Origin of the sequence: Anaeromyxobacter sp. SG64 (assembly GCF_022690745.1) — a bacterium.
Classification (GTDB): domain Bacteria; phylum Myxococcota; class Myxococcia; order Myxococcales; family Anaeromyxobacteraceae; genus Anaeromyxobacter; species Anaeromyxobacter soli.
In genome coordinates, this window is record NZ_JALCZB010000007.1 from 54,289 (window position 1) to 103,475 (window position 49,187).

At 74.5% G+C, this 49,187-nt stretch carries 54 protein-coding genes and 1 riboswitch (1 of these 55 running past the window's edge); of the genes, 32 read left to right on the top strand and 22 right to left on the bottom strand.

The annotated features are described in order from the left end of the window. From MNZ29_RS03740 to MNZ29_RS03785, 10 genes are all read left to right on the top strand, one after another. Positions 1-107, top strand: the final stretch of a protein-coding gene (locus MNZ29_RS03740; RefSeq protein WP_242337856.1) for a YeiH family protein. Its footprint begins 1,231 nt before the window's first position; 107 of the gene's 1,338 nt are visible here — the last part of the coding sequence; its start codon lies off the left edge, out of view; it ends in the stop codon at positions 105-107. A 9-nt stretch (positions 108-116) separates the two neighbouring features. Beyond that, on the top strand, positions 117-350 hold the full coding sequence (locus tag MNZ29_RS03745; protein WP_242337858.1) for a hypothetical protein: 234 nt from the start codon (positions 117-119) through the stop codon (positions 348-350). Next, complete coding sequence (gene cobA / locus MNZ29_RS03750) at positions 347-1,708, top strand: uroporphyrinogen-III C-methyltransferase (RefSeq protein ID WP_242337860.1); 1,362 nt, start codon at positions 347-349, stop codon at positions 1,706-1,708. The genes MNZ29_RS03745 and cobA overlap by 4 nt, the downstream gene beginning before the upstream one ends. A 10-nt stretch (positions 1,709-1,718) precedes the next feature. Then, the gene (locus MNZ29_RS03755) at positions 1,719-3,557 is read left to right on the top strand and encodes a nitrite/sulfite reductase (protein WP_242352922.1); all 1,839 of its coding nucleotides are present in this window, start codon (positions 1,719-1,721) and stop codon (positions 3,555-3,557) included. A gap of 73 nt (positions 3,558-3,630) precedes the next feature. Further along, positions 3,631-3,706: riboswitch (SAM riboswitch) on the top strand. 37 nt (positions 3,707-3,743) lie between these two features. Next, positions 3,744-5,021 carry a threonine synthase gene (gene thrC / locus MNZ29_RS03760; RefSeq protein WP_242338313.1) on the top strand — a complete coding sequence of 426 codons (1,278 nt, stop codon included), beginning with the start codon at positions 3,744-3,746 and terminating at the stop codon, positions 5,019-5,021. A gap of 17 nt (positions 5,022-5,038) precedes the next feature. After that, positions 5,039-5,314, top strand: a complete 276-nt coding sequence (locus MNZ29_RS03765; protein ID WP_242338311.1) for a MoaD/ThiS family protein — start codon at positions 5,039-5,041, stop codon at positions 5,312-5,314. Between the two features lie 4 nt (positions 5,315-5,318). After that, the gene (moeB, locus tag MNZ29_RS03770; RefSeq protein WP_242338309.1) at positions 5,319-6,485 is read left to right on the top strand and encodes a molybdopterin-synthase adenylyltransferase MoeB; all 1,167 of its coding nucleotides are present in this window, start codon (positions 5,319-5,321) and stop codon (positions 6,483-6,485) included. 2 nt (positions 6,486-6,487) lie between these two features. Then, positions 6,488-7,456, top strand: coding sequence for a cysteine synthase A (cysK, locus tag MNZ29_RS03775; protein WP_242338307.1), 969 nt, complete (start codon positions 6,488-6,490; stop codon positions 7,454-7,456). Next, complete coding sequence (locus tag MNZ29_RS03780; RefSeq protein WP_242338305.1) at positions 7,453-8,409, top strand: PLP-dependent cysteine synthase family protein; 957 nt, start codon at positions 7,453-7,455, stop codon at positions 8,407-8,409. The genes cysK and MNZ29_RS03780 overlap by 4 nt, the downstream gene beginning before the upstream one ends. Further along, positions 8,406-8,849 (top strand): Mov34/MPN/PAD-1 family protein, encoded by a 444-nt coding sequence (locus tag MNZ29_RS03785; protein ID WP_242338303.1) that lies wholly within the window; start codon positions 8,406-8,408, stop codon positions 8,847-8,849. The genes MNZ29_RS03780 and MNZ29_RS03785 overlap by 4 nt, the downstream gene beginning before the upstream one ends. Positions 8,850-8,979: 130 nt before the next feature. Here the strand turns inward: MNZ29_RS03785 and MNZ29_RS03790 are convergent, their stop codons facing one another. The 5 genes from MNZ29_RS03790 to MNZ29_RS03810 form a co-directional block, all read right to left on the bottom strand. Then, on the bottom strand, positions 8,980-9,813 hold the full coding sequence (locus MNZ29_RS03790) for a DUF3014 domain-containing protein (RefSeq protein ID WP_242338301.1): 834 nt from the start codon (positions 9,811-9,813) through the stop codon (positions 8,980-8,982). Positions 9,814-9,820: 7 nt separating this feature from the next. Then, positions 9,821-10,837 carry a bile acid:sodium symporter family protein gene (locus MNZ29_RS03795; RefSeq protein WP_242338299.1) on the bottom strand — a complete coding sequence of 339 codons (1,017 nt, stop codon included), beginning with the start codon at positions 10,835-10,837 and terminating at the stop codon, positions 9,821-9,823. Positions 10,838-10,946: 109 nt separating this feature from the next. Continuing rightward, positions 10,947-11,522 carry a bifunctional 2-polyprenyl-6-hydroxyphenol methylase/3-demethylubiquinol 3-O-methyltransferase UbiG gene (locus tag MNZ29_RS03800; protein ID WP_242338297.1) on the bottom strand — a complete coding sequence of 192 codons (576 nt, stop codon included), beginning with the start codon at positions 11,520-11,522 and terminating at the stop codon, positions 10,947-10,949. 93 nt (positions 11,523-11,615) lie between these two features. Then, positions 11,616-12,779: a Xaa-Pro peptidase family protein gene (locus MNZ29_RS03805; RefSeq protein ID WP_242338295.1), complete on the bottom strand. Its 1,164-nt coding sequence runs from the start codon at positions 12,777-12,779 to the stop codon at positions 11,616-11,618. A 122-nt stretch (positions 12,780-12,901) separates the two neighbouring features. Beyond that, entirely contained in the window at positions 12,902-13,084 is a 183-nt protein-coding gene (locus tag MNZ29_RS03810) for a hypothetical protein (protein ID WP_242352924.1), read from the bottom strand. A gap of 145 nt (positions 13,085-13,229) precedes the next feature. Between MNZ29_RS03810 and MNZ29_RS03815 the strand changes: the two genes are divergently transcribed. Further along, positions 13,230-13,745, top strand: a complete 516-nt coding sequence (locus tag MNZ29_RS03815) for a GNAT family N-acetyltransferase (RefSeq protein WP_242338291.1) — start codon at positions 13,230-13,232, stop codon at positions 13,743-13,745. A gap of 14 nt (positions 13,746-13,759) precedes the next feature. Here the strand turns inward: MNZ29_RS03815 and MNZ29_RS03820 are convergent, their stop codons facing one another. Then, entirely contained in the window at positions 13,760-15,289 is a 1,530-nt protein-coding gene (locus MNZ29_RS03820; protein WP_242338289.1) for a hypothetical protein, read from the bottom strand. 169 nt (positions 15,290-15,458) lie between these two features. Here MNZ29_RS03820 and MNZ29_RS03825 point away from each other — a divergent pair, with 169 nt between their 5' ends. Next, the gene (locus tag MNZ29_RS03825) at positions 15,459-16,151 is read left to right on the top strand and encodes a hypothetical protein (protein ID WP_242352934.1); all 693 of its coding nucleotides are present in this window, start codon (positions 15,459-15,461) and stop codon (positions 16,149-16,151) included. Positions 16,152-16,674: 523 nt separating this feature from the next. Here the strand turns inward: MNZ29_RS03825 and MNZ29_RS03830 are convergent. Further along, positions 16,675-17,301 carry a TetR/AcrR family transcriptional regulator gene (locus tag MNZ29_RS03830; RefSeq protein WP_242338285.1) on the bottom strand — a complete coding sequence of 209 codons (627 nt, stop codon included), beginning with the start codon at positions 17,299-17,301 and terminating at the stop codon, positions 16,675-16,677. Between the two features lie 112 nt (positions 17,302-17,413). On the opposite strand from MNZ29_RS03830, the gene MNZ29_RS03835 reads away from it, so the two are divergent. The 3 genes from MNZ29_RS03835 to adeC are packed head-to-tail and all read left to right on the top strand — an operon-like array spanning position 17,414 to position 23,289. Continuing rightward, the gene (locus MNZ29_RS03835) at positions 17,414-18,625 is read left to right on the top strand and encodes an efflux RND transporter periplasmic adaptor subunit (RefSeq protein WP_242338283.1); all 1,212 of its coding nucleotides are present in this window, start codon (positions 17,414-17,416) and stop codon (positions 18,623-18,625) included. Between the two features lie 37 nt (positions 18,626-18,662). Beyond that, the gene (locus MNZ29_RS03840; RefSeq protein WP_242338282.1) at positions 18,663-21,833 is read left to right on the top strand and encodes an efflux RND transporter permease subunit; all 3,171 of its coding nucleotides are present in this window, start codon (positions 18,663-18,665) and stop codon (positions 21,831-21,833) included. Next, a complete protein-coding gene (adeC, locus tag MNZ29_RS03845) occupies positions 21,826-23,289 on the top strand; it encodes an AdeC/AdeK/OprM family multidrug efflux complex outer membrane factor (protein WP_242338280.1) in 1,464 nt (487 codons plus the stop codon). Before MNZ29_RS03840 ends, adeC begins: the two co-directional genes overlap by 8 nt. Positions 23,290-23,317: 28 nt before the next feature. Here the strand turns inward: adeC and MNZ29_RS03850 are convergent, their stop codons facing one another. Genes MNZ29_RS03850 through MNZ29_RS03860 form a run of 3 tightly spaced genes read right to left on the bottom strand, consistent with a single transcriptional unit; the run spans position 23,318 to position 24,836 of the window. Beyond that, on the bottom strand, positions 23,318-23,917 hold the full coding sequence (locus MNZ29_RS03850) for a hypothetical protein (protein ID WP_242338278.1): 600 nt from the start codon (positions 23,915-23,917) through the stop codon (positions 23,318-23,320). Then, on the bottom strand, positions 23,914-24,180 hold the full coding sequence (locus MNZ29_RS03855) for an anti-sigma factor (protein ID WP_242338276.1): 267 nt from the start codon (positions 24,178-24,180) through the stop codon (positions 23,914-23,916). The genes MNZ29_RS03850 and MNZ29_RS03855 overlap by 4 nt, the downstream gene beginning before the upstream one ends. After that, complete coding sequence (locus MNZ29_RS03860) at positions 24,177-24,836, bottom strand: RNA polymerase sigma factor (RefSeq protein WP_242352936.1); 660 nt, start codon at positions 24,834-24,836, stop codon at positions 24,177-24,179. Before MNZ29_RS03860 ends, MNZ29_RS03855 begins: the two co-directional genes overlap by 4 nt. Before the next feature lie 222 nt (positions 24,837-25,058). On the opposite strand from MNZ29_RS03860, the gene MNZ29_RS03865 reads away from it, so the two are divergent. From MNZ29_RS03865 to MNZ29_RS03875, 3 genes are all read left to right on the top strand, one after another. Continuing rightward, the gene (locus MNZ29_RS03865; RefSeq protein ID WP_242352947.1) at positions 25,059-25,364 is read left to right on the top strand and encodes a hypothetical protein; all 306 of its coding nucleotides are present in this window, start codon (positions 25,059-25,061) and stop codon (positions 25,362-25,364) included. A gap of 93 nt (positions 25,365-25,457) precedes the next feature. After that, the gene (locus MNZ29_RS03870) at positions 25,458-26,846 is read left to right on the top strand and encodes an NAD(P)/FAD-dependent oxidoreductase (protein WP_242352958.1); all 1,389 of its coding nucleotides are present in this window, start codon (positions 25,458-25,460) and stop codon (positions 26,844-26,846) included. Continuing rightward, positions 26,843-27,124, top strand: a complete 282-nt coding sequence (locus tag MNZ29_RS03875; protein WP_242338269.1) for an anti-sigma factor — start codon at positions 26,843-26,845, stop codon at positions 27,122-27,124. Before MNZ29_RS03870 ends, MNZ29_RS03875 begins: the two co-directional genes overlap by 4 nt. A gap of 54 nt (positions 27,125-27,178) precedes the next feature. On the opposite strand, the gene MNZ29_RS03880 is transcribed toward MNZ29_RS03875, so the two are convergent. Beyond that, a complete protein-coding gene (locus MNZ29_RS03880) occupies positions 27,179-27,928 on the bottom strand; it encodes a hypothetical protein (RefSeq protein WP_242352968.1) in 750 nt (249 codons plus the stop codon). Further along, complete coding sequence (locus MNZ29_RS03885; RefSeq protein WP_242352970.1) at positions 27,925-28,452, bottom strand: RNA polymerase sigma factor; 528 nt, start codon at positions 28,450-28,452, stop codon at positions 27,925-27,927. Before MNZ29_RS03885 ends, MNZ29_RS03880 begins: the two co-directional genes overlap by 4 nt. 273 nt (positions 28,453-28,725) lie before the next feature. Between MNZ29_RS03885 and msrB the strand changes: the two genes are divergently transcribed. Continuing rightward, on the top strand, positions 28,726-29,214 hold the full coding sequence (gene msrB, locus MNZ29_RS03890; protein WP_242352973.1) for a peptide-methionine (R)-S-oxide reductase MsrB: 489 nt from the start codon (positions 28,726-28,728) through the stop codon (positions 29,212-29,214). Further along, positions 29,211-29,867 (top strand): peptide-methionine (S)-S-oxide reductase MsrA, encoded by a 657-nt coding sequence (gene msrA / locus MNZ29_RS03895; protein ID WP_242338262.1) that lies wholly within the window; start codon positions 29,211-29,213, stop codon positions 29,865-29,867. Before msrB ends, msrA begins: the two co-directional genes overlap by 4 nt. Positions 29,868-29,949: 82 nt before the next feature. Here msrA and MNZ29_RS03900 read toward each other — a convergent pair whose 3' ends face one another. After that, positions 29,950-30,654, bottom strand: coding sequence for a molybdopterin-dependent oxidoreductase (locus MNZ29_RS03900; RefSeq protein WP_242338260.1), 705 nt, complete (start codon positions 30,652-30,654; stop codon positions 29,950-29,952). Further along, on the bottom strand, positions 30,651-31,346 hold the full coding sequence (locus MNZ29_RS03905; RefSeq protein ID WP_242338258.1) for a cytochrome b/b6 domain-containing protein: 696 nt from the start codon (positions 31,344-31,346) through the stop codon (positions 30,651-30,653). Before MNZ29_RS03905 ends, MNZ29_RS03900 begins: the two co-directional genes overlap by 4 nt. Before the next feature lie 133 nt (positions 31,347-31,479). Here MNZ29_RS03905 and MNZ29_RS03910 point away from each other — a divergent pair, with 133 nt between their 5' ends. After that, the gene (locus MNZ29_RS03910; RefSeq protein ID WP_242338257.1) at positions 31,480-32,409 is read left to right on the top strand and encodes a ketopantoate reductase family protein; all 930 of its coding nucleotides are present in this window, start codon (positions 31,480-31,482) and stop codon (positions 32,407-32,409) included. A 124-nt stretch (positions 32,410-32,533) separates the two neighbouring features. Here MNZ29_RS03910 and MNZ29_RS03915 read toward each other — a convergent pair whose 3' ends face one another. Beyond that, a complete protein-coding gene (locus MNZ29_RS03915) occupies positions 32,534-33,058 on the bottom strand; it encodes a YkgB family protein (RefSeq protein WP_242338254.1) in 525 nt (174 codons plus the stop codon). A 234-nt stretch (positions 33,059-33,292) separates the two neighbouring features. Between MNZ29_RS03915 and MNZ29_RS03920 the strand changes: the two genes are divergently transcribed. Continuing rightward, entirely contained in the window at positions 33,293-34,807 is a 1,515-nt protein-coding gene (locus MNZ29_RS03920) for a glycosyltransferase (protein WP_242338253.1), read from the top strand. Here MNZ29_RS03920 and MNZ29_RS03925 read toward each other — a convergent pair. The 5 genes from MNZ29_RS03925 to MNZ29_RS03945 form a co-directional block, all read right to left on the bottom strand. Further along, a complete protein-coding gene (locus MNZ29_RS03925; protein WP_242338251.1) occupies positions 34,782-35,540 on the bottom strand; it encodes a class I SAM-dependent methyltransferase in 759 nt (252 codons plus the stop codon). The two genes, MNZ29_RS03920 and MNZ29_RS03925, sit on opposite strands and share 26 nt — an antisense overlap. A 79-nt stretch (positions 35,541-35,619) precedes the next feature. After that, positions 35,620-36,006, bottom strand: coding sequence for a response regulator (locus MNZ29_RS03930; protein ID WP_242338249.1), 387 nt, complete (start codon positions 36,004-36,006; stop codon positions 35,620-35,622). Next, a complete protein-coding gene (locus MNZ29_RS03935; RefSeq protein ID WP_242338247.1) occupies positions 36,003-37,262 on the bottom strand; it encodes a HAMP domain-containing sensor histidine kinase in 1,260 nt (419 codons plus the stop codon). Before MNZ29_RS03935 ends, MNZ29_RS03930 begins: the two co-directional genes overlap by 4 nt. Next, positions 37,259-38,479 (bottom strand): glycosyltransferase, encoded by a 1,221-nt coding sequence (locus MNZ29_RS03940; protein WP_242352975.1) that lies wholly within the window; start codon positions 38,477-38,479, stop codon positions 37,259-37,261. Before MNZ29_RS03940 ends, MNZ29_RS03935 begins: the two co-directional genes overlap by 4 nt. A gap of 104 nt (positions 38,480-38,583) precedes the next feature. Next, the gene (locus tag MNZ29_RS03945; RefSeq protein ID WP_242338243.1) at positions 38,584-39,366 is read right to left on the bottom strand and encodes a metallophosphoesterase; all 783 of its coding nucleotides are present in this window, start codon (positions 39,364-39,366) and stop codon (positions 38,584-38,586) included. 171 nt (positions 39,367-39,537) lie between these two features. On the opposite strand from MNZ29_RS03945, the gene MNZ29_RS03950 reads away from it, so the two are divergent. The 4 genes from MNZ29_RS03950 (at position 39,538) to MNZ29_RS03965 (ending at position 42,379) form a co-directional block, all read left to right on the top strand. Next, positions 39,538-40,065, top strand: coding sequence for a GNAT family N-acetyltransferase (locus MNZ29_RS03950; protein ID WP_242338240.1), 528 nt, complete (start codon positions 39,538-39,540; stop codon positions 40,063-40,065). Continuing rightward, positions 40,062-40,838, top strand: coding sequence for a 1-acyl-sn-glycerol-3-phosphate acyltransferase (locus MNZ29_RS03955; protein ID WP_242338238.1), 777 nt, complete (start codon positions 40,062-40,064; stop codon positions 40,836-40,838). Before MNZ29_RS03950 ends, MNZ29_RS03955 begins: the two co-directional genes overlap by 4 nt. After that, positions 40,838-41,824 carry an agmatinase gene (speB, locus tag MNZ29_RS03960; protein WP_242338236.1) on the top strand — a complete coding sequence of 329 codons (987 nt, stop codon included), beginning with the start codon at positions 40,838-40,840 and terminating at the stop codon, positions 41,822-41,824. Before MNZ29_RS03955 ends, speB begins: the two co-directional genes overlap by 1 nt. A gap of 87 nt (positions 41,825-41,911) precedes the next feature. Then, positions 41,912-42,379, top strand: coding sequence for a universal stress protein (locus MNZ29_RS03965; RefSeq protein ID WP_242338234.1), 468 nt, complete (start codon positions 41,912-41,914; stop codon positions 42,377-42,379). Here MNZ29_RS03965 and MNZ29_RS03970 read toward each other — a convergent pair. Beyond that, positions 42,342-44,027 carry a sigma-54-dependent Fis family transcriptional regulator gene (locus MNZ29_RS03970; protein ID WP_242338232.1) on the bottom strand — a complete coding sequence of 562 codons (1,686 nt, stop codon included), beginning with the start codon at positions 44,025-44,027 and terminating at the stop codon, positions 42,342-42,344. The two genes, MNZ29_RS03965 and MNZ29_RS03970, sit on opposite strands and share 38 nt — an antisense overlap. Positions 44,028-44,205: 178 nt before the next feature. Here MNZ29_RS03970 and MNZ29_RS03975 point away from each other — a divergent pair, with 178 nt between their 5' ends. The 4 genes from MNZ29_RS03975 (at position 44,206) to MNZ29_RS03990 (ending at position 46,658) form a co-directional block, all read left to right on the top strand. After that, positions 44,206-44,754 carry a YceI family protein gene (locus MNZ29_RS03975; RefSeq protein WP_242352977.1) on the top strand — a complete coding sequence of 183 codons (549 nt, stop codon included), beginning with the start codon at positions 44,206-44,208 and terminating at the stop codon, positions 44,752-44,754. 4 nt (positions 44,755-44,758) lie between these two features. Further along, the gene (locus MNZ29_RS03980) at positions 44,759-45,214 is read left to right on the top strand and encodes a hemerythrin domain-containing protein (protein WP_242338229.1); all 456 of its coding nucleotides are present in this window, start codon (positions 44,759-44,761) and stop codon (positions 45,212-45,214) included. A 14-nt stretch (positions 45,215-45,228) separates the two neighbouring features. Further along, positions 45,229-46,032, top strand: coding sequence for a 4,5-DOPA dioxygenase extradiol (gene ygiD / locus MNZ29_RS03985; RefSeq protein WP_242352987.1), 804 nt, complete (start codon positions 45,229-45,231; stop codon positions 46,030-46,032). Positions 46,033-46,229: 197 nt separating this feature from the next. Further along, the gene (locus MNZ29_RS03990) at positions 46,230-46,658 is read left to right on the top strand and encodes a cupredoxin domain-containing protein (RefSeq protein ID WP_242338225.1); all 429 of its coding nucleotides are present in this window, start codon (positions 46,230-46,232) and stop codon (positions 46,656-46,658) included. A 95-nt stretch (positions 46,659-46,753) separates the two neighbouring features. On the opposite strand, the gene MNZ29_RS03995 is transcribed toward MNZ29_RS03990, so the two are convergent. Further along, positions 46,754-47,104, bottom strand: a complete 351-nt coding sequence (locus MNZ29_RS03995; RefSeq protein ID WP_242338223.1) for a hypothetical protein — start codon at positions 47,102-47,104, stop codon at positions 46,754-46,756. A 422-nt stretch (positions 47,105-47,526) separates the two neighbouring features. Here MNZ29_RS03995 and MNZ29_RS04000 point away from each other — a divergent pair, with 422 nt between their 5' ends. Together MNZ29_RS04000 and MNZ29_RS04005 are read left to right on the top strand one after the other, a co-directional pair. Beyond that, positions 47,527-48,933: a TolC family protein gene (locus tag MNZ29_RS04000; protein ID WP_242338221.1), complete on the top strand. Its 1,407-nt coding sequence runs from the start codon at positions 47,527-47,529 to the stop codon at positions 48,931-48,933. Positions 48,934-48,947: 14 nt separating this feature from the next. Beyond that, positions 48,948-49,187: heavy metal-binding domain-containing protein (locus MNZ29_RS04005; RefSeq protein ID WP_277957210.1), on the top strand; the 240-nt coding region annotated here is incomplete at its 3' end.

Consider the following 49,187-nt stretch of genomic DNA (forward strand, 5'->3'; position numbering starts at 1 on the left):
GCTGGCGCCCGTTCGCCGCGTTCGCGCTCGGCGTCCTCGTGAACGTCCCGCTCGGCTACTGGCTCTCCACCTCCGTGTTCGCGTCCTACTGGGACGCGGTGAAGTAGGAGGCCGCGATGGTCGACCACGTCACCCGCGTCACCGTGGACGCCCGCGCGCCGCGGTCCGGCGCGCTCGCCGACGCGCTCGCGGCGCGTGGGTTCGAAGTCCGCCGCGAGCGCGCTCGCATCGTCGCCGAGTCCACCACGGTCGAGGCCGGCGACGCGAAGCGCCACCTCCTCGCGCTCGGGTTCCGCGATCGGGAGTTCCAGGTGTTCCTCGAGTACGTGCGCCAGTGGGGGGTGCTGTGACCGCGCCCCTCGTCCCGCTGTTCGTGAAGCTCGCCGGCCGCGAGGTCGTGGTCGTGGGCGGCGGGGCGATGGCGGCCCTGCGCGTCCGGCAGCTCGCCGAGGCCGGCGCGCGCGTGACGGTGGTCGCGCCGGAGGTGCGCGACGACGTCGCCGCGGGCGCCGCGGCGGTGCACCGCCGGCCGTTCCGGCCCGCGGATCTCGACGCGGCCTGGCTCGCCGTCGCCGCCGCGACGCCGGCGGTGAACCGCGAGGTCGCGGAGGCCGCCGAGGCGCGGCGCCTGCTCGTGAACGCGGTCGACGATCCGGAGACCGCGACCGCGTACACCGCCGGCGTCGTCCGGCGGGGCGACGCCACGGTGGCGATCTCCACGGGCGGGCGCGCCCCTGCCCTCGCCGGGCTGCTGCGCGAGGCGCTCGACGCGCTCCTGCCGCGCGACCTCGCGTCCTGGGTGGACACCGCCGAGGCGGAGCGCGAGGGCTGGAAGCGCGCCCGCGTGCCGCTCGCCACCCGCCGCCCGCTCCTGCTCGAGAAGCTGAACTCCCTGTACGCGCGCGCGCCCTCCCCCGGCGCCGCCGCGCCGACGCCGCCGGGCCTGGTGTCGCTCGTCGGCGCGGGGCCCGGCGATCCGGGCCTCCTCACCCGGCGCGCCGCCGACCGGCTCGCCGAGGCGGAGGTCGTCCTCTACGACGCGCTCGTGGACGCCGACGTGCTGAGGCTCGCGCCGCGCGCGCACTGCTTCCAGGTCGGGAAGCGCGCCGGCCGCCCCAGCGTGTCGCAGCGCGCGATCGAGCGGCTCCTCGTGGGCGCCGCGCGGCAGGGCAAGCGCGTCGTCCGGCTCAAGTGCGGCGACCCGTTCGTCTTCGGGCGGGGCGGCGAGGAGGCGCGCGCGCTCGCCGCCGCGGGCGTGCCGTTCGAGGTCGTACCCGGGGTGTCGTCCGCCATCGCCGCGCCCGCGCTGGCCGGCATCCCGGTGACGCACCGCGGGCTCGCGGCCGGCTTCGCGGTGATCGCGGGGCACGACGAGCGGACCTACGGGCCGATCCTGGATCGGATGGGCGCCGAGACCTCGCTCACGCTCGTCGTCCTCATGGGGATCGGCGCGCGCGAGCGGATCGCGACCCGGCTCCTCTCGCGCGGGTGGGATCGGGAGACGCCCGCCGCGATCGTCCTCGGCGCGTCGTCCCCCGACGCGTTCGCCTGGAAGGGCACGCTCGCGGGGCTGCGCCACGCCGCGCTGCCCGATCACCCGGAGCTCCCCGGCACCCTCGTCATCGGCGCCGTCGCCGCCCTGCAGCTCACCTCCTCGCGCGCCGACGCGCGTGACCACGAACCGCTCGCGCCCGCGCAGAGCGCCTGAAAGGAGCCGCATGTCCCGCCCCTCAGAGCCCACCCCGCCCGTCCGGGAGACCTTCGCGGACGACCGCGAGATCGACGCCTTCGTCGAGACGCTCGGCCGCTTCGAGCGCGGTGAGATCGACGCCGACGCCTGGCGCGCCTACCGCGTGGTGCGCGGCGCCTACTCGCAGCGGCAGGACGGCCTGCACATGCTGCGCATCAAGCTGCCGCAGGGCGCGACCTCCGCCGCGCAGCTCCGCGCGCTCGCCGACGTCGCGGCGCGCTTCTCGCGCGGCTACGGGCACGTGACGACCCGCCAGAACTTCCAGGTGCACTTCGTGCGGCCGGCGGACCTCGAGCCCGCGCTCCGCCGGCTCGCGGCGGACGGCGTCACCACCTCCGGCGCGGGCGGCAACGCGGTCCGCAACGTGGTCGCCTGCCCCCTCGCCGGCGTCTCGCCGGACGAGCTCTTCGACGTGACGCCCTACGCCGAGGCGGCGACGCGCCACTTCCTGCGCCACCCGCTCGCGAACGCGCTGCCGCGCAAGTTCAAGATCGCCTTCGAGGGCTGCGCCGAGGACCACGTCGCGACGGCCATCCACGACCTCGGCTTCCGCGCGCGCGTGCGGACCGAGGGCGGGCGGACCGTGCGCGGCTTCTCGGTGACGGTCGCGGGCGGGACGGCGTCCCTGTGCACCTCCGGCGCGCCGCTCGTCGACTTCCTGCCCGCGTCGGAGCTCCTCGCGCTCGCCGAGGCGATCGTCCGCGTGTTCCACGCCCGCGGCGACCGGGTGAACAAGCAGCGCAACCGGCTCAAGTTCCTCGTCCGGTCGCTCGGGTTCGAGCCCTTCCGCGCGCTCGTCGAGGAGGAGCTCGCGCGCGTGCGGGCCGAGGGCGCCCCGCGGCTCCCGTTCGATCCCGACGCCGCGCCGGCGGACGCCCCGCCGCCCGCGCACGCGCGTCCGGAGCCTCCCACCGCCGCGGAGATCTCCGCGCGCGTCGCCGCGGCGCCGCCCCGCGGCCCCGGCGAGCCGCCGGCGGTCCTGCCCGTGCTCGCGCCGTCGCCCGCGGCGCTCGCCGCGTTCCGCGCGACGAACGTCCGTCCCCAGCGCCAGCCCGGCTTCTCCGCGGTCACCGTGTCGCTCCCGCAGGGAGACGTCACCGCCGCGCAGCTCGAGGTGCTCGCGGACCTCGCGCTCGCGCACGGCGACGGCGCCGTCCGCTTCGCGAGCGACGGCAAGGTCCTGCTGCGCTGGGTGCCGTCCGACGAGGTCCCCGCCCTGTTCGCGCGGCTCGCCGCGGCGGGGCTCGGGCGCGACGGCGCGCGGAGCGCCGCGGACGTCGTCGCCTGCCCCGGCGCGGACGTGTGCCGCCTCGCCGTGACGCGCACCCGCGGGATCGCGCGGCTCGTCGAGGAGCGCGTCCGGCAGCGGCTCGGCGCGCCCGGCCTCGCCGCCGCGCTGCCGGTCCACGTCTCCGGCTGCCCGAACGGCTGCAGCCAGCACCACCTCGCCGCCATCGGCCTGCAGGGGAGCGCGCGAAAGCTCGGCGGCCGGGCGGTGCCGCAGTACTTCGTGCTCGTCGGCGGGGGCGCGGAGGACGGCGTCGCGACGTTCGGGAAGCTGGCGGGCAAGGTGCCCGCGCGGCGCGTCCCCGAGGCGGTGGAGCGGCTCACGGCGCTCTACCTCGCCGAGCGGCGCGAGGGCGAGGCCGCCGGGCCGTTCTTCTCCCGCGCGCTCGATCGCGTGAAGGCCGTCGTCGCTCCGCTCGAGGCGCTCAGGCTCGAGGACGCCGCGCCGGAGGACTTCGTCGAGCCCGGGGCGAGCGACGACTTCAGCCCCGAGACCCAGGCGGGCGAGTGCGCCGCCTGAAAATGGAGATCCTCCGCTTGACGGGAGGCTCGTCCGCTAAATAGGATGACCACCGATCGCCGCAGCCGCGGCGATCGGAGTCCGTGGCGATTTGCGGCGTATTGCGGCCACGTTAAACCAACCGCTAAAAAGCCCCTCCCCGGCTGCCTGCAGTGCCGTCCGGCGAGGGAGAAGGAAGTCTCCAGCATGTCCTCGTCCCTCGCGGCCGCGCCCCGCGCGGCGTCCGCTTCAGCGGATCCGCACCGTCCGGAGCTGTCCCCCCTCGTCTGCCGCCGCTGCGGCGCGCGCTTCGAGCCTCGCCCCGTGGCGGTGTGCGAGGAGTGCGTCGGGCCCCTCGAGCCGGCGTACGAGAGCGACCGCGTCCTGCCCACGCGCTGGCAGATCGAGGCGCGGCCCCGCTCGATCTGGCGTTACCGCGAGTGGCTCCCCATCCTCGGCGAGCCCGTCCTCTCGCTCGACACCGGCTTCACGCCGCTCGTGGACGCGCCGGCGCTCGCCCGCGCGCTCGGCGTGCGGCGCGCGCTCGTGAAGAACGACGCGGTCTCCCACCCGACCCAGTCGTTCAAGGACCGGGTGGTGGCGGTGGCGCTGAACGCCGCGGCGGGGCTCGGCCTCGACACGGTCGGCTGCGCGTCCACCGGCAACCTCGCGAACGCCGTCGCCGCGCAGGCGGCGCGCGCCGGGCTCGCCGCCTGGATCTTCATCCCCGAGGACCTCGAGCTCGCGAAGATCGTGGGCACCGCCGTCTACGGCCCGCGCCTCGTGCGCGTGCGCGGCACGTACGACGACGTGAACCGGCTCTGCGCCCAGGTGGCGGATCGCTTCGGCTGGGGGCTCGTGAACCTGAACCTGCGCAGCTACTACGGCGAGGGCTCGAAGACCATGGCCTTCGAGATCGCGGAGCAGCTCGGCTGGCGGCTGCCCGACGCGGTCATCGCCCCGATGGCGGGCGGCTCGCTCGTGACGAAGCTCGACAAGGGCTTCCACGAGCTCGCCGGCGCCCACCTCGTGGACGGGCCGCTGCCGCGGATGTACGGGGCGCAGGCCGCCGGGTGCGCGCCCATCGTGAACCTGTTCGAGAAGGGCGGCGAGGCGATCGAGCCCGTGGTCCCCCGCACCATCGCCCGCTCGATCGCCATCGGGAACCCGGCGGACGGGCCCTTCGCGGCGAGGGCGATCCGCGCCTCGGGCGGCGCGGCGGCGGCGGTCACCGACGAGGAGCTCGTGCGCGGCATCCGCCTCCTCGCCGAGACCACCGGCGTCTTCACCGAGACCGCCGGCGGGGTCACCGTCGCCGCAGCGCTGAAGCTCGCGCGCGAGGGTAAGCTGCGCGCGCAGGACGAGCTCGTGCTCTGCATCACCGGAAACGGTCTCAAGACCATCGACGCCGTCGTCCCCGCCCTGCCGGAGACGCCGGTCATCTCAGCGAAGCTCCGCGAGGTCGCGGCGCTCGTGGACGCCTGATCCGAGGAGAGACGAAGATGCCCATCACCTTGAGGCTCCCCGCCGTGCTCGCGAAGGCCGCCGGCGGAAAGACCGTCCACGAGGCGCGCGGCGCCACCGTCGGAGAGGTCGTCGGCGACCTCGCGGGCCGCTTTCCCGAGCTCGGCCCCCGGCTTCGCGATGCGAAGGGCGAGCCGTACCCTTACGTCATCTTCTACCTGGACGACGAGGACATCCGGTTCCAGCAGGGCTTCGCGACGCCCGTGCCGGACGGCGCCGAGATCGTGGTCGTCCCCGCCATCGCAGGAGGCTAGCGAGATGTCCATCGGCCGCACCGCACAGGAGCTCCCGCCGCTGTCGCAGGAGGAGATCCTCCGCTACAGCCGCCACCTCATCATCCCGGAGGTCGGCGTCGAGGGTCAGCGCCGCCTCAAGGCGGCGCGCGTGCTCATGGTGGGCGCGGGCGGCCTCGGCTCGCCCATCGGGCTCTACCTCGCCGCCGCGGGCGTCGGCACCCTCGGGATCGTCGAGTTCGACGTGGTGGACGCGACGAACCTGCAGCGCCAGGTGCTGCACGGCACGAAGGACGTCGGCCGCAAGAAGGTCGAGTCCGCCCGCGATCGGATCCGCGATCTCAACCCGCACGTGGAGGTGGTCGCGCACGAGGCGTGGCTCACCTCCGAGAACGCGCTCGAGATCATCCGGGACTACGACCTCGTGGTGGACGGCACCGACAACTTCGCGACGCGCTACCTCGTGAACGACGCGTGCGTGCTGCTCGGCAAGCCCAACGTCTACGGCTCGATCTACCGGTTCGAGGGCCAGTCCACGGTGTTCTGCACGGACGCGGGCCCCTGCTACCGCTGCCTCTACCCGGAGCCGCCTCCCCCCGGGCTCGTGCCCTCCTGCGCGGAGGGCGGCGTGCTCGGGATCCTGCCGGGCCTCGTCGGGCTCGTGCAGGCGACCGAGACGGTGAAGCTCATCGCCGGCATCGGCGAGCCGCTCGTCGGGCGGCTCCTCCTCGTGGACGCGCTGGGGATGCAGTTCCGCACGGTGAAGCTCCGCAAGGACCCGCGCTGCCCCGCCTGCGGAACGCGCGAGATCGAGGAGCTCATCGACTACCAGCAATTCTGCGGGATCCGCGGCGGCGAGGACGAGACGGCCGGCGTGCCCGTCCTCACGGTCGCCGAGCTCGACGAGCGGCGGCGCGGCGGCGCCGACCTCGACCTCGTCGACGTGCGCGAGCCGCACGAGTGGGACATCGGCCGGATCGAGGGCGCGCGCCTCGCGCCGCTCTCCTCCTTCGCCGACGCGCTCCGCACCTTCGACAGCGCGCGCGACGTGGTCCTCTACTGCAAGAGCGGCGTGCGCAGCGCGAAGGCGGTGCGCCAGCTCCAGGAGGCAGGGTTCAAGCGCGTGTGGAACCTCGAGGGCGGCATCCTCCGCTGGAGCGAGGAGATCGACCCCACCGTGCCGCGGTACTGACCGTGCCCGCCTCCGCGCGCCCCCGCGCCGCCCCGCCGCTCGAGACGATCCTCGACGCCGTGGGCGGCACGCCCGTCGTGAAGCTCCGCCGCGTGGTCCCTCCCGGCGCGGCGGAGGTGCTCGCGAAGCTCGAGTCCATGAACCCGGGCGGCTCGGTCAAGGACCGCATCGCGGTCGCCATGATCGAGGCGGCCGAGCGCGACGGCCGGCTCGCGCCCGGGGGGCGCGTGGTGGAGCCGACGAGCGGGAACACCGGGCTGGGGCTCGCGCTCGTCTGCGCGGTGAAGGGCTACCGGCTCACGCTCGTCATGCCGGACTCGACCTCCCTCGAGCACCGGCAGGCGCTCGAGGCGTACGGGGCGGAGCTGGTCCTCACCCCCGCGGAGGCGGGCATGCCGCCCGCGGTGGCGCGGGCGAGCGAGCTCTCGCGAGAGACCGGCGCGCTCCTCCTCCAGCAGTTCGAGAACCCGGCGAACCCGCAGGCGCACCGCGACGGGACCGCGCGCGAGCTCCTCCTCGCCCTCGACGCGCTCGGCGGGCCGTTGGGCGCCTTCGTCGCAGGCGTCGGGACGGGCGGGACGCTCACCGGCGTCGCCGGGGTCTTGCGGAGGGAGCGCCCCGGGACGCTCATGGTCGCGGTCGAGCCCGAGGCCTGCGCCGTCCTGTCCGGCGGGACTCCCGGCCCGACGCGGATCCAGGGGCTGGGCGCGGGCTTCGTCCCGCGCGTGCTCGACCCGGCCGCGTACGATCGGGTCGAGCGGGTGAGCGACGAGGAGGCGTGGGCGATGAAGCTCCGGCTGGCCCGGGAGGAGGGGCTCCTCGTCGGCACCTCGAGCGGCGCGGCGGTCGTCGCTGCGATCCGGGTGGCGCGCGAGCTCGGCGCGGGCCACCGCGTCGCAACCGTGCTGCCCGACACCGGCGAGCGCTACTTCTCCGCGGCGGAGTGGTTCGCGCGCGAGGCCGCGCGATGACCGCGCCCGGCCTCCGCCACGGCGCCGCGCCCGTCGAGACGGTGGCGCGGCTCGTCGGGAGCACGCCGCTCGTGCGGCTGCGCCGCATCGGGGCGGAGCTCCCCGGCATCCGCCTCTACGCGAAGTGCGAGTTCATGAACCCCGGCGGCTCGGTCAAGGACCGCCCCGCGCTCCGCATGATCGAGGCCGCGCTCCAGGACGGGCGCCTCGGGCCCGGGCGCACCCTCGTCGACTCCACGAGCGGCAACACCGGCGTCGCCTACGCCTGGATCTGCGCGGCGCTCGGGGTCCGCTGCGCCCTCGTCATGCCGCGCAACGTGAGCGCCGCGCGCAAGCGCATCGCGCAGGCGTTCGGCGCCGAGCTCGTGTTCTCGGATCCGCTCGAGGGCTCCGACGGCGCCATCCGCCAGGTGCGCGAGCTCGTGGCGCGGGAGCCGGATCGCTGGTTCTACCCGGACCAGTACGGGAACCCGGAGAACCCGCGCGCCCACGAGCTCGGGACCGCGGTGGAGATCGCCGAGGCGCTCGACGGCGGGGTGGCCGCGTTCGTGGCCGGGATCGGCACGAGCGGCACGGTGATGGGGACCTCGCGCGGGCTGCGCGCGCTCGCGCCGGGGGTGCGCTGCCACGCGGTCGAGCCCGCCGAGCCGCTCCACGGCCTCGAGGGGCTGAAGCACATGGAGAGCTCGATCGTGCCGGCGATCTACGACGAGGCCGAGCTCGACGGGAAGATCTCCATGCCCACCGCGGAGGGCTGGGCGATGGCCGAGCGCCTGGGTCGCGAGGAGGGGCTGCGCGTCGGGCACTCGAGCGGCGCCGCGGTGGCCGGGGCGCTCCAGGTGGCCGAGCGCATGGCGGCGGCCGGCGAGCGGGGTAACGTCGTGACGGTCCTGCCGGACCGCGCCGACCGCTACTTCGAGCCGCGCCGCTGGGACCGGAGGATCACCTGGTGACCTACGGCCCGGAGCTGCTGGCGCGCCTGCGAAAGCTCAGCGAGGCGGACCCGGAGCGCGAGGTGTGCGGGTTCGTCGTCCGCCGCGGCGACGCGCTCGAGGCCCTCTCGCTCCCGAACGTCGCCGACCGCTACCACGCGCTCGATCCCGCGAGGTTCCCGCGCACGAGCCGCGAGAGCTACCTCATGGATCCGCGCGCCCAGCTCCGCGTCCACGAGGAGCTCGAGGCGAGCGGCGGCGAGATCGTGGCCGTGTGGCACTCGCACGTGGAGGTCGGCGCCTACTTCTCCGCCAAGGACCGGGCCGACGCGGTGGTGGACGGCCAGCAGCTCCTGCCCGGCGCCGAGTACCTCGTCCTCGGAGTCCGGGGAGGGCGCGTCGACGAGGCGCGGCGCTACCGCTTCGACGCGGGCGATTTCGTCGAGGCGAAGCTCGACTAGCCCGCCGCGAGTCGAATCGATCTCGACCCCGACCTCTCGACCCCGACCTCTCGACCTCGACTGCTCGACCTCGACTGCTCGACCTCGACTGCTCGACCTCGACTGCTAGCGAGGCCGAGCCCACACCCGCCTATCGCGTCGCCGGCGAGGGCGCATCGAGCGCGGGGGGCACGGGCATCCCGAGCGCCTCGAGGAGCTGGCGCGCCTTCCCCTGCACGATGCGCGTGTTTCGCGGCCCCATCCTGAGCAGGTGCTTCTCCACCTGCGGCGCCGTCTCGAGCCGCTCGTCCTGGAACAGGAACACGCCCTCGCGCTCGACGACCGGAACGTCCCCCTCGACGACCGGCGCCGCCGCGAGCCGGCCGAGGGCGCGCGCGGTGACGTCGTCGAGCGACGCCTCCGGATAGCCGAGCGCGCGGTAGGCGAGCTGGAGGACCCCGTGGAGCGAGCGGTAGACGCGCGCCGCCTCGCGGGCGTCCACCGAGGCGATCGCGTCGCCGAAGGCGTCGTAGCGCGCGTACGAGGCCGGGTCGATGACGGTCTCGGCGCCACGCCGCTGCACCGAGAACGGACGCTCCGGCCGGAGGGGGTCGAGCTGCTTCCGGGGCGAGACGCCCTCCGCGAGGTTGTCGAGGAGCACGGCGGCGCGCCGGACGACCTCGCCCTGCGCGAGCGTCCGCCGGTAGAGCTCGCTCTGCGAGACCGTGTCGGCGAGCGCGCGCGCCTCGGGGTCGCTGACGTTCGGCCCGAGGTCCGCCGCCCGCACCGGCGGGGCTGCCGGCGACGCCGCGGGCGAGGTCTCGCCGGCCGGCGACGCGGGCGCGGCGGCCGGCGGGGTCTGCTCGGTGCGCCCGCCGAAGCGCCGGCTCGCCCAGAAGCCGGCAGCGCCGAGCACGACGAGGATCGCGACGACGAGCGGCGCCCTGCTGGGCCGACGGAGCGTGGTCTTCGGGGTCTCGTCCATGCGTGCCTCACTCGTGAGCGGCCGCGGGGGCCGGGGACGGCGCGCCCTGGAGGCGCCGCGCGTAGCGCTCCGCCAGGATCGAGCCGACGAACAGCTGGAGCTGATGGTAGAACATGATCGGCAGCACGATGAGGCCGAGCCCGGGGTGCGCGCCGAAGATGAGCTTCGCCATCGGCACCCCCGAGGCGAGCGTCTTCTTGGACCCGCAGAACACCGCGGCGATCTCGTCCTCCTTGTCGAGCCCGACGAGCCGCGCGAGGCGCGTCGAGAGCGTCAGGACCACCGCGAGGATGAGCGCCGCCCCCGCGACCGCGATCGCGAGCACGGAAACGCCGTGCTTCGTCCAGAGCCCCGCCCGGACCGAGTCCGAGAACGACACGTAGACGAGCAGCAGGATCACGAGCTTGTCGAACGTGCTCGCGTGCCGGTGCCAGCGCTGGAACCACGCGCCGAGCGCCGGGCGGAGGAGCTGACCGAGGACGATGGGGAGGAGCAGCAAGGTGGCGATGTCGAGCACGGCGCGTCCGACGGAGAGCGACTCGCCCGAGGTGGACGCCCACACGCTCACGAGCAGCGGCGTCGCGATGATCCCGATGAGGCTCGACAGGGTCGCGTTGAAGATCGCGCCGGGGACGTTCCCGTGCGCGACCGCCGTCATCGCCACCGAGGAGGAGATCGTGGAGGGCAGCGCGCAGAGGTAGAAGAAGCCGAGCAGCAGGTCCTCCGGCAGGAACCGCCCGAACGCCGCGGCGAGCACGAGGCCCACGATCGGGAACGCCACGTAGGTCATGGCCTGCACGACCGCGTGCAGCTTCCAGCGCATCATGCCGGCGCGCAGGCGGTCGCGGGAGAGCGCGAGCCCGTGGAAGAAGAAGATGCCGAAGATGCCGGCGTTCGCGACGCGGTCGGCGTGCAGCGGCCCCCCGCTGCGGCCGAGCTCCGGCAGCAGCGTCGCGAGCACGACCGCCGAGACCATGCCGGCGAGGAACCAGTCCCGGGCGAGGCGGCGCAGCCGTTCGATCACGCGGTGACCTCCACCGACAACGAGTAGCACGAGCGGCCGGGTCCAGCCGGGTGACTTGGAAGCGCGCCCATTCCCCTGGCCTCCCGCGGGGCGCGCCACGCGGCCTTCTTCACCCGGCGGCCGCCGCGGGCTTCCGCGCGACGAGCCGCGCCTCGTGGCGGCCCGACTCGAGCCAGCCCTCCTCGTAGCGGACGACCTCGAGCCCGCGGACGAGCGTCGGGAGCTCGCCGTCCTCGAGGAGGTGCGCCGGCCCCGGGCGCGCGTGGCGCTCGAGGTTCCTCCGCGTCGCGTGCGCGACGACGAGGAGTCCTCCCGGCGCGAGCTCCGCCGGGATCGCCGAGAGGAGCGGCCGGTGGAGGAAGTACGTGCAGAGGACGAGGTCCCACGGGCCGTGCGGCAACGGCGACGCCTCGAGATCGATCCGGAGGGTCGCGAGCGAGAGCCCGCGCCGGCGCGCCTCGCGCGCCGCGCGCTCGAGCGCGACCTCCGAGACGTCGGCGAGCGTGACCTCGAGCCCGCGCCGGGCGAGCCAGAGCGCGTTCCGGCCCGAGCCGCCCGCGACGTCGAGCGCCCGACCCTGCCGCGGGAGGAGCGCGTCGAGCGCGTCGAGGAGCGGCGAGGGCTCGGGGATCGCGTCCTCGTCCCGGTACCGCGCGTCCCACCGCTCGCGATCGCCCTCGGCCACCCTCTTCTTTCTAGTCGAGGCGCGCCGCGAGAGCGCCGGAGGGAACGGGGGCTCGGGAGGGGCGAGCCGCAGGCGAGCGCCCCACCGGTACGATCAGACGACCATCACCGCGTCCGGCAGCTCCGTGATCCGCTCCCCGCCGCCCTCGCCCACCGCCCAGGTGTTCTCGATCCCGATGGCGCCGAGCCCGGGGAGGACGAACTTGGGCTCGACGGCGAGCACCTGCCCGCGCACGAGCGGCACGTCGAGCCCGGGCGCGAGCACCGGCAGCTCGTCCAGCTCGAGGCCGACGCCGTGGCCCACGAAGCGCGCCTGCGCCCCCGGCGGTCCCATGAAGCGATCGCCCAGCCCCTCCCGCTCGGCGAGCGCCTTCGCGCGCGCCCAGAGCTCCGACGGGATCGCGCCGGGCCGGAGCCCCTTCACGACCTCCTCCTGGATCGCGAGCGCCACCTCGAACGCGCGCGCGAGCTCGGGGGCGAGCCGGCCGCACACCGCGATGCGGGTCATGTCCGTGACGTAGCCCGCCTTCATCGCGGTGTAGTCGAGCAGGATCGGCACGTCCCCCGGCACGGGCTCGACCGACGCGCCGAGCGGGGAGGACGGCGACAGCCCGCGCCCGGTGACCGGCCCGTCGAAGTAGCTCGGGGCGGTGGCGGAGCCGGCGGCGAGCGCGAGCCCCATGAAGAACTCCTGGTTGAACCCGCGCAGCCGCGGGCTCCCCTCGTTCCCGGCCTTGCGCATCCGGTACTCGAGCTCCGCGGCGAGATCGACCTCGCGCATGCCGGGGCGGAGGAAGGACGGGATCTCGCGGAAGACGCCGCAGAGGAGCGCCGCGGTCTCGCGCATGCGCTCGAGCTCCCAGGGGGACTTCACGCTCCGCTGCACGCGGAGCGCCATCGACACGTCCGCGAGCTCCGCGCCGAGCGCGCGCGCCCAGAAGCGCTCCACCGCGCCCGGGGCGACGTCGAAGGTGAACCCTACCCGACGCGGCCCGCCGAGCGCCGCCGCGAGCTCCTTCGAAGCCGGGAACGGGCGGACGTCCGCGAGCGGGCTCTCCGCCCGGGCGCGCTCGAGGCTCTTGCGCACGAGCAGGACCGCGTCGCCGCCCGCCGGCACCCACAGCGCCGCGTTCTGGCGCGTGCCGGCCAGGTAGAAGACGTCGGTCGCGTGGACGAGGACCGCGCCGTCGAGCCCCTGGGCGCGGAGCGTGTCGCGAAGGGCGTCGAGGCGGGCCCGGCATTCGGTGGCGGGGGTCATGTGGTCAGCATGGACGGGACGGGGCGCGCCCTGCAACCGGGGGCGCCGTGACCCGGGCGCCACTCCCGGAGCTCCTCACCCTCGGTGACGGCGTCGCATTCCCCGACGCCGCCGCGTCGCGGCTACGGCCTCGTCGAGAGCCAGACGAACGCCCCGATCAGCGCGACCAGCGCCAGCACGGCGACGACGATCGCCCCGGCGCCGCCCTTCCGCTCGACACGGTAGCGTTCGAGGCCCGGGCTCGCGAGGCGAGCGCGGACGGTGTCGTCGAGGTAGCGCCGGGCGGTATCCCCGAGGCGTGGCATCTTTGCGGCCATCCCATCACCCCTTTCGTCGCGAGCCATCCTACCGCACGGACCGGCCCGTCTCGGCGGCGCTCGGGGACTCACCGCCGGGGCGAGCGCGACCCGGCGCCCGCCGGCGGCGAGGCACATGGGCTACCGTGGTGGGATGAGCGAGATCGAGATCCGCCGGGCCCGCCCCGAGGACGCGCCGGCGCTCGGGCGGATGGGGGCGACGCTGGCGCGCCTCCACAACCGGATGGACTCCCGGCGCTTCTTCGCGAGCCCGGGGATGGAGGAGGGCTACGCCTCCTGGCTCGCGCGCGAGCTCGCGAGCCGGAAGGCGGTGGTGCTCGCGGCGGTGTCGCGCTCGCGCGGGCGCGAGCAGCTCGTGGGGTACGCGTACGGCCGGCTCGAGGGGCGAGACTGGAACACGCTGCGCGACCCCTGCGGCGTCGGCGTCGATCTCTACGTCGCGCCGCGCGCGCGCCGCCGTGGCGCGGGCCGCCTGCTCCTCGAGGCGCTGGTGCGCGAGCTCGGCCGGCGCGGAGCCCCACAGGTCGTCATCCAGGTCGCGGCGCGGAACGGCCGTGCGCTCGCGATGTTCGAGGGGATGGGCTTCCGCCGGACGGTGGTGGAGCTCGCGATCGATCCCGCCGAGCTCCGGACGCCCGGCGCGGAGTGACGGCGGGACCCGCGTCAGGCGACGCGCGGGCCGGCCGGAGCGCCGGACGACGGCGCGACGCGAGGAGCCCCCCACGCGGCGTTCCGGTCGTGCATCCCGGCGAGCATGCCGATCATCCCGGTCATCGCCTGCTCCGGGCTCGAGGTCCCCCCGATCGCCGCGTAGACCCCCGCCGCGACCGCGTGGGCGGCGTACGCCCCCTCCGCGTACCTCCCCGCCTCGACGCGCGCCTTCCCGGTCCGCGCCCCTGCTCCCTCGAGCTCTCGACGCAGCTCGGCGACGACGGCCTCGTCCTGGTCGCGCCAGTCCTGGAGGTCGCGGAACGCACGTCCGTCCAGCGCGCGGAGCCGCGTCTGCGCGATCGCGCGCGCCACCACGGCGGCCGAAGCCTTCGCGACGCCGGCCGTGACCGGAAACTCGCCGAGGCGAATCCTCCCGAGGTCGCGATCCGCCTCGGCGGTCAGGCGGTCCGCCCACCGCGTCGCGCCCTCGAACGACAGGAGCCGCACGGTCTCCGCCGCGAGGTACGCGCGCGCGATGTCCGCCGGATGCGGATCCTCCGTCCTCCCGACGTTCCGCAACGTCCCCGCGCCGCCCGCGGCCCCGTTCATCGCCCGGAAGTACCCGACGAGCCCGACCGCCGCCGCGGGCCCCATGTTCAGCACGCCGAGGACGTCCGACGCCGTCTCCTCGATGCGGTCCGCCCAGTAGTCGGCGAGGGCGAGCCCCATCTTCTCGCCGAGGAGCCGCTCTCGCACCACCCGCGCGAGCTCGTCGCGCAGCCCGTCGTCCGCCTCGAGGAGGTCGTGTCCCGCCGTCTCGTGCGCGAGGGCCGGCCACGCGAGGATCCCCGCCGAGGCGTTCGCCGCCGGGAGGCTCACCACCGCCGCCTCCACGCCGAGCGTCTCCGTGGCCGTCGCCGGCCAGGTGTACGGGCCGGTCTCGGCGCTGCCCCATCGCACGAGCGGCGGGACCACGCCGTGATCGGGCGGCTTCACGCCGCGGCGGTCCTCGGCGGACAGGAACCCCTCGTAGAGATCGCTCACGACCTCCTGGAAGGCGGCCGTCGCGCGCGCCGCGTAGCCCTCCCCGTGCTGGAGCACCGCCTGCGCGACGTCGAGCAGGAGGCGCGCGGCCCCCTCGCGCTCGGGATCCTCCGCGAGGACGCGGGCGAACCCGCGCGCGCCGAGCCGATCGAGCGAACGCAGGAGCGGGTCCGCGACCTCGCGCCGGTAGCTCGGCGGGAGCTTCGCAGCCGCCCGCTCGAGCCGCGCCCTGAGCGAGGCGAAGGTCGTCGGATCCGGCGGGCCGTCCCCGCCCGCGAGGGCCGCCGTGCGGGCGTCCGCGATGCAGGCGGCGAGGCCCGCGAACGACAGCGGGTCGGAAGGCGAGCGCGGCGCGACGGCGCGGAGCGGCGCGACGCCGTTCGCAGCGTGAAGCGGGTCGCGACGGAGCTCCGGACCGGGGTGCGGGGCGGCCTCGGGCAGCTCGGCGGCCGGGGCGAGGCTTCGGACGGATGCAGCGGAGACGGTTCTCGGGAACATGTGCGCCTCTGGGTGTGGGGGATCGCGCGGGCTTGCGACGGCCGTGCCGGCGCCGTGCCGCGCGCAACCGCGGAGGAGCTGGGGATCCGCGCGCCGAACCTCGCCGTCTCACGCCCACGGCCCACCGCCGCGCGGCCGGGCGGTACGCGCCGCGGACCGATCGCGGGTCGTGGATGCTCAGAACCCCACGATCTCCCCGCTGCACACGCAGCTCCCGCTCGTGGCGCCAGCGGGGACCTCGCAGTTGCCGGAGCAGCAGTCGCCGTTCGCGGTGCAGCTCCCGCCCGCCGCGGCGCACGAGGACGCCGGGCTGCACGTGCCGCTCGTGGCGCCGGCGAGGATCTCGCAGACGCCGGAGCAGCAGTCGCCGGTCGCGGTGCAGCTCCCGCCCTCCGCGACGCACGACGACGGGCTGCACGTGCCGCTCGTGGCGCCGGCGACGATCTCGCAGACGCCGGAGCAGCAGTCGCCGGTCACGGTGCAGCTCCCGCCCGCCGCGGCGCACGACGGCGGCCTGCACGCGCCGCTCGTGGCGCCCGCCGGGAGGTCGCACGAAAGCCCCGCGCAGCACTCGACGCTCGCGGTGCAGCTCTCTCCCACGAGGGCGCACAGGACGGGCGGCGCGGCGACGCACGTGTACTTGCCCTGGCCGCCCGTCGGGAGGCAGGTCGATCCGCCGCAGCAGCTCGTGTCGGCGGTACCGGTGCACCGCGCACCCTCTGCCAGGCAGGCGAAGCACCGCAGGATCCCGGCGCGGTCGGCGACGCACCGGCCGTGGTCGCAGCACTGCTCGCTGAACTGGCAGACGTCTCCTTGCGGGATGCACATCCAGTCCCAAGGCGACGCGCAGGAGCCGTTGTAGCAGGCGCCCGCGCAGCACTCTGCGTTCTGCCGGCAAGGCATCCCGGTCGCCAGGCACATCATCGGCACGGGAGGGCAACCGCGGGTGCAGGTGCCGTTCACGCACGCCGTCCCGCTGCAACAGGTCTCGCCGTTCGCGCACGACCCGCTCGCCTCCGCGCACGCAGGCGCGGCGCACGTTCCCGTGGAGGGATCGCAGGTCAGGCCGGCGCAGCAGACGACGCCGCCCGCGCACGACTGCCCCGCGGCGCCGCACGCCGCGTCTGCTCCGCTCGCCGCCTCCGAGGTCTTGCAGGAGGAGGCGCCGAGCGACAGGGCGAAGACCAGCGGCAGCACTCGTCGACTCAAGGTGGCGTGCGTCATGGCGGCTCCTCCTCGCGAGCCGAGACGAATACCACCGCGCGTGCGCCACGGGTGACGGACAGTGCGCTACGGCCAGGAGTGAATGTGGGATTCCGGAGCCCGACACGACCGGGACTGCGACATCGCGCTCGCGCCGCGCTCCCGGCTCCAGCGCGCCGGCGTCACCGCCCGAACGCGCGCAGGAACGTCCGCACCGCGCCGCGCACCGCCTCGCGCACGGCCGCGTCCGCGGGCCGCTCGAGGATCCCGAGCCGGGCCTTCAGCACGAGGTCGGACTGGCACAGGCTCACGAACTGCACCGCCGCCGCGCGGGGGTCCTCGAGCAGGAGGACGCCCCGCTCCTTCCAGCGCTGGAGGTACGCGGAGAGCATGGCGTAGAGCGAGCCCGGGCCGCGGTCGTAGAGCGTCTGGCCGATCTCCGGGAAGCGCGACGACTCCGCCTGCGCGTGGCGGTAGAGGCCCACCACGGCGGGCGAGAGGAGCAGCCCCATCACCTTCTCGCCGGTCTCCTGCAGCGCCTGCTCGAGCTCGCCCGCGGGCTCGGCGAGGAACGCCCGGATCCCCTCGCGCAGGGCGTCCACCTCCTCCGAGAGGCAGGCGACGTAGAGGCCCTTCTTGTCGCCGAAGTGGTTGTAGACCGTCGCCTTCGAGACCCCGGCGCGGGCTGCGATGACGTCCACGCAGGCCCGCTCGTAGCCGAGCTCGCCGAAGGTGGCGCGCGCCCCCGACAGGATCTGGCGCCGCTTCGCGGGGGAGAATTCCGCTGTTCTGGCGCCAGGTTCGCTCATTCGCACGCTCTATACTGAACGGTTCAGTCTTGACCGTCAACAGGTGCGACAGTATGTCTTGCGGCTCGCCGGAGCGCTCGTCCGGCGTGAACGGATCGACGAAAGCCGCGAAATGACTCCTCTCTCCGTGACCTCGCCCGTCGCTCCGCGACGCGCGCTCCCGTTCCCCCTCCGTGCCGGAGCGTCGCTCGCCACGGTCGCCGCCCTCGCGCTCGCCCTCTCCGGCTGCGAGCGGACCCAGGCGAAGGGACCGCCTGCCGCGGCCCGCCCGGTCGAGGTCGGGGTCGTGACGCTCGCCCCGACCTCGGTGACGCTCGTGAAGGAGCTGCCCGGCCGGACGTCGGCGTTCCGCGTCGCCGAGGTGCGCGCGCGCGTGAACGGGATCGTGCTGAAGCGGCTCTTCACGGAGGGCAGCGACGTGAAGGAGGGGCAGCCGCTCTTCCGGATCGACCCGGCGCCGTACCAGGCGGCGCTCGACAGCGCGAAGGCCGCGCTCGCGCGCGCGGAGGCGAAGGTCGCGTCCGCGCGGCTGCAGGCGCAGCGCTACACGGAGCTCGTCGAGGCGAACGCGGTGAGCCGGCAGGAGCACGACGACGCGGTGGCGACGCTGAAGAGCGCGGAGGCCGACGTCGCCGCGGGGCGCGCGGCGGTGCAGGCGGCGCGGATCAACCTCGGGTACACGACCGTCACCTCCCCGGTGCCCGGCCGCATCGGGCGCTCCGCCGTCACCGAGGGCGCCTACGTGCAGCAGGCGCAGGCGACGCTGCTCGCGACGGTGCAGCAGCTCGACCCCCTCTACGTGGACGTCACGCAGTCGAGCACCGACGCCCTGCGGCTGCGTCGCGACCTCGAGAGCGGGAAGCTCCAGAGCGCCGGGAAGAACCAGGCGAGCGTCTCGCTCGTGCTCGAGGACGGGCGGGAGTACGAGCAGCACGGCACGCTGCAGTTCTCCGACGTCTCGGTCGACGCCGGCACGGGATCGATCTCGCTCCGGGCCATCTTCCCGAACCCGCGCGGCGACCTCCTCCCCGGCATGTTCGTCCGCGCGCGCATCAACGAGGGTGTGAACCCGCAGGCGATCCTCGTCCCGCAGCGCGGCGTGACGCGCGACCAGAAGGGCCAGCCGACCGCGCTCGTCGTGAACGCCGAGAAGAAGGTCGAGCTCAGGCAGCTCGTGACCGACCGCACCATCGGCGACACGTGGCTCGTCACCGACGGCCTCAAGGCCGGCGATCGGGTGATCGTCGAGGGCCTGCAGAAGGTCCGGCCCGGGGCCGAGGTGGTCCCCGTCCCCGCCGCGTCCACGCGGCAGGCCTCCCGCTAGCAGCGCGGTCGCACCCTCCCCAGGAGATCGGACACCCGTGGCCAGGTTCTTCATCGATCGCCCCATCTTCGCGTGGGTGATCGCGATCATCGTGATGCTGGCGGGGGTCCTCTCCGTCCTGTCCCTGCCGGTGGCGCAGTACCCGGCGATCGCGCCGCCCGTCATCAGCGTCAACGCGAGCTACCCCGGCGCGTCGGCGAAGACGCTCGAGGACACGGTCACCCAGGTGATCGAGCAGAAGATGAACGGCCTCGATCACCTGCGCTACCTGTCCGCGACGAGCGACTCGGCCGGCAACGCGAGCGTGGTCCTCACCTTCGACGCCGGGACGAACCCGGACATCGCGCAGGTCCAGGTCCAGAACAAGCTGCAGCTCGCGATGCCGCTGCTGCCGCAGGAGGTGCAGCGCCAGGGCGTCCGCGTCGCCAAGGCGGTGAACAACTTCCTCATGATCGCCGGCTTCGTCTCCGAGGACGGCAGCATGAGCCGCAACGACCTTGCGGACTACGTCGTCTCGACGCTCCAGGACCAGGTGAGCCGCGTGACGGGAGTCGGCGACGTGCAGGCGTTCGGGTCGGCGTACGCCATGCGGATCTGGCTCGACCCGGAGAAGCTCACGAACTACGGCCTCACCCCGCTCGACGTGAGCGGCGCGGTCCAGGCGCAGAACGCCCAGGTCTCGGCCGGCCAGCTCGGCGGCGCGCCCGCCGTGAAGGGGCAGGAGCTCAACGCGACCATCACCGCGCAGACGCGGCTCCAGACTCCGGAGCAGTTCCGCGACGTCCTCCTGCGCGTGAACCCGGACGGCTCGCAGGTGCGGCTCGGCGACGTCGCGCGCGTCGAGCTCGCCGGCGAGACCTTCGAGATCGAGAGCTACTACAACGGCCGCCCGGCGGCCGGCATGGGCATCAAGCTCGCCAGCGGGGCGAACGCGCTCGCCACGGCGAGCGCCGTGCGCGCGCGGCTGGACGAGCTGTCGCGGTTCTTCCCGCCGGGGATGAAGGTCGTCTACCCGATCGACACGACGCCCTTCGTGCGGCTCTCCATCGAGGAGGTCGTGAAGACGCTCCTCGAGGCGATCCTGCTCGTCTTCCTCGTGATGTACCTGTTCCTCCAGAACTTCCGGGCGACGCTCATCCCCACCATCGCGGTGCCGGTCGTGCTGCTCGGCACGTTCGGCGTGCTCGCGGCGGCGGGGTACAGCGTGAACACGCTCACCATGTTCGGCATGGTGCTCGCCATCGGGCTCCTCGTCGACGACGCCATCGTGGTCGTCGAGAACGTCGAGCGCGTGATGAGCGAGGAGGGGCTCTCGCCCCGGGAGGCCACGCGCAAGTCGATGGGGCAGATCACCGGCGCGCTCGTCGGCATCGCGCTCGTGCTCGCCGCGGTGTTCGTCCCGATGGCCTTCTTCGGCGGCTCGGTGGGCGTCATCTACCGCCAGTTCTCGATCACGCTCGTCTCGTCGATGGCGCTCTCCGTCGTCGTCGCGCTGACGCTCACCCCCGCGCTCTGCGCGACCATGCTGAAGCCGGTCGCGAAGGGCCACGGCCTCGAGCGGGGCGGCCTCTTCGGCGCGTTCAACCGCCTGTACGACCGCGGCAGCGCGCGTTACCGCGGGCTCGTCGGCGCCCTGCTCGGCCGGACCGGGCGGGCCATGATCGCCTACGTCGCGATCGTCGCCGCGCTGTCGGCGCTCTTCCTGCGCGTGCCCACCGCGTTCCTCCCCGAGGAGGACCAGGGCCAGCTCTTCGTGCAGGTGCTGCTCCCGCCCGGGAGCACGCTCGAGCACACCCGCGAGATCATGCTGCGGGTGTCCGACCAGCTGCTGCACGACGAGAAGGACGCGGTCGAGTCGGCGATGAGCATCGTGGGCTTCAACTTCGGCGGCCGCGGCCAGAACGCGGGCGTCGCGTTCGTGAAGCTCAAGGACTGGAGCGAGCGCAAGGAGGCGCGGCTCAAGGCGAAGGCGGTGGCCGGCCGCGCCATGGCCGCGTTCTCGGGCATCAAGGACGCGATGGTGTTCGCGTTCGTCCCGCCCGCCGTCTCCGAGCTCGGCAACGCCACCGGCTTCGAGCTCCAGCTCCAGGACCGCGGCGGCCTCGGCCACGAGCAGCTCGTGGCGGCGCGCAACCAGCTCCTCGGCCTCGCCGCCAAGCACCCCGCCCTCGCCAAGGTCCGGCCCGCCGGCCTCGAGGACACGCCGCAGTACAAGGTGGACGTGGACCAGCAGAAGGCCGCGGCGCTCGGCGTGTCGCTCGCCGACGTGAACGCCACCCTGTCCTCCACGTGGGGCATCTCCTACGTGAACGACTTCATCGACAAGGGCCGCACGAAGCGCGTGTACCTGCAGGCGGACGCGCCGTTCCGGATGCAGCCCGCGGACGTGGAGCGCTGGTACGTCCGGAACCGCCAGGGCCAGATGGTCCCGTTCTCGTCGTTCTCGAGCGGTCGCTGGACCTACGGCTCGCCGAAGCTGGAGCGCTTCAACGGGACGCCGGCGGTGGTGATCCAGGGCGAGGCCGCGCCGGGTCACAGCACCGGCGAGGCCATGGCCGCCATGGAGTCCATCGTGAAGCAGCTCCCCACCGGCGTCGGCTCGGAGTGGTCCGGGCTCTCGTACGAGGAGCGGCTGTCGGGCGCGAACGCCCCCGCGCTCTACGCGATCTCGCTGCTCGTCGTGTTCCTGTGCCTCGCGGCGCTGTACGAGAGCTGGTCCATCCCGGCCGCCGTCATGCTCGTCGTGCCGCTCGGCGTGCTCGGCGCGGTGCTCGCGACGCTCCTCGGCGGGCTCGCGAACGACGTCTACTTCCAGGTCGGCCTGCTCACGACCATCGGGCTCTCGGCGAAGAACGCCATCCTCATCGTCGAGTTCGCGAAGGAGCTGCGCGAACGCGGGAGAGGCGTGGTGGAGGCCGCCCTCGAGGCCGCGCGCATGCGGCTCCGGCCGATCCTCATGACCTCGCTCGCGTTCATCCTCGGGGTCCTGCCGCTCGCGCTCGCGCGCGGCGCGGGCGCCGGGAGCCAGAACGCCATCGGCTTCGCCGTGGCGGGCGGCATGATCTCGGCGACGGTGCTCGGCGTGCTCTTCATCCCGGTGTTCTTCGTCGTGATCGGGCGCCGCGCCAGGGTCACCTCGGCCCCCGCGCCGGCGGAGGGCGACGAGGAGGGGGACGGGGGGACCGAGGGGGAGGCGCTCCATGCGTAGCGCCCCGCTCGCCGCGGCCACGGCCGCGGTCCTCCTCGCGAGCTGCACCCTCGCGCCGCGCTACCGCCGCCCCGAGGCTCCCGTCGCCGGGCAGTGGCCCGAGGGCGCCGCCGCGGAGGCGGCGCGCGCCGCGGCGCCCGGGGCAGCGCCGGCGGAGCTCGGCTGGCGCGACGTGTTCGGCGACCCGCGCCTGCAGGCCCTCATCGCGCTCGCGCTCGAGAACAACCGGGACCTCCGCGTCGCCGCCCTGAACGTCGAGCTCGCGCGCGCGCAGTACCGCATCCAGCGCTCGCAGCAGCTCCCCACCGTGGCGGGCACCGCGAGCGCCACGCGCCAGCACGTCGACGCCGACCTCAGCCCCACCGGCCGCGCCTCCACGAGCACGCAGTGGGAGGTCGGCGCGGGCGTCACCGCGTTCGAGCTCGATCTGTTCGGGCGGGTCCGCAGCCTCAAGCGCTCGGCGCTCGAGCAGTACCTCGCGACCGAGGAGGCCCGGCGGAGCGCCCACCTCTCGCTCGTCGCCGAGATCGCCACCCAGTACCTCGCCGCCCGCGCGCTCGACGATCAGGTCGCGCTCGCGCGGCAGACGCTGAAGACGCTCCAGGCCTCCTACGACCTCACGAAGCGCAGCTACGACGTGGGGCGCACCTCGGAGCTCGACCTGCGCACGGCGGAGTCGCAGGTGCTCTCGGCCCGCTTCAACCTCGCCGCGTACGCGCAGCAGCGCGAGCAGGCGCAGAACGCGCTCGTGCTCCTCGTCGGCCAGCCCTTGCCGGCGGGGCTCCCCGCCCCCGAGCCGCTCGAGGCCGCGCCGCTCCTCGCCGACCTCCCGCCCGGGCTCCCGTCGGAGCTCCTGCAGCGGCGGCCGGACATCCTCGGAGCGGAGCACGCGCTCCGGGCGGCGAACGCCAGCATCGGCGCCGCGCGCGCCGCGTTCTTCCCCTCCATCACCCTCACCGCGTTCGGCGGCACCGCGAGCGGCGAGCTCTCCGGGCTCTTCGGCGCCGGCTCCGGGCTCTGGAGCTTCACGCCCCAGCTCACCCTGCCGCTCTTCACCGGCGGCCGGAACCGCGCGAACCTCGACGCGGCGGAGGTGCGGAAGTCGATCGAGGTCGCCCGGTACGAGAAGGCGATCCAGGTCGCGTTCCGCGAGGTCGCCGACGCCCTCGCCGCGCGGGCGTCGCTCGACGATCAGCTCGCCGCCCAGACGGCGCGCGTCGAGGCCGAGCAGCGGCGCTACGCCATCTCCGACCTGCGCTACCGCAAGGGCGTCGACAGCTACGTGACCGTGCTCGTCGCTCAGCGCGACCTGTACGCCGCGCAGCAGCAGCTCATCCAGTCGCGGCTCGCGCGGCTCGGGAACCTCGTCGCCCTCTACAAGGCGCTCGGCGGCGGCTGGCTCGAGCGCTCCGCCCACGCCGCGGCCGCGAGCACGCCGCCGTCTCCGGCGCCGTGATCGCGGATGCCGTCCGGGGCCCGGTGACTCACGGCCCCGAGTCCACCTCCCCCACCCGGAGCCGCTCGGCGAGCCACCGCGCTTGCCACGCGCGCTCCGCCTCGAACGCCGCGAGCCCGCCGCCCAGCGCGGAGGCGAGCGTCGCGGCGATGTAGGAGGTCGTCGCGGGGCCGACGTGCAGCGCGTTCTGGGCGGCGTCGGCCACGAGCTCCGCCGCGCGGGAGGCGGGGCCTGCGCCGCTCGCGACGTCCGCGATCGCGTCGAGCTCGGTCGCTCGCGCGAGCGCGTCCCGCGCCGCGGTGGGCACGTGCGGCAGGGCGAGGTCGCGGGCGCGCAGCGCGCACGCCCGCGCGTAGTCCCCGGCGAGCGCCCGATCCCAGGCCGCGACGCGCGCGACCAGCCGCGCGCGGGGAGCCGCGACCTGGTAGCGGGCCTCTCTCACCGGGCCGTCGAGCTCGATCCGCCAGAGCTCGTCGGCGAGCCAGTACGGGAGATCGCCCGCGCGGCAGGCGTGGATCCAGAGCTCGGGCCGATGGGCTGCGGCGCTCACCCATTCGCCCGACGCGGGCCACTGGAAGCGGGTGAAGGGGGCGAGCGCGCCCGCGGCGAGGAACTTGAAGGCGATCACGCGCCGCCTCCGGAGCCCTTCTTCCAGTCGCGAAAGATCGCGAGCAGCGCGTCGCGCGCCTCGGGCGCGACGGACTCCTCGGTGAGCTCGCCGGCGCGCTCGAGGACCCGGCGCATCTGGGCGAGGTAGGTGCGGCACCAGTCGCAGTAGGTGAGGTGCAGCTCGAAGCGGGTCCGCTCCTCGACCGGCAGGGTCGCCTCCAGGTAGTCCGTCACGAGCTCGACGAGCTCGCGGCAGGAGAGATCGGGGACCGCGGCCGTCACGGCGCCTCCTCCCGTCCCATGCGCGCCTCGAGGAAGGCGCGCACCTTCGAGCGGGCGCGGTGCAGCAGCACGCGCTGGTTCACCTCCGTGATGCCGAGCAGCGCGCACACCTCGCCGGCCTCCCAGCCCTCGACGTCGCGCAGGGACATGACCGTTCGCTGAGCGTGCGGGAGCGTCTCGAGCGCCTCGGCCACGAGCGCGACCAGCTCGCTCGACTCCGCGCGCGCGTCGGGCCAGGGCTCGGGCGGCTCCGACCAGTGGCCGGCCCACCGGTCCTCGTCTCCCCGGAAGCGATCCGGCGACACCGACGGCGCGTCCTCCTCGCCCTCCGGTCCGAGCGACGACATCGGCACCGAGCGACTCTCCTTCAGCCCCCGCGCCTTCGCGCAGTTCACGAGGATGCTGAAGATCCAGGACTTGAGAGACGAGCGCCCCTCGAAGAGGTGGAGCCCCCGGAGCACGCCGAGCCACGCCTCCTGCACGACCTCCTCCGCCACCGCCTTGCTCCGCACGAACGTCGCCGCGACCCGCACCATCGCGCCGTGATGGCGCGTCACGAGGGCGAGGAACGCGGCCTCGTCGCCGGCGCGGAGGGCCGCGAGCTCTCGCTCCTCGGCTGCGCACCCGACCGGCTCCGAAACGCACGGCGGCTCCATCCGCGGCACCTCCCCTGCCAGGAACGCGGGTCGCGCCGGATGTAGCTCGCAGGGCGCCGGGCCACTGTGCTTCGACGGGGACGGCCGTTCGGAGTCGGGCGACTCCACCTCGTGCGCAAGGGGCAGGCGCCAATGCACGGGCGCCCGCCCGCCGAGCTGCCGCCGCTCGTGTAACGGAGGTGACGCTCCGCGCCTCTACGACGAGAGGAGAGCGAGGACGTCATGGCGCACGCAGAGCACGAGCTCGACCTCGAGCAGGCGGCGTTCCGGAGCTGCATCACGGGCGCCGTGGTCGCCACCGGCCCGTTCCACGACGTGACGCTGCTGCCCGACGGCCTCGACGCGGACCTCGAGGAGTGGCAGGCGGGGTTCCTCACCGTCGCGGGGCGGTTCCTGGACCGCCGCGAGGCGGCGGTGGCGCTCGGCCACGCCGGGCGGCTCGAGGCGCGCGCGTACTTCGCCGGCGACCCGTGCCCGACGCTCGAGGCCGGCCACCCGGTGAGCTGGCATGGGCGGCGGGCGGCCTGAGCGTCGCCCCGGCCGCGCGGCCAGGCGCCCTGCTCGGGAGCGTAACGGTGGCCAGCTTTTCCCACACCGCTCGCGTGCGGACGTGCCGTGCGCGTGCCCAGGGAGACCCCCATGGACCTCGACGCGATCATCGTCGGCAGCGGCCAGGCGGGCGTGCCGCTCGCCACCCGCCTCGCGAGCCACGGCCAGCGGGTGCTCCTCGCGGAGCGCGGGCCGCTCGGCGGCACGTGCACCAACACGGGCTGCACGCCCACGAAGACGCTCGTCGCGAGCGCCCGCGCCGCACACGTCGCGCGGACGGCGGGCCGGCTCGGCGTGCAGGCCGGGGCCGTGAAGGTGGACCTCCCCGCGGTCATCGCGCGGAAGGACGCGATCGTCCGCCGCTGGCAGGAGAGCATCGCGAAGCGCCTCGCCGGCGCCGGCGCGAACCTCCGGCTCGTTCGCGGCCACGCGCGGCTCGTCGGCGAGCGGACCGTGGAGGTCGCGGGCGAGCGCCACCGCGCCGCGGTCGTGATCCTGAACGTGGGCGCCCGGCCGATCGAGCCGCCCATCCCCGGCCTCGGCGGCGTGCCCTGGCTCGACAACCGGCGGCTGATGGAGCTCACGGAGCTCCCGTCGCACCTCGTGGTCGTGGGAGGCGGCTACATCGGGTGCGAGCTCGCCCAGGCGTACCGGCGCTTCGGCGCCGACGTGACCGTGGTCGAGCCCGCCCCGCACCTCCTCGGCCACGAGGACCCCGAGATCTCGGAGGCGATCGAGGGGTTCTTCCGGGACGAGGGCCTCGCGCTCGCGCTCGGCGTCCGCGCCGAGCGCGTCTCGGGCGAGCCCGGGCGCATCACGGTGGGGCTCTCGAGCGGGCGCGCGGTGACGGGCTCCCACCTCCTCGTCGCCACCGGCCGCAGGCCCAACACCGACGACCTGGGCTGCGACGCGGCCGGCGTGAAGCTCGACGGGCACGGCTTCGTCGAGGTGGACGATCACTATCAGTCGAGCGCGCCGGGGGTCTACGCGGTGGGCGACTGCGCGGGCGGGCCGCAGTTCACGCACGCGGCCTGGGACGACCACCGGCTCCTGTTCGACGTCCTCACGGGAAAGCCGGGCCGCGGCCGGAAGGATCGACTCATCCCGTACACCGCGTACACCGACCCCCAGGTCGCGGGCGTGGGGCTCACCGAGCACGAGGCCAAGGAGAAGGGCGTCCGGTACGAGGTCGCGACCCTGCCGTTCGGCAGCGTCGCGCGCGCGATCGAGACCGACGAGAAGGCGGGCGTCCTCAGGGTGCTCGTCGATCCGGTGAGCGAGCGGATCGTCGGCGCGTCCATCGTGGGCGCGGAGGCGGGCGAGCTCATCCACGTCTTCGCGGCGCTCATGCAGGCCGGCGCACCGGTGCGCGCGCTGGTCGACATGGAGGTCGTGCACCCCTCGTTCGCCGAGGGCCTCCAGTCGGTCGTCATGGCGCTCCCGCGGTACGCCCTGTCGTGAGCGGCGCGACGACCGGCGAGCTCCCCGGCGAGCTGACGTGCCGCGAGCTCGTCGAGCTCGTCACGGAGTACCTCGAGAACGCGCTCGCGCCCGACGAGCGGACGCGCTTCGAGCTGCACCTCGCCGTCTGCCCCGGGTGCGAGGCTCACGTCCAGACGCTGCGCGCGACGCTGCGGGCCGCGGGCCGCCTCTCGGAGGAGTCGCTCCCGGAGGAGGCGCGCACGCGCCTGCTGCGCGCGTTCCGCGACTGGAAGCGCCGCCCCCCGGGCGCGGCGTGACGCGTTCTCTGCTCGGCGGGCCTGCGAAGAAAGCGCTCCGGGCCGCGCCCCGCGTCACGCGACGCGCAGGCGCGGCCGCCGCCAGAGCAGGCTCGCGCCGGCCGCGGCCAGGAGCACCCCGCCCACGTGGAAGGCCAGGAGGTGCGGGACCTCGCTCTGCAGTCCGCAGGTGACCTGGAGCGCGGCGTCGCCGGCCAGCGCCCCGGCCGCCGCCACCCCCGCGACAGCGAGGCGCGCCGGCGAGGTGGAGCCCCCGCGGAGCGCAAGCCAGACCGCCCCCAGCACCAGCGCCGCAGCGGCGAGCTCGCTCGCGAGGCAGTCCGCGCCCGGTGCGCCGGCGATGGGGGTCCCGGCAGCGGCGATCCCGGCGAGGATCGTCGCGACCACGCTCCCCCCGAGGACGAGCAGCGGCCTCCGGTTCGCCGCCGCGGCGAGGGCGAGGGCGAGCGCCAGCACGAGACCGGCCCTGCCCCAGTCATCGATCGCGCCGGAGCGGCTCCGCGCGATCACCACGAACACGAGGGCGGCCACGCAGGCCGCGGCGCTCGACCCGATCGTACGCCTGCGCGCCTCGCGCCGGAGCTCGGCGACGATCGAGCGAGACACCCGCTCGAGCGCCCCCACCGGCAGCGGCACGGGCTCCGAGCGCTCGATGAGCACCTGGAGCCGCTCCGCCTCCCGGAGCGCGCGGGCGCACTCCGCGCACGCCTTCGCGTGCAACGCGGCGGCGATCCGCTCCGGGTCGTCGGGGGCCAGCGCGGCGAGCCCCGGCGCGTCACCCCCGACGTGCTCGCGGCCGGTCATGAGCGGTCCTCCGCGACGAGGTCCGCGAGGGCGACGCGAAGCTGCTCGTAGGCGCGAAACGCCCGCAGCTTGGCGGCGCCCTCGGAGATGCCCAGCACGCGGCCGATCTCGGCGAAGCCGAGCTCCTCGAAGCGGTGCAGGTAGACCACGACGCGCTGAGGCTCGGCGAGGCCGTCCAGGGCGACCCGCACCCGCTCGGCCCGCTGCCCTGCCAGGACTGCCTCTCCCGCATCACGCGCCTCGGGATCCATGACCTCGTCGTCGCCCTCCTGCACCTCGCGCCCCTGCTTTCTCAGCCAGTCGATCCGCACGCGCCCTGCGATGGTGAAGACCCAGGGGCGGAGCCGCTCCCCTCCCCGCCAGCTCGCGCGCGCGACGTGCATCTTCAAGAACGTACTCTGCAGGAGATCCTCGGCCACCGCTCCAGGCCCGACCGATCGCACGAAGAACGCGTGAACGGACGGCGCGAGGGAACGGAACAGGCGCTCGAACGCTCCCGCGTCTCCCGCGACGTAGGCCTCCATCAGGGCCTCCTCGTTCACCTGACCCCGCATACGTGCGCCGAGGGCTCCGGGTTACGCAGCCGCCGCGAGTAACCGGCGCCTCCGGTCGCGCGTACTCGGAGCACCCCAGGAGCGCACGTTCCTGGAGGGAACGAACGGAGCGAGCACATGCCGCACGCGAGCCATCCGGGAGCCGTCTTCGCGTTCCTCTGGCTGTCCACCCTCGCCTGTGGGGCTCGAGCGGGCGGGACCGAAGCGGCGCCCCGCCCGGCCGTCGCGCAGGAGACCTCGAAGATGTCGACCTACCGGAAGCCGTCGGACGAGGAGCTCCACCGGCGCCTCTCTCCCGAGCAGTACCGGGTGACGCAGCAGGAGGGCACCGAGCCGGCGTTCCGCAACGCCTACTGGGACGAGCACCGGGCCGGCATCTACGTGGACGTCGTCTCCGGCGAGCCGCTCTTCAGCTCTCTCGACAAGTTCGACTCCGGCACGGGCTGGCCCAGCTTCACCCGTCCACTCGATCCCGCGAGCATCTCGACCCGCAGCGATCGCAGCCTCCTCTTCACGCGGACCGAGGTCCGCTCGCGGCAGGCCGGCTCGCACCTGGGCCACGTGTTCGACGACGGGCCCCCGCCCACGGGGCTGCGCTACTGCATGAACTCCGCGGCGCTGCGCTTCGTCCCGGTCGAGCGGCTGGCCGAGGAGGGGTACGCGAGGTTCCTGCCCATGTTCGAGTCGGTGGACGCCACGGCGCCCTCGAGCGACGGGAGGACGAGCCCGTGAAGCTTGCCCTGCTCCTCGGCGCCCTCGCGGCCGCCGTCGCGACGGTCCAGCTCCTCGGCGCTCCCGCCCGCGCCGGGCGCGGAGGCGACGGCCAGATCGGCAACCCCAGCGTGGGCACGAAGCCGGGCCACGTCGGCCACGGCACGGCGCTCGTCGCCTCCGGGAAGAACCAGCTCGCGATCTTCGCCCAGGGCTGCTTCTGGGGCGTGGAGGAGCGCTTCCGCAAGGTGCCCGGCGTCGTGGCGACCGCGGTGGGCTACACGGGCGGGCGGGCCCGGAACCCCAGCTACGAGGACGTGTGCACGAACACCACCGGCCACGCCGAGGCGGTCCTCCTCGAGTACGATCCCGCGAAGGTGAGCTACCCGGAGCTGCTCGCGTTCTTCTGGAAGACCCACGACTCGACGAGCGGCGATCGCCAGGGCCCGGATCGCGGCAGCCAGTACCGGTCCGCCATCTTCACCTTCGGTCCAGAGCAGCAGGCCGCGGCGCTCGCCTCGCGCGCCGAGGAGCAGAAGCACCTCGCGGACCCGATCACGACGGAGATCGCGGCGGCCGGCCCGTTCTGGGTGGCGGAGGACTACCACCAGCAGTGGGACGAGAAGCACGGCGCCCTCTCCTGCCCGGTGCCGCACCGGGCGCGGGCGAAGTGAGCGCAGCCCGCGGAGGCCCCGCGACGCCGTCCCCGCGCCGCGCTGCCGGACTGGGGGCCGCCCGTGGCGGGCGGCGCCACCGTCACACGCCTGCGAACCACTCGTAGCCCTGGTCTTCCCAGTACCCGCCGGTCCGCACCGGGAGGAAGCTCACCTCGGTGAGGTACTTCACCATCTTGTAGCCGAGCTTCACGGCGGAGTAGAGGCGCAAGGGCGCGCCGTGCTCCCGCTGCAGCGGCGCGCCGTTCATCCCGTACGCGAGGATCGTCTGCGGGTGGAGCGCGCTCTCGAGGTCCCAGGACGACCAGTACCCGGAGTCGAAGGAACGGAACTCGACGTAGCGCGCCCGCCGGTCGACGCCGGCGAGCCGGGCGAGCTCGGCGAGGCGGACGCCGTCCCAGGAGGCGACCGCGGACCACCCCTCTACGCAGTGGTGGCGAACGCGCGTGCGCGTGGCCGGGAGGCGCCGGAGCTCCGCGACGGACAGGGTGAGCGGGCGCGCGACGAGTCCCCGCACCGCGAGCGCCCAGCCGGCGGGCGCGACGGGGAGCTCCCTCGAGATCTTGTACGCCGGGAAGTCCTCGGGGGCGCTCTCCTCCCCCTCGGAGAGCTCGGGGGCGAGCCGGCCCGGATCGAACAGCGCGCGCTGGAAGCGCTCGTTGACGTTCTCCATCAGGCCGAGGAACCCCGCGTGCGGGCGATCGCCGTCGCACGCGAGCCCGCCGAGCGCGAGGAGCCCGGCCGAGCGGAGCCCACCCGAGAGGAAGTTCCGTCGCGTCGAGCTCATGGCGCCTCCTCCGGGAGCCGCGTCTCCCGCGGAGCCCGGCGCTCCTCCGGGCCGAGGTCCCGCCCGACCGTCATGCCGGCGAGCGTCCGCGGGTGGAGCACCACCTGGACCACGTGGACGACGGTGAAGAGCGCGAGCCCCGCGAGCACGAGCAGGTGAATGGCGCGGGCGGCGTCGTAACCGCCGAGGAGCGCGGTGAGGAGCGAGAGCTGCACCGGCTTGTACATGGCGAGGCCCGAGAGGACGAGGAGCGGAGCGGCCGCGAGGACCCCCGTGTACGTGAGCCGCTGCATGCCGTTGTAGAGGCCGACCGGCGGCGGAGCCTCCCTGCGCAGCCGCAGATCGTGGAGGAGGGTGCCCCACGCGTTCCGCGCGTCGCGGCGCGGGGAGAAGAGCCGCCGCCGCCACTCGCCGCTCGCGAAGAGATACACGCCGTAGACGAGCGCGTTCGCGACGAAGAGCCAGGCGAAGGCGAAGTGCCAGTGTCGCGCCCCGGCGAGCCACCCGCCGATCGTCAGGGCGTCGGGCGGGCGCATGCCCTGCAGCAGATACCAGCCGTAGTCCCGGCCGCGCTCGCCGAGGAAGGGGTACGCGGCCAGGATGCGGAGCCCGCTCCCGGCCATGACGACGAGGAAGACGAGGTTGGCCCAGTGGGTGGTCCGGATGAGCCAGGGCTGCTTGGAGCGAGGCATCGCTTCGGGAGGTACGAGGGAGGCGGGGTTTCGTTACGCGCCGGGCGGGGGTGCGGCGTACGGCGGGCCGCCAGAGCCCATCGGCTAGAATCCTCTAATGCCATCAACTCCCCGCGGCGCCCCGGGAGCGCCGATGCGAACGCTCGAGCGCGTGGTGATCTGCGGCGCGGGGGCGGTGGGCAGCGCCTACGCCGAGCGCTTCCAGGACACGGACGGCGCGGACCTCTCCGTCGTCGCGGGCGGTGAGCGCCGCGAGCGCCTCCTGCGGGAGGGACTCACCGTGAATGGACGGCGCATCGACGTGCGGGTGATCGCGCCCGGCGAGCCGGGTCCGCCCGCCGACCTCCTGCTCGTCGCGGTGAAGCACCCCCAGCTCGCCGCCGCGATCGAGGACGTTCGCTCCCGGGTGGGCGAGAGGACGATCATCCTCCCGCTCCTGAACGGCATCACGAGCGAGGCGGCCCTCGCGCGCGCGTTCGGGGCCGAGAAGGTGCTGCACGCCTTCGTGGTCGGCAACGACGTGGTCCGGGAAGGGACCCACGTCCGCTACGCGAACATCGGCCGGCTCGTCTTCGGCGCGGCCTCCAACGACCGGGGCGATCCGCGCGTGGTCGCGGTCGAGGCGCTCCTCGCGCGCGCCGGCATCCCCGCCGTGGTCCCCGCCGACATCCTCCGCGAGCAGTGGTGGAAGTTCATGCTCAACGTGGGGGTGAACCAGGTCTCGGCCGTCCTGCGGGTCCCCTATCGCGCGTTCGGCGCCGTCCCGGAGATCCGCGAGCTCACGCGCGCCGCGGCGCTGGAGGTGGTGGCGCTCTCCGCGCGCGAGGGGATCGCGCTCGGCCCCGAGGACGTGGAGCGCATCTTCCCCATCCTCGCGACCCTCGCGCCGGGCGGGAAGACCTCCATGCTCCAGGACGTGGAGGCCGGGCGGAAGACCGAGGTCGAGATCTTCGCCGGCGCGGTCGTCGAGCTCGGCCGGCGACACGGGATCGCGACGCCCGTGAACGCGCTCCTCGGCACGATGATCGCGGCGCTCGAGCGGCTCGCCGGGATCCCGGGCTGAGGCGCTCCGAGGCGCGCAAAGGCCCGGACCGGCCGGGCCGCGCGAGGTGCGCGGCCGGCCGGACCGGGGGAGCCCGCTCCGGGGGGAGGCGTGGCGGGCTCTCTCCCGTTGCGGCCGCTCGTGCTCAGGACGCCGCGTGGGACGCAGGCTTCGCGAGCCCCGCGAGGGCCGGGGCGACCACCGCGGTCCGGCCCCGGGCCGCGCGCAGCGCCTCGGCCGCCGTGTACACCGACGCGCCGAGCAGGACGAGGTCCTTCACGAGGAAGCCGAACGCGGGGCCCTGCGGCGACAGCCCGCCTGGCGTCGTGAAGAGGAACGAGAGCGTGGTCGCGAAGATGACGGTCGCGAGCGCGCTGCCGATCGCCGACGCCACGGGCGAGAAGCGCCGCGAGGCGATGAGGAGCCCCGCCGCGAGCTCGATGACGCCGACGAGGTTCGAGACGCCCTGGACGCTCAGGATCGCGTACAGCCAGCTCATGAACGGGCTGTTCGAGACGAGCGGCTGGATCGCCTTCGCCTCGAACCCGGCGAACTTCAGCCCGCCGAACGCGAGGAGCAGGAACACGACTCCATAGCGCAGGATGGCGGTGCCTGCGGCCTCGATCTTCGCGATGCGGTGCTCGACGTCTGCTGGGTTTCGCTTGTCCATCTGGTCCTCCGAGGGTTCGGGATCGCGGGCGCTGCCCGGGTCATGGCGCCGGGTGTCTCCGGCCGCGGGATCCGTTACGTCGCGCGCGAGCGCCGCCCGGACACGGCGGACACGGATCGGGAAGCGACCTGCTCCGCCGAGGTCGTGCGCGAGCGGGTCGGGCGAGTGACAATGATCGGCGGTGATCGTGGGATGGGTTCACCCGGGCCAGCAGGCCCTTGCTCGAGGCGCGCCATGATCGAACGGGTCGAGCTCGAGGAGCACGTCGGGCTCGACGACTACACCCGGTTCCTGCATCTCGCCGAAGGCGTGCGGCAGCTTCGGTCCGAGGCGGAGCCGTGCGTCCCGAAGCTCGCCGGGCGAAGGGTCTGGATGCTGAGCTCGACGCGGCAGGGCGGCGGCGTCGCGGAGATGATGCCCCGGCTCATCTCCATCATGCGAGAGCTGGGGGTCGCCACCGAGTGGGTGGTGATGCGGACGGACCGCCCGGAGTTCTTCGCGCTCACGAAGCGCCTCCACGCGCTCCTCCACGGAGAGGGCGACCCGCGCCTCGGTCCCTCGGAGCGGGAGCTCTACGAGAGCGTGAGCAGCGAGTGCGCCCACGCGTTGCGTCCGCTCCTCGCGCCGGGCGACATCCTCGTCGTGCACGATCCGCAGCCGCTCGGGGCGGGCGCGCTCCTGAAGGCGATGCCGGGGCTGCACGCGATCTGGCGCTGCCACATCGGCCTCGAGGTGGAGTCGCCCATCGCGAGCGCCGCGTGGACCTTCCTCCGGCCGTACGCCGAACGTCACGATCACGCGATCTTCTCGGCCCCCGAGTACGTCCCCGGGTTCCTCGCAGCGCGCGCCTCGGTGATGCGCCCCACCATCGACCCGCTCGGCCACAAGAACCGCGAGCTCTCCCCCCACAAGCTCGTGGGTGTCCTCTGCAACTCCGCGCTCGTCGCCGGCGCCCACCCCGTGCTGACCCCGCCGTTCGCGCACCCGGCGCTCCGGCTCCGGTCCGACGGCACGTTCGCGCCGGCGGATCAGCCGAGCGACATCGGGCTCCTGTTCCGCCCCGTGGTGACCCAGGTCTCCCGCTGGGATCGGCTGAAGGGGTTCCGGCCGCTGCTCGACGGGTTCCTCGCCCTGAAGCGCCGCGCGGGCGACGGGGCTCACCCTCCGAGGCACCGGCGCCGCCTGGAGATCGTGCGTCTCGTGCTCGCCGGGCCGGACCCCGCGGCGATCCAGGACGATCCCGAGGCGCGCGAGGTGCTGGCCGAGCTGACCGCCGCGTACCGGGCCCTCGAGCCGGGCGCGCAGGCGGACGTGGCCGTCCTGACGCTGCCGATGGCCTCGGTGAAGGAGAACGCGCTCATGGTGAACGCCCTCCAGCGCTGCTCCACGGTCGTGGTGCAGAACTCGCTGCGCGAGGGCTTCGGGCTCACGGCCACCGAGGCGATGTGGAAGGCGGTGCCGGTCCTGGGGACGCAGGCCTGGGGGCTGCGCCAGCAGATCCGCGACGGCGTGGACGGCCGGCTCGTCACGCACCCGGACGACCCCGAGGAGCTCGCGCAGGTCCTGGACGAGATGCTGGCGGACCCGAAGCAGCGCTTCGTCTGGGGGCAGAACGGGCAGCGCCGCGTCCACGACGCGTTCCTCGTGTTCGGGCAGGTGTCGGAGTGGCTGCGGGTGCTCGGCGAGTGCGACGGCCCGGCGCGGGCCGCCGCGAGCGACGCGGTCAGACCCGCCCGCGGACCGCGATGACGCGCGCGGGCAGCGAGAACGGCGCGGTCGGCGCGCCGAGGAGCTCGCGGTACGCCTCGCGGATCGCGGCGCGCCGCTCCTCGGGCTGGGCCACGAGGTAGCCGCCGGCCGGCCCGATCCCGAAGGCGAACGGCGCCCAGAGATCGTCGAAGTCGGCGTAGCGCTCCTCGAGGTCGATGTGGCCGGTCGCGACGTCGCGGAGGCCGGCGCGCTCCCACAGCGCGACGAGCTCCGGCATGCGGCGGAAGGGGAGCCGGGCGTCGTCGGGTGCGTTCGGGTCGAAGCGCCTCGCGGCCTCCCAGAACGTCCGGACGAGGGCGAAGCCCTCCGCCTGGAACGTACAGGCCGCCGCGACGCCGCCGGGACGGACCACCCGGCGCAGCTCGGCCGCCATCCGGTCCGGCTCCTTGACGAAGGTCAGCACGAGCTGCGACAGGGCCGCCTCGAACGTGCCGTCGGCGAAGGGGAGCGCCTCGGCGGACGCGAGGCGTACGTAGGCGCCCGGGACGCGCGTGCGGCACGCGGCGACGAACGACTCGGAGAGATCGACCGCCGCGACCTTCACCGCCCCGAAGCGCTGCGCCATCACGGCGGTGAGCCCGCCCGGCCCGCACCCCACGTCGAGCACGGGCCCCGCCTGCACGCCCGCGAAGTCGAGGAAGCGCGGCGCGAGCTCGCGCGAGTAACGCCCGATGTACCGGTCGTACGCGTCGGCCGCGACTGCGAAGGTCATGGACCCGGAGTTGAGCGCCCCCGCGCGAACGCGTCAAGGCGTGACCCCCGGAAGAGCCCCGTCGCCGAGGCGCGGTCGATCAGCGTGGTCTTGCCTGGCCGGAGCGCAGCACGTCGGCGACCCTGCGACGCAGCTCTCCCGGATCGCCCTTCGGCACCCAGCCGTCGATCGCGAGCCTCGCCGCGACCTTCCTGAGCGCCTGCTCGTCGTTGGACGAGTGGAGGAGGATGCGCACGCCGCGCGTCTTCTCCCGCCCCCGGAGGACCGCCACGAGCCCCTCGCCGGAGAGCGCCGGCATGTTCACGTCCACGAGGACCAGGTCGGGCGCGTTCAGGAGCACCTGCTGCGTGGCGCCGAACGCGCCCACGTGGACGAGGACCTCGTAGCCCTCCGCCTCCAGCAGCTCCTTCGTGCAGACGAGGTGCATCTCGTCGTCGTCCACGACGAGGATCCTGGCTCGGCTCATGGCGCTCTCCTCGGGGGCGGGGTGCCCGGCAGGTGAACGGTGAACGTGCTGCCCTCGCCTCGCCGGCTCGCGACCTCGACCCGGCCGCCGAGGAGCTCCGCGAGGGAGCGGGTGATGACGAGGCCGAGCCCCGTCCCCGGGTGCGACTTCGTGGCCGCGTCCTCGAGCTGGCCGAACGGGACGAACAGGCGCGGGAGATCCGCCTCGGCGATGCCGCACCCGGTGTCGGCGACGGACACCGCGGCGCCGCCCCCCTCCCCCCTCCCGACCCTCACGCGGATCGCGCCGCGGTCGGTGAACTTCGCCGCGTTCGACACGAGGTTCACGAGGATCTGGCGGACCTTCTGCGCGTCCGAGGCGACGACGGGCGCCCCGGCGGCCTCGACCTCCACCCTCACCGGCTTCTCGCCCAGGAGCAGCCGCGCCGTGGCCGCCACCTCCGCCACGAGCTCGGCGAGGTCCACCGGGCCGATCGACACGTCCATCCGCCCCGCCTCCACCTTCGAGAGGTCGAGGATGTTGTTGACGGTGCCGCGGAGCGTGGCGGCCGCGCGGAGCAGCATCGGCAGCTTCGCCCGCACCTGCTCGAGGTTCTCCCGCTCGCAGGCCATCCGCACCAGCTCCGCGAGCGCCACGATGGCGTTCACCGGCGACCGGAGCTCGTGGGTGGCGTGGGCGAGGAACCGGGACCGGAGCTCATCCACCTTCTCGAGATCGCTCGCGCGCGCCACCGCCGCCTCGCGCTCGAGCGCGGTGCGCTCGAGGGCCGCGCCCTGCTCCTGCACCAGCTCGCGAACGGAGGAGTACCCGAGGTACCGGCCCAGCGCGTCCACGACGATCACCTCGTCGTAGACCGACGCCGCGTCGCGCTCGAGCGCGCGCTCGACCGCGGTGGCGAGCGGGACGTCGTGGGGCAGCACGAGCGGGGCGAGGTCGGCGATGCGGGTCACCGGCTTCTTCGCGTACAGCTCGTGGCCGAAGTTGCGCGCGAGCTTCACGAGGAGCCGGCCGCGCGTGAGGAGCCCCACGGGGCGCTCGTCGGCGACGAGGGCGACGGCCTCCAGCTCCGGCCGTCCGAAGAAGAGCTGCGCCACGTCCTGCACCCGCTCCTCGGGCGCGACCCACGCGTCCCCGGTGAGGAGCCGACCGAGTGACGGCGGCGACCCGTCGCGCTCGGCGTCGGGGGTCCCGTCGGCGCGCTCCGGCGGGCGACCCGCGGCGCCCAGGCTCAGCGGCTGCGAGGAGGCGAGGCTCACGCGCGCACCGCCGTCTCGCACTCGACCGCGGCGAGGGTCGCGGGCTCGATGCGGGTGCCGCGCCGCACGACGAGGCGCGTGCCCCGCCAGGCCACGTCGCGGCGGAGGAGTCCCCACATCCAGGCCCCACCGATGACGAGGTCCTTCGCCGGGACGAGCGCGAGCTCGCGCACCCGGAAGCCGCACGGCCTGAGCGCCCGCGCCGACGCCCCGTCGAGCGCGGCCTTCGCCGCGCAGGTCGTCGCGAGGAGCCCGAGCGAGGCCGGCGTGCGATCGAGCAGGGCGGCCGCCGAGGCGAGCAGCACCGGGTTCAGGAGCGCCTGCGCGGAGTACACGAACGGTCCCACTGCCTGCCGCTGGAGCACGCTCCACCGTGCGTAGCGCGCCGCGAAGTCCCGGACCGTCCGGCGCTCGCTCACGTTCTGGATCGGCCGCTGCCCGACGGCGACGCGCTTCCCGAGCGCGCGGCCCACGAGGAGCCCGAGCACGTAGTCCTCGGCGAGGACGTCCTTCACCGCCTCGAAGCCCCCGAGCGCCTCGAGGTCGCGCCGCCTGAACGCCATCGACTTCCCCACCACGATGTCGCGACCGACGAGCCGCTTCGCGGCCACCACCCCCGGCGCGACCGAGCCGGCGAGGTGCAGGTGATCGAGGAGCGAGCCGACGCGCGCCTCGCCCACGCCGGCGATGGGGTGCGTCACGAGCCCGACGGCCTCGTCCTCGAGCAGGGCCGCGATGCCGGCGAGGTAGCCGGGCTCGACGCGCACGTTGGAGTCGGACACCACGAGCACGCCGTGCCGCGCGGCCCGCGCGAGCGTGACGAGCTGGTTCACCTTGGGGTTCAGGCCCGGCTCACCGCGCTGGAAGACGATCCGGAAGCGGCCCGGGAAGCGCTGCGCCGCCTCGCGCGCGGGCCCGAGGGCGAGGTCCTCGACGCTCCGGAGGCCGAGGAGCACCTCGTAGTCCGGGTAGTCGAGCGCGGCGAACGAGGCGAGGTTCGCGGCGAGGCCGTCGTCGAGCCCGCAGAGCGGCTTCAGGATGGAGATCGGCGGGGTGTGGCGCGGCGTCCGGGCCGGCTCCCGCAGGTGCCGCCGCAGGGCCACGCACTGCACCGAGAGGAAGACGAGGCCCACCGCCGCGGCCGCGAAGAGAGCGAGGGTCGGATGGCTCGGCAAGGAGGTCTCCCGTTCCGCGAACGCCGCGCGCGGGCGTCGCACCGGAAGATCCTGGACGGCCGGCGTGGCTCCGCCGCGACGGGCAGGTGACGGTTCAGCGTTGCTCGCCTGGGCGTGCCCGTCGCGCGCGGGCAGCGCCAGCGCCATCAGGCAGCGGCCGGCAGCGGCCGGGCGGCCGGCGCCGCGCTCGGGCGGTCGAGCTCGAGCCGGCGCTCGGCGACGATCCGGCCGTGCGCGTGGACGAGCACGCGGCAGGAGCAGAGCTCGGGCGTGCTCCCCGCGTTCATGACGTGGAGCGGCCGACCGGCGCGGGACGGCAGCACGACGGAGGACGCCGCGTGCCGGTGACCGTGGGCGACGAGATCGCAGCGGCCGGCGAGCGCCTCGAGCAGGTCCCGCCCGCGGGCGAGCTCCGCCGCGTTGGGCCAGCCGAGCCAGCTCGCGAGCCGCTCCGAGAGGTGATCCTCCGGGAGCGGGAGCAGGTGGTGGTGCAGCATGAGGGCGACGAGCGTGCCCGGCGGCGCCGCACGCACCGCGGAATCGACCGCGGCGATGTCGCCGTCCGAGAGCTCGCCATGAGCCGAGAGGAGCGCCCGGTTGTGGGGGGCCGTGGAGTCGAGCCGGACCACGTGCAGCCCGGGCCGCGCCTCGACGGCCACCCTGACGGGCGGCATGAGGCGGCGCGCGACGTCCTCGCCGAGCCGGTCGTGGTTGCCCGGCACGACGACGGTCCGGTCGCGGAGCGGCGCGAAGATCGCCTCGAAGGCGGCCAGCTCGGCGCGGCGTCCACGGTGGGTGACGTCGCCCGTCACGAGCACCGCGTCCACCTCGGCCTCGCGGAGGGCCACCGCCAGCCGGGCCACGTTCGCGTCCGTCCGCCGGTCGCGGCCGAGGTGCAGATCCGAGATGTGCGCGAGCGTTCGCTCCACCGGTCCTCCTGCCCCGGCAGCTCACTCCGCGCAGGTGACGCGCCGGTGGCGGGACGATCACGCCCTCGTGAATTCGCGCGCCGCGGACGGGTTCACGTCCCCGTCGCGTGCCCGTCCCGCTCTTTTCACGGAGCCCGCCTACCGTTCGCGCTCCCCCCCTGGAGGATCTCCATGACCGAACGCCGTATCCGACCCCTGCGGTCCCACGACTTCGCCGAGCTGATGCGCCTCGAGGAGGAGGTCTTCGGCGGGCACGGCGAGTCGGTGCTCGGGCCGTACTACGTGCGGCTCTGCTGCGAGTTCTTCGCGGACACCTGCTTCGTCGCCGAGGAGAAGGGGCGCGCGGTCGGCTACGTCCTCTGCTTCGTGCGCGGGCGCGAGGCGTACTGCACGACCCTGGCGATCGCCCCCGACCTGCAGGGGTCTCGCGTCGCCGTCCAGCTCCTCCGCGCGCTCGTCGCCGAGCTGGGGACGCGCGTCGACGCGTGCTGGTTCACGGTGAAGGAGGACAACGTCGCCGCGCGCGCGCTCCACGCCGCGCTGGGCGCCCGCGACGTCGAGATCCGGGAGGACTTCTACGGACCGGGCGACCGGCGGATCGTGTCGCGCATCGAGCGGGCCGCGTTCGAGCGCCTCGAGACGCGCATGCGCAGGCTCGGGATCGTGGAGCGCCAGGCGGTGATCGCGGGGGCGGCATGAGCGAGCTCGTCCGGCTCGCTCCCGCCGCCCGGGACCCCGCCTCCCGGCGCGTCGCGCGCGCGGGGGCGCGCCTCGCCGGGCTCGGCCTCACCACCCTCGAGACGGCCGGCCGGGTCCGCGGGCTCCCGAGCGTCGCATCGCAGGACGGCGCCCGAGAGCGCGCGCTCGTCCTCCGGGACGCGGCGCGCCGCGTGCTCGACCTCCACGGCATCGAGGTGGAGGCGGACGGTCCGCTGCCGTTCGGGCCGGTGATCCTCGCCGCGAACCACGTGAGCTGGCTCGATCCGCTGGTGGTCGCGAGCCTGCTGCCCTGCGCGCCCGTCTCCAAGCTCGACGTCGCGAGCTGGCCGGTGATCGGCACGATCGCGCGCGAGCTCGGGGTGGTCTTCGTCTGCCGGAGCGATCCGGCGAGCGGCGCGCGCGCCCTCGTCACCGCGGCGGAGACGCTCGCGCACGGGGTGAGCGTGCTCAACTTCCCCGAGGGCACGACGACGGACGGCACGGACGTGCTGCCGTTCCGGCCGGGGATGTTCGGGCTCGCCCTTCGCGCCCGCGTGCCCGTCGTCCCCGTGGCGCTCGCCTACGATCCCCCCAGCCTGGCGTGGGTCGGAGACGCCACGTTCCTCCCGCACTACCTGACGGTCGCGTCGCGCCGCCGCGCGCGCGCCGTCGTCCGACTCGGCACGTCGATCCTCCCCACCTCCGGCGATCGCGCCCGGGACCTCGCGCAGGCGGTCCATGCGGAGGTCGTACGTCTCCTGAAGGAGCCCTGATGCCACAGGCATCCGCGTTCGAGTACCTGAGCGGCGGGCAGATCCCGTTCTTCCGGCTGCCCACCGCTTCCGCCGCGAAGGTCCCGCCGGGGACGGCGGCGGTCCTCCTCGGCGTCTCGTTCGACGGCGGCACCACCTACCAGCCCGGCGCGCGGCTCGCCCCCTTCGCGGTGCGGCGCGTGAGCGCGCTCGTCCAGGGATACCACCCCGGCCACGAGCTGCAGGTGTTCGACGCGCTCCCCGCGGTGGACGGCGGCAACGTGGTGTTCCCGCCGTTCGACGCGGCGGCGATGCGCGAGGCGGTGCAGGCCTCCGTCGCGGGCGTGCTCGCGGCGGGCTGCGTGCCGTTCCTCGTGGGCGGAGATCACTCCATCGCCCTCCCCGCCCTGCGCGCCGTCGCCGCGCGCCACGGTCCCGTGGCGGTGGTCCACGTCGACGCGCACCTCGACACCTCCGGGCCCGAGACCTGGGGCGAGCGCTTCCACCACGGGACGCCGTTCCGACACGCGCTCGACGAGGGGCTCGTGGCGGAGGGGCAGCTCCACCAGATCGGGATCCGGGGGAGCTGGGGCGGCGCGGAGGATGCACACCCCGGGCGCTCGCGCGGCGCGCGCCTCCACCCCGTGGAGGTGATCTCCGAGCGTGGCGTCCGCCGGCTCGCCGAGGAGCTCCGCCTCGCGATCGGGGAGCGGCCAGCCTATGTGTCCTTCGACGTCGACGCGGTCGATCCCGCGTTCGCCCCCGGCACCGGCACGCCGGTACCCGGTGGGCTGTCCTCGCGCGAGGCCCTGGGGCTGCTCCGCGCGCTCGCGGGGCTGCGCCTCGTCGGCATGGACGTGGTGGAGGTCTGTCCGCCGCTCGATCACGCGGACCTGACGAGCCACCTCGCCAGCCACCTCCTCTTCGAGGGGCTGGCGCTCGCGGCGATCGCCCGGGCGGCCCGCCGCACCGCGACCGCGGAGGCCGGCCGGTCGGCGGCCCGCTGAGGAGCCACGTCGGGGAGCGCCCCGACCCGGCGGCGCGCGCGGAGCGCCGGCGTACTACACCCCGGGTGCACAGGAACGGAGGCGAACATGCCGGATCTGGGCTGGAAGAGGCTGCTCTGCCCGGTGGACTTCTCGCCGACCTCGGAGTCCGCGCTGCGCGTCGCCTCGGCGTTCGCGCGCGAGCTGGGCGCGGAGCTGACGCTGCTCCACGTGCGCAACGTTCCGGGCTCGTCGATCCCCGAGGGGATGCTCGAGCCCACCGGCGAGCTCGCGCACGACCTCTCTGCGCCCGCCGACCGGCCGCTCGAGGCGTGGAAGACCGCCGCCGAGGAGCTCGGCGTACGGCGGGTCGAGGCGGTCACCTCGGTGGGCGAGCCGGCCGTGGAGATCACGGAGCTCGCCCGCCGCGCCGCGTTCGACGCGATCGTGATCGCGACGCACGCGCGGTCCGGCCTGAAGCACGCGATCCTCGGCTCCGTCGCCGAGAAGGTGGTCCGGCTCGCGCCCTGCGTGGTGATCAGCGTGACGCCCGAGGCGGCGAGCCGGCAGGGCTGACCTCCGCGCCCCGCGACGCCGAGCCCTCCGCCCCGTACTGCTTCAGCTTCCGCTTGAGCGTGGCGAGCCCGATCCCGAGCTCCGCGGCGGCGCGCGTCCGGTTCCCGCCCGCCCCCTCCACCGCCGCGAGGATGTACTCGCGCTCGACGTCCTCGAGCGGGCGCGTTCGTCCCGCCGGCCTCGGCCGCGGCATCGCCGCCCGCAGCTCCTCCGGGAGATCCTCGACGTCCACGCGGCTGCCCCCGCTGAGCGCGACCGCGTGCTCGATCGCGTTCTGGACCTCCCGGACGTTCCCGGGCCAGTCGTGGCGGAGGAGCTGATCGGCGGCGCGCGGCGTGAACCCGGTGAGCCTCCGCTTCATGCGACGCGCGGTCTCCGCGAGGAACACCCGCGCGAGCGGCAGGACGTCCTCCGGCCGCTCGCGCAGCGGCGGCACTCGCAGCTCGATCACGCGCAGCCGGTAGAAGAGGTCCTGGCGGAACCGGCCGGCCGCCACCTCGTCGGCGAGGTTGCGGTTCGTGGCCGCCACGACCCGCGCGTCCACCGCGCGCGAGCGGGTCTCTCCCACGCGCCGGATCTCCCTCTCCTGCAGGGCCCGCAGCAGCTTCACCTGCATGCCCGGCGAGACCTCCCCGATCTCGTCGAGGAAGAGCGTCCCGCCGTTCGCCGCCTCGAAGAGCCCCGCGCGATCGCGGTCCGCGCCCGTGAAGGCGCCCCGGGCGTGGCCGAACAGCTCGCTCTCGAGCAGGGTCTCGGTGACCGCGCCGCAGTTCACCGCCACGAAGGGGCGGCCGGCCCGGGGCGACTCCTCGTGGATGAGCCGGGCGATCCGCTCCTTGCCCACCCCGCTCTCGCCCGTGATGAGCGCGGTGGACTCGACCTTCGCCACGCGCAGCGCGAGGTCGAGGACGCGGTGCATGGCCTCGCTCCGCACGACGAGGCCGGAGCGCTCCTCCGCGCCCGGGGCGAGGCGCGAGAGCTCCTGCCGGCGGGCGCGCAGCCGCCGCTCGGCGCTGCGCAGCGCGGCGCTGACGCCCTCGAGCGCGCGGTCCACCGACGCCTTGTCGTAGAACTCGAGGTCGGGCTCGATCGCCGCTCCCCACTCCTCGCGCGAGCGGCCGACGAGGTGGCAGGCCGGCGCCCCCGCGCCGCGGCAGCGATCCTCGACGCAGTAGATCGCGCGGCCGTTCGCGAACGAGAGGTAGCCGCTCGCGAACCCGGCGAGCGTCCAGCAGACGGGCGCGTCGGCCTGGCCGAGGTGGAGGAGGTGCTGCTCCGCCTCGTACGACTCGTGCCAGATCGCCTCTGCGAAGGGCGCGGGGCCGTCGGAGGCGGATCGGACCGGCTGCTCGATCACCACGAGCCCCTGCAGCATGTGGAGCCGCCCGCCGGCGATCTGCCACTCGCGCTCGCTCTCCCACGGGAACTCCGAGCGCAGGCTCTCCGCCGTGCGCCAGCCGTGGGCGTAGCCGAAGCGCGTGAGGATGCCGCGCGCCGCGGTGAGGCCGAGGGTGTCGATGAGCTCCTTGCGCAGGATGCCGAGCGCCACCGCGTCGAGCAGGAGCGCGCGCTGCCCGGCGAACCGGATGATCCCTCCCGCGGGATCGAAGGTGAGCAGCTCCCTGAGATCGAGGTCCATCGCGCGCATCGGCCGTCTCCCGCCCTGATCGAAGTGAGCCGGATCGTATCATTCTGAGCCGGTTCACGATCCCGGCCCTTCCGTGATCGCCAGTGTTTCCGACAGTTTACTGCCCCGGGGCCGTGGGCCCGCCAGGTGCAATCTCCTATCCCCGGACAACGAGCCCGGAAGGGCGACAGGAGAAAAGATGGCTCAGGAGAACTGGCGGGTCGACGGCGCGCACTCGGGCATCCACTTCACGGTCCGGCACATGGTGATCTCCAAGGTGCGCGGCAAGTTCACGCGCTGGAACGCGAGGCTCGCGCTCGACCCCGCGGACCTCTCCCGCTCGACGGTCGAGGCCGAGATCGAGGCGGCGAGCATCGACACCGGCGTCGCCGACCGCGACACCCACCTGCGCTCCGGGGACTTCCTCGACGCGCAGAAGCACCCCGCGCTGAAGTACCGGAGCCGCCGCGTCGAGGTGCTCTCGCCGGAGCGGCTGCGCGTCACGGGCGACCTCACGATCCGCGACACCACGCGCGAGGTCGTCCTCGACGTGGAGTACGGCGGCCGCGGCAAGGATCCGTGGGGCAACGAGCGGAGCGGCTTCACCGCGACCACCTCCCTCAACCGCAAGGACTTCGGCCTCACGTGGAACCAGGCCCTCGAGACCGGCGGCGTCCTCGTCGCGGATCGCGTGGACGTCGAGATCGAGCTGCAGGCCGTCAAGCAGGCCGCTGCGAAGGTCGGCTAGCGTCGTGACGCTCTGCCCCGAGCTGCGCCGCCTCGCCGGCGAGCACGCCCGCTGGCTCGCCAAGATCGCGGACCTGGGCGCGGCCGACGCGACGAGGAGCGCCGAGCGGCTCCTCGACCTGTGGGACGCGGAGATCCTGCCGCACTGCCGCGGCGAGGAGGACGTGCTCCTGCCCGAGCTGGCGCGGCGCGTCTCCGAGGCGGACGCCGTCATCGTGTTCACGCTCGGCGACCACGTGGTGCTGCGCCGTCTCGCGCGCGAGCTGCGCGCGGCGGCCGGGCCGGCGCGAGGGGCGGTCGCCGCGAGCCTCGCGCGCAAGCTCGAGGAGCACGCCGCCTTCGAGGAGCGGACGCTCTTCCCCGCCCTGCAGGAGACGCTCGGGTGCGCGCGCCTGGCGGAGCTCGCCGCGGAGCTCGCGCGCCGGGCAGGGAGCGCGGGCCCCCGGCGCGCGGCTAGATGAAAGGCTCGAGAGCCATGCACGACCCCACCCACCATGCGACCGGGCGCATGCCCGTCCTCTTCGTGGGCCACGGCAATCCCATGAACGCGATCGAGGACAACGCGTGGAGCCGCGGCTTCCGGGCGCTCGCAGCGGAGCTCCCCCGGCCGAAGGCGATCCTCTCGATCTCCGCGCACTGGTACGTGGACGGCACCTACACCACCGCGAACGACCGCCCCGAGACCCTCCACGACTTCGGCGGCTTCCCCGAGGAGCTCTACCGCGTCCGCTACCCGGCGCCCGGCGACGTCGCGCTGGCGCGGCACGTGGTCGGGCTCGTGGGCGAGCGGCGGTCGTCGCCGAGCCTGGAGTGGGGGCTCGATCACGGGACCTGGAGCGTGCTCGTGCACCTCCGGCCCGAGGCGGACCTCCCCGTCGTCCAGCTCAGCGTCGACGGCCGGCTCGCTCCGAACGAGCACCTCGCCATCGGACGCGCCCTCGCGCCGCTTCGCGACGAGGGGGTGCTCGTCATGGGCAGCGGCAACGTCGTCCACAACCTGCGTCACGCGTTCTCGGCGTGGTCCCGCGGAGACACGACGACGCCGGACTGGGCGCGCGCGTTCGACGCCGAGGTCGCGGACGCCGTGTCGCGCCACGATCGGACGGCCCTCGCCGGCCTGCTCGAGAGCGACCTCGGGCAGGCGGCGCATCCCACCCCCGACCACTACCTCCCGCTCCTGTACGCGGTCGGCGCGAGCGACCCCGGGGAGCCGGTGCGCTTCCCCATCGTGGGGTTCGACATGGCGTCGCTGTCGATGCGGTCGGTGGTGCTCGGCTGAGGATCGCTTCCCTTCCCCATCCTGCCCTCCTGCGTGACCGCGCCGGTCACAGTGTGGCCGGCCGCTCCCCTCCGCTGCGGCCGCCGCCCGGGGAATACGGGCCCGTTCGCGCGAATTTGGTCGGCACGCCTCCTGCTATCAGCCCCTCCGAACCGCGTCCGCCCAGGCGAACGCACATCCGACTGGAGAAGTCCCCGATGACCACCAAGTCCTTCCTCCTGCCCGTCGCGGCCGCGTTCGCCTTCGCGGCGGCGCCGGCGCTCGCCCAGCACGATCACGGCTCCATGCACGGCTCCATGCACGAAGGCGCGGCGCCCGCGAGCGCGGCGCAGGGCATCGCCGAGGGCACGGTCGCGAACGGCGTCCGCACGGTGAACCTCACCGTCACGGACAACGGCTTCGAGCCGTCGAAGGTGAAGGCGAAGAAGGGCGAGAAGCTGCGCCTCGTCGTGACGCGCAAGACGAACAGCACGTGCGCGAAGGAGATCGTCATCAAGGACCACGGCATCAACCAGCCGCTGCCGCTCGACAAGGCGGTCACGGTCGAGCTCGTGCCGGCGAAGTCGGGCGAGATCCGCTTCGCGTGCGGCATGGACCACGTCAGCGGCGTGGTCTTCGTCCCGTAACGCTCCGATCGGCCCGGCGCGGAGGTCTCGCGCCGGGCCGTCGTCTTCTCTCCGAGCTGCCGCGGCCCGACCTCCTCGCCGGCCGCGAGCGCCGCCTACTTCGCTTCCTTGCCGCGCAGCCGGTGGTAATCGGCCATCGTCTTCGCGTCCGCCGCCAGCTTGTCCGCGTCCTTGGCGAGCTGCGCGCAGTGCTTCTCCATCGTCGCGACGTCCTTGGGATCGCCCCGAGACTTCTTGTACTCCGCCGCCATCTTCCGGTGGATGTCGGCTTCCTTCCGCCACTCCGCCGCGTTCTCGTCGTAGATCTTCGCGAGCGCCGCGTGATCGGCCGGCGTCTCCGGCAACTTCATCATGCGGTCCTCGCGCGTGGGGTCGGCCGCAAGCCCCACGCTCGTCGAGATCAGGGCTGCCAGGAGCCCTGCCAGCATCACTGCCACGAGTCTCATGACTTCCTCCTGTTCCGGCGCGATCGCCTCCCCGCCGCTCCGCCTCACCCCGCGCCGCTCCTACCGGTACACCAGGGCGATCCCGATCTCTTTCCTGCATCAAGCGGGCGACACGGCGCCACTCCCGGTGGATTCCCCCGGGCGGCCGAGCCACGCGGAGCTTGCGGTCGCGACACCGAGACAGCCGGGGTGAGGGGCCTCACGCCGGCCGTCGGCCCGACCTCCGAGGCGTGATCCGCCGGGTTACGGTGTGGCCGCGCTGGCCGGGGCGACCGGCCCCGGGGCGCCTCCGGCCGCGCGGAGGGCCGCCGTTTCGCGCGATCCGCGCTCGGCCGGCCATGGCATGCCAGGTGCTAAAGGGGGCAGCGACCATGCAACCACACGATCCGACGGGCCACCCGCGACGACTTCTCGTGCGAGCGATGGCCGCCCTGCTCCTCCTCGCGCCTCAGGCGCGCGCGGACGCGCCGGCCGGGGCGGGCGCAGGCCTCGTGCTCCCGAGCGATCCGGTGCTCGCGGGCCTCCTCGAGCAGAGCCTCGCGGCTCGCCCCGAGCTCCGCCAGGCCGACGCCGCCGCGCGCGCCGAGCGAGAGCGCATCCCCCAGGCCGGCGCGCTGCCCGATCCCGTGCTGACCCTCGGGATCCAGAACGACGGCTTCGGCGAGATCATGGTCGGGAAGATGGAGACGAGCTTCTACCAGGTGATGGTGAGCCAGGGCCTCCCCTGGCCCGGCAAGCGCGGCCTGCGCACCGACGTCGCGCGCCTCGCCGCCGACGAGGCCGGCGCCTCGCTCTCCCGCGCCCGCCTGACGACGGAGGCCGACGTCCGCCGCGCCTACCTCGACCTCCTGCTCGCGCGGGATCGGCTGGACCTGCTCGCGCGCCTCGAGGGGATCTGGACCACGTCGGCCGGCTTCGCGCGGTCGCGCTACGAGTCCGGCGAGGGCGCCCAGTCCGACGTGCTCCGCGCCCAGCTCGAGCTGAACCGGCTGCGCCAGCGGCGCTTCGGCCTCGAGGCGCAGGAGCGGACCGCGGTCCAGACGTTGAACCGGCTGCGCGGCAGCCCCGTCGACGAGCCCATCCCGACCTCGACGAGCGTGCGCGACCTCACGCTCCCGGAGCTCCCTGCCGTCGACGCCGCGCTCGCGGACGCGCTCGCGCGCAGCCCGGAGCTGGCCCAGGCGAGGCTCGGGTCGGCGCGGGCGGAGAAGTCCGTCGCGCTCGCGCGGCGCGAGCGGTTCCCCGATCTGAGCGTGAACGCCGGCGTCATGCCGCGCGGGCAGCTCGAGCCGATGTGGCTGGCGAGCGTCTCCATCGGGTTGCCGGTGTGGTCGCACCGGAAGCAGAACCGCGCGGTCGCCGAGAGCGCGGCGCGGGCCGAGGCCGGCGCGAGCGCCGCCCAGGCGATCGAGCAGGTCCTCCGGCTGCGCGTCGCCGAGCGCCGCACGGCCTACGCGGCGGTCGCGGACACCGCCCGCCTCTTCCGCGAGGGCCTGCTCGTCCAGTCGCGCGCGACCGCCGAGAGCACGCTCGCGCAGTACCGCGTCGGCAAGGTCACCTTCGCCTCCGTGCTCGAGGCGAACGCCGGCTACGTCGCGGACGAGGACGGGTTCCTCGGGGCGGTCGCCGAAGCGCAGCGGATCGCCATCGGCGAGGCGGAGGTGAGCCTGGATCCGGTGGGCGCCCCGGGCGCCGGCGGAGCGATGGCGACGGGCGGGGTGCCCGGGGCGGGCGCCGCGGGCGGCGGAGGCGCGGGGGTGGCGAGCGCGGCGGCCGCGCCCTCCGCGGCGGCGGCCTCCTCGTCCGGCTCGATGACCTCAGGGATGTGAGACACGGAGAAACGATGAACACCGAGACGAACCACCCGAGCCCCGCTCACCGCCGCACCTTCGGCCTGCCTGCGCTCGTGCTCGCCGTCCTCGCCACCGCGGCGGTCGCCGGCGGCGCCGGCTTCTTCGTGGCGACGCGCGGGACCGGCGACGGCCACGCCCACGCCGGCGCGGCCACGGCGGCGAAGGAGCAGTGGCAGTGCCCCATGCACCCGAGCATCGTCCAGGACCACCCCGGCGACTGCCCGATCTGC

Coding starts and splice junctions, on each gene's coding strand:
- MNZ29_RS03745 (WP_242337858.1), top strand. CDS start 117: ATGGTCGACCACGTCACCCGCGTCACCGTGGACGCCCGCGCGCCGCGG.
- MNZ29_RS03755 (WP_242352922.1), top strand. CDS start 1,719: ATGTCCCGCCCCTCAGAGCCCACCCCGCCCGTCCGGGAGACCTTCGCG.
- thrC (WP_242338313.1), top strand. CDS start 3,744: ATGTCCTCGTCCCTCGCGGCCGCGCCCCGCGCGGCGTCCGCTTCAGCG.
- MNZ29_RS03765 (WP_242338311.1), top strand. CDS start 5,039: ATGCCCATCACCTTGAGGCTCCCCGCCGTGCTCGCGAAGGCCGCCGGC.
- moeB (WP_242338309.1), top strand. CDS start 5,319: ATGTCCATCGGCCGCACCGCACAGGAGCTCCCGCCGCTGTCGCAGGAG.
- MNZ29_RS03780 (WP_242338305.1), top strand. CDS start 7,453: ATGACCGCGCCCGGCCTCCGCCACGGCGCCGCGCCCGTCGAGACGGTG.
- MNZ29_RS03790 (WP_242338301.1), bottom strand. CDS start 9,813: ATGGACGAGACCCCGAAGACCACGCTCCGTCGGCCCAGCAGGGCGCCG.
- MNZ29_RS03805 (WP_242338295.1), bottom strand. CDS start 12,779: ATGACCCCCGCCACCGAATGCCGGGCCCGCCTCGACGCCCTTCGCGAC.
- MNZ29_RS03810 (WP_242352924.1), bottom strand. CDS start 13,084: ATGCCACGCCTCGGGGATACCGCCCGGCGCTACCTCGACGACACCGTC.
- MNZ29_RS03815 (WP_242338291.1), top strand. CDS start 13,230: ATGAGCGAGATCGAGATCCGCCGGGCCCGCCCCGAGGACGCGCCGGCG.
- MNZ29_RS03820 (WP_242338289.1), bottom strand. CDS start 15,289: ATGTTCCCGAGAACCGTCTCCGCTGCATCCGTCCGAAGCCTCGCCCCG.
- MNZ29_RS03830 (WP_242338285.1), bottom strand. CDS start 17,301: ATGAGCGAACCTGGCGCCAGAACAGCGGAATTCTCCCCCGCGAAGCGG.
- MNZ29_RS03835 (WP_242338283.1), top strand. CDS start 17,414: ATGACTCCTCTCTCCGTGACCTCGCCCGTCGCTCCGCGACGCGCGCTC.
- adeC (WP_242338280.1), top strand. CDS start 21,826: ATGCGTAGCGCCCCGCTCGCCGCGGCCACGGCCGCGGTCCTCCTCGCG.
- MNZ29_RS03860 (WP_242352936.1), bottom strand. CDS start 24,836: ATGGAGCCGCCGTGCGTTTCGGAGCCGGTCGGGTGCGCAGCCGAGGAG.
- MNZ29_RS03865 (WP_242352947.1), top strand. CDS start 25,059: ATGGCGCACGCAGAGCACGAGCTCGACCTCGAGCAGGCGGCGTTCCGG.
- MNZ29_RS03880 (WP_242352968.1), bottom strand. CDS start 27,928: ATGACCGGCCGCGAGCACGTCGGGGGTGACGCGCCGGGGCTCGCCGCG.
- MNZ29_RS03885 (WP_242352970.1), bottom strand. CDS start 28,452: ATGGAGGCCTACGTCGCGGGAGACGCGGGAGCGTTCGAGCGCCTGTTC.
- msrB (WP_242352973.1), top strand. CDS start 28,726: ATGTCGACCTACCGGAAGCCGTCGGACGAGGAGCTCCACCGGCGCCTC.
- MNZ29_RS03900 (WP_242338260.1), bottom strand. CDS start 30,654: ATGAGCTCGACGCGACGGAACTTCCTCTCGGGTGGGCTCCGCTCGGCC.
- MNZ29_RS03905 (WP_242338258.1), bottom strand. CDS start 31,346: ATGCCTCGCTCCAAGCAGCCCTGGCTCATCCGGACCACCCACTGGGCC.
- MNZ29_RS03910 (WP_242338257.1), top strand. CDS start 31,480: ATGCGAACGCTCGAGCGCGTGGTGATCTGCGGCGCGGGGGCGGTGGGC.
- MNZ29_RS03915 (WP_242338254.1), bottom strand. CDS start 33,058: ATGGACAAGCGAAACCCAGCAGACGTCGAGCACCGCATCGCGAAGATC.
- MNZ29_RS03920 (WP_242338253.1), top strand. CDS start 33,293: ATGATCGAACGGGTCGAGCTCGAGGAGCACGTCGGGCTCGACGACTAC.
- MNZ29_RS03925 (WP_242338251.1), bottom strand. CDS start 35,540: ATGACCTTCGCAGTCGCGGCCGACGCGTACGACCGGTACATCGGGCGT.
- MNZ29_RS03930 (WP_242338249.1), bottom strand. CDS start 36,006: ATGAGCCGAGCCAGGATCCTCGTCGTGGACGACGACGAGATGCACCTC.
- MNZ29_RS03950 (WP_242338240.1), top strand. CDS start 39,538: ATGACCGAACGCCGTATCCGACCCCTGCGGTCCCACGACTTCGCCGAG.
- MNZ29_RS03955 (WP_242338238.1), top strand. CDS start 40,062: ATGAGCGAGCTCGTCCGGCTCGCTCCCGCCGCCCGGGACCCCGCCTCC.
- speB (WP_242338236.1), top strand. CDS start 40,838: ATGCCACAGGCATCCGCGTTCGAGTACCTGAGCGGCGGGCAGATCCCG.
- MNZ29_RS03965 (WP_242338234.1), top strand. CDS start 41,912: ATGCCGGATCTGGGCTGGAAGAGGCTGCTCTGCCCGGTGGACTTCTCG.
- MNZ29_RS03970 (WP_242338232.1), bottom strand. CDS start 44,027: ATGCGCGCGATGGACCTCGATCTCAGGGAGCTGCTCACCTTCGATCCC.
- MNZ29_RS03975 (WP_242352977.1), top strand. CDS start 44,206: ATGGCTCAGGAGAACTGGCGGGTCGACGGCGCGCACTCGGGCATCCAC.
- ygiD (WP_242352987.1), top strand. CDS start 45,229: ATGCACGACCCCACCCACCATGCGACCGGGCGCATGCCCGTCCTCTTC.
- MNZ29_RS03990 (WP_242338225.1), top strand. CDS start 46,230: ATGACCACCAAGTCCTTCCTCCTGCCCGTCGCGGCCGCGTTCGCCTTC.
- MNZ29_RS03995 (WP_242338223.1), bottom strand. CDS start 47,104: ATGAGACTCGTGGCAGTGATGCTGGCAGGGCTCCTGGCAGCCCTGATC.
- MNZ29_RS04000 (WP_242338221.1), top strand. CDS start 47,527: ATGGCCGCCCTGCTCCTCCTCGCGCCTCAGGCGCGCGCGGACGCGCCG.